This is a genomic window from Pseudomonas sp. IPO3747 (genome assembly GCF_013385245.1).
GTDB lineage: Bacteria > Pseudomonadota > Gammaproteobacteria > Pseudomonadales > Pseudomonadaceae > Aquipseudomonas > Aquipseudomonas edaphica.
Genome location: NZ_JACAQL010000001.1, coordinates 173,022 through 228,082, shown reverse-complemented (window position 1 = coordinate 228,082; position 55,061 = coordinate 173,022). Strand labels below are relative to the sequence as shown.

Annotated in this window: 60 protein-coding genes and 1 pseudogene (2 of these 61 cut by a window edge); 34 read left to right on the top strand and 27 right to left on the bottom strand. The window is 61.0% G+C overall.

Annotation, left to right across the window (positions count from 1 at the left end):
• The 4 genes from HX790_RS00890 to HX790_RS00875 all read right to left on the bottom strand — a co-directional run.
• Positions 1-26, bottom strand: the 5' portion of a protein-coding gene (locus tag HX790_RS00890; RefSeq protein ID WP_176991124.1) for a MarR family winged helix-turn-helix transcriptional regulator. It extends 460 nt beyond the left edge of the window; 26 of the gene's 486 nt are visible here — the first part of the coding sequence; it begins with the start codon at positions 24-26; its stop codon lies beyond the left edge, outside the window.
• A gap of 217 nt (positions 27-243) precedes the next feature.
• Entirely contained in the window at positions 244-1,209 is a 966-nt protein-coding gene (locus HX790_RS00885; RefSeq protein ID WP_176991123.1) for a tetratricopeptide repeat protein, read from the bottom strand.
• An 86-nt stretch (positions 1,210-1,295) separates the two neighbouring features.
• Complete coding sequence (locus tag HX790_RS00880) at positions 1,296-2,090, bottom strand: aminoglycoside phosphotransferase family protein (protein WP_176991122.1); 795 nt, start codon at positions 2,088-2,090, stop codon at positions 1,296-1,298.
• Positions 2,091-2,228: 138 nt separating this feature from the next.
• Positions 2,229-3,116, bottom strand: a complete 888-nt coding sequence (locus tag HX790_RS00875) for a LysR substrate-binding domain-containing protein (RefSeq protein ID WP_170038514.1) — start codon at positions 3,114-3,116, stop codon at positions 2,229-2,231.
• A gap of 109 nt (positions 3,117-3,225) precedes the next feature.
• On the opposite strand from HX790_RS00875, the gene HX790_RS00870 reads away from it, so the two are divergent.
• The 5 genes from HX790_RS00870 (at position 3,226) to HX790_RS00850 (ending at position 6,156) form a co-directional block, all read left to right on the top strand.
• Positions 3,226-3,561 carry a carboxymuconolactone decarboxylase family protein gene (locus tag HX790_RS00870; protein ID WP_176991121.1) on the top strand — a complete coding sequence of 112 codons (336 nt, stop codon included), beginning with the start codon at positions 3,226-3,228 and terminating at the stop codon, positions 3,559-3,561.
• A 6-nt stretch (positions 3,562-3,567) separates the two neighbouring features.
• Complete coding sequence (locus HX790_RS00865) at positions 3,568-3,942, top strand: tautomerase family protein (protein ID WP_176991120.1); 375 nt, start codon at positions 3,568-3,570, stop codon at positions 3,940-3,942.
• 314 nt (positions 3,943-4,256) lie between these two features.
• Positions 4,257-5,231 (top strand): hypothetical protein, encoded by a 975-nt coding sequence (locus HX790_RS00860; protein WP_176991119.1) that lies wholly within the window; start codon positions 4,257-4,259, stop codon positions 5,229-5,231.
• Positions 5,232-5,591: a hypothetical protein gene (locus HX790_RS00855; protein ID WP_017139666.1), complete on the top strand. Its 360-nt coding sequence runs from the start codon at positions 5,232-5,234 to the stop codon at positions 5,589-5,591.
• A gap of 82 nt (positions 5,592-5,673) precedes the next feature.
• A complete protein-coding gene (locus tag HX790_RS00850; RefSeq protein WP_176991118.1) occupies positions 5,674-6,156 on the top strand; it encodes a GNAT family N-acetyltransferase in 483 nt (160 codons plus the stop codon).
• On the opposite strand, the gene HX790_RS00845 is transcribed toward HX790_RS00850, so the two are convergent.
• Positions 6,153-7,334 (bottom strand): MFS transporter, encoded by a 1,182-nt coding sequence (locus HX790_RS00845; RefSeq protein WP_176991117.1) that lies wholly within the window; start codon positions 7,332-7,334, stop codon positions 6,153-6,155. The two genes, HX790_RS00850 and HX790_RS00845, sit on opposite strands and share 4 nt — an antisense overlap.
• 94 nt (positions 7,335-7,428) lie before the next feature.
• Between HX790_RS00845 and HX790_RS00840 the strand changes: the two genes are divergently transcribed.
• Entirely contained in the window at positions 7,429-8,322 is an 894-nt protein-coding gene (locus HX790_RS00840) for a LysR family transcriptional regulator (protein WP_017139663.1), read from the top strand.
• A 181-nt stretch (positions 8,323-8,503) separates the two neighbouring features.
• On the top strand, positions 8,504-10,036 hold the full coding sequence (locus HX790_RS00835; RefSeq protein ID WP_099548759.1) for a sensor domain-containing diguanylate cyclase: 1,533 nt from the start codon (positions 8,504-8,506) through the stop codon (positions 10,034-10,036).
• A 29-nt stretch (positions 10,037-10,065) separates the two neighbouring features.
• Here the strand turns inward: HX790_RS00835 and HX790_RS00830 are convergent, their stop codons facing one another.
• Positions 10,066-11,481: a cytosine permease gene (locus tag HX790_RS00830; RefSeq protein ID WP_017139661.1), complete on the bottom strand. Its 1,416-nt coding sequence runs from the start codon at positions 11,479-11,481 to the stop codon at positions 10,066-10,068.
• Positions 11,482-11,731: 250 nt separating this feature from the next.
• On the opposite strand from HX790_RS00830, the gene HX790_RS00825 reads away from it, so the two are divergent.
• The gene (locus HX790_RS00825) at positions 11,732-12,643 is read left to right on the top strand and encodes a LysR substrate-binding domain-containing protein (RefSeq protein ID WP_010171799.1); all 912 of its coding nucleotides are present in this window, start codon (positions 11,732-11,734) and stop codon (positions 12,641-12,643) included.
• Between the two features lie 790 nt (positions 12,644-13,433).
• Here the strand turns inward: HX790_RS00825 and argE are convergent.
• Genes argE through HX790_RS00805 form a run of 4 tightly spaced genes read right to left on the bottom strand, consistent with a single transcriptional unit; the run spans position 13,434 to position 17,029 of the window.
• On the bottom strand, positions 13,434-14,579 hold the full coding sequence (argE, locus tag HX790_RS00820; RefSeq protein ID WP_017134546.1) for an acetylornithine deacetylase: 1,146 nt from the start codon (positions 14,577-14,579) through the stop codon (positions 13,434-13,436).
• On the bottom strand, positions 14,576-15,253 hold the full coding sequence (locus HX790_RS00815) for a DUF1028 domain-containing protein (protein WP_138453506.1): 678 nt from the start codon (positions 15,251-15,253) through the stop codon (positions 14,576-14,578). The genes argE and HX790_RS00815 overlap by 4 nt, the downstream gene beginning before the upstream one ends.
• Before the next feature lie 10 nt (positions 15,254-15,263).
• Positions 15,264-15,674, bottom strand: a complete 411-nt coding sequence (locus HX790_RS00810) for a RidA family protein (protein WP_003207327.1) — start codon at positions 15,672-15,674, stop codon at positions 15,264-15,266.
• Positions 15,675-15,697: 23 nt separating this feature from the next.
• Positions 15,698-17,029, bottom strand: a complete 1,332-nt coding sequence (locus HX790_RS00805; protein ID WP_371318477.1) for a flavin-containing monooxygenase — start codon at positions 17,027-17,029, stop codon at positions 15,698-15,700.
• 153 nt (positions 17,030-17,182) lie between these two features.
• Here HX790_RS00805 and HX790_RS00800 point away from each other — a divergent pair, with 153 nt between their 5' ends.
• The 5 genes from HX790_RS00800 (at position 17,183) to HX790_RS00780 (ending at position 22,620) form a co-directional block, all read left to right on the top strand.
• Positions 17,183-18,022, top strand: coding sequence for a helix-turn-helix transcriptional regulator (locus tag HX790_RS00800; RefSeq protein ID WP_026013485.1), 840 nt, complete (start codon positions 17,183-17,185; stop codon positions 18,020-18,022).
• Positions 18,023-18,067: 45 nt separating this feature from the next.
• Positions 18,068-19,450, top strand: a complete 1,383-nt coding sequence (locus HX790_RS00795; protein ID WP_176991115.1) for an aspartate aminotransferase family protein — start codon at positions 18,068-18,070, stop codon at positions 19,448-19,450.
• A gap of 121 nt (positions 19,451-19,571) precedes the next feature.
• Complete coding sequence (locus tag HX790_RS00790; RefSeq protein ID WP_176991114.1) at positions 19,572-20,951, top strand: APC family permease; 1,380 nt, start codon at positions 19,572-19,574, stop codon at positions 20,949-20,951.
• A 39-nt stretch (positions 20,952-20,990) separates the two neighbouring features.
• The gene (locus tag HX790_RS00785) at positions 20,991-22,481 is read left to right on the top strand and encodes an aldehyde dehydrogenase (protein ID WP_176991113.1); all 1,491 of its coding nucleotides are present in this window, start codon (positions 20,991-20,993) and stop codon (positions 22,479-22,481) included.
• Positions 22,482-22,500: 19 nt separating this feature from the next.
• Positions 22,501-22,620: a GNAT family N-acetyltransferase gene (locus HX790_RS00780; protein ID WP_368665710.1), complete on the top strand. Its 120-nt coding sequence runs from the start codon at positions 22,501-22,503 to the stop codon at positions 22,618-22,620.
• On the opposite strand, the gene HX790_RS00775 is transcribed toward HX790_RS00780, so the two are convergent.
• The gene (locus tag HX790_RS00775) at positions 22,598-23,200 is read right to left on the bottom strand and encodes a response regulator transcription factor (RefSeq protein ID WP_176991112.1); all 603 of its coding nucleotides are present in this window, start codon (positions 23,198-23,200) and stop codon (positions 22,598-22,600) included. The two genes, HX790_RS00780 and HX790_RS00775, sit on opposite strands and share 23 nt — an antisense overlap.
• A 114-nt stretch (positions 23,201-23,314) precedes the next feature.
• Between HX790_RS00775 and HX790_RS00770 the strand changes: the two genes are divergently transcribed.
• Positions 23,315-24,928: a hybrid sensor histidine kinase/response regulator gene (locus tag HX790_RS00770; protein WP_176991111.1), complete on the top strand. Its 1,614-nt coding sequence runs from the start codon at positions 23,315-23,317 to the stop codon at positions 24,926-24,928.
• Here the strand turns inward: HX790_RS00770 and HX790_RS00765 are convergent.
• On the bottom strand, positions 24,918-25,253 hold the full coding sequence (locus tag HX790_RS00765) for a hypothetical protein (RefSeq protein ID WP_017134555.1): 336 nt from the start codon (positions 25,251-25,253) through the stop codon (positions 24,918-24,920). The two genes, HX790_RS00770 and HX790_RS00765, sit on opposite strands and share 11 nt — an antisense overlap.
• A gap of 176 nt (positions 25,254-25,429) precedes the next feature.
• On the opposite strand from HX790_RS00765, the gene HX790_RS00760 reads away from it, so the two are divergent.
• A complete protein-coding gene (locus tag HX790_RS00760; RefSeq protein ID WP_017134556.1) occupies positions 25,430-25,894 on the top strand; it encodes a GNAT family N-acetyltransferase in 465 nt (154 codons plus the stop codon).
• 396 nt (positions 25,895-26,290) lie between these two features.
• Here HX790_RS00760 and HX790_RS00755 read toward each other — a convergent pair whose 3' ends face one another.
• Positions 26,291-26,773, bottom strand: coding sequence for an HIT family protein (locus HX790_RS00755; RefSeq protein ID WP_169988734.1), 483 nt, complete (start codon positions 26,771-26,773; stop codon positions 26,291-26,293).
• Positions 26,774-26,913: 140 nt separating this feature from the next.
• Between HX790_RS00755 and HX790_RS00750 the strand changes: the two genes are divergently transcribed.
• On the top strand, positions 26,914-27,243 hold the full coding sequence (locus HX790_RS00750) for a DHCW motif cupin fold protein (RefSeq protein WP_138450243.1): 330 nt from the start codon (positions 26,914-26,916) through the stop codon (positions 27,241-27,243).
• Here HX790_RS00750 and HX790_RS00745 read toward each other — a convergent pair.
• On the bottom strand, positions 27,230-28,261 hold the full coding sequence (locus HX790_RS00745; protein WP_176991110.1) for an NADP-dependent oxidoreductase: 1,032 nt from the start codon (positions 28,259-28,261) through the stop codon (positions 27,230-27,232). The genes HX790_RS00750 and HX790_RS00745 overlap by 14 nt on opposite strands.
• Before the next feature lie 86 nt (positions 28,262-28,347).
• On the opposite strand from HX790_RS00745, the gene HX790_RS00740 reads away from it, so the two are divergent.
• Positions 28,348-29,283, top strand: a complete 936-nt coding sequence (locus tag HX790_RS00740) for a LysR family transcriptional regulator (RefSeq protein WP_099548708.1) — start codon at positions 28,348-28,350, stop codon at positions 29,281-29,283.
• On the opposite strand, the gene HX790_RS00735 is transcribed toward HX790_RS00740, so the two are convergent.
• From HX790_RS00735 to HX790_RS00720, 4 genes and pseudogenes are all read right to left on the bottom strand, one after another.
• Positions 29,237-30,151, bottom strand: a complete 915-nt coding sequence (locus HX790_RS00735; protein WP_176991109.1) for a LysR substrate-binding domain-containing protein — start codon at positions 30,149-30,151, stop codon at positions 29,237-29,239. The genes HX790_RS00740 and HX790_RS00735 overlap by 47 nt on opposite strands.
• Before the next feature lie 91 nt (positions 30,152-30,242).
• A pseudogene (locus HX790_RS00730) lies at positions 30,243-31,845 on the bottom strand (argininosuccinate lyase).
• A gap of 308 nt (positions 31,846-32,153) precedes the next feature.
• A complete protein-coding gene (locus HX790_RS00725) occupies positions 32,154-32,630 on the bottom strand; it encodes a copper chaperone PCu(A)C (RefSeq protein WP_017134495.1) in 477 nt (158 codons plus the stop codon).
• Positions 32,630-33,238: an SCO family protein gene (locus HX790_RS00720; protein WP_176991108.1), complete on the bottom strand. Its 609-nt coding sequence runs from the start codon at positions 33,236-33,238 to the stop codon at positions 32,630-32,632. The genes HX790_RS00725 and HX790_RS00720 overlap by 1 nt, the downstream gene beginning before the upstream one ends.
• 180 nt (positions 33,239-33,418) lie before the next feature.
• On the opposite strand from HX790_RS00720, the gene HX790_RS00715 reads away from it, so the two are divergent.
• The 3 genes from HX790_RS00715 (at position 33,419) to HX790_RS00705 (ending at position 35,113) form a co-directional block, all read left to right on the top strand.
• On the top strand, positions 33,419-33,802 hold the full coding sequence (locus tag HX790_RS00715; protein ID WP_017134493.1) for a DUF2946 domain-containing protein: 384 nt from the start codon (positions 33,419-33,421) through the stop codon (positions 33,800-33,802).
• A gap of 62 nt (positions 33,803-33,864) precedes the next feature.
• Positions 33,865-34,407: a putative natural product biosynthesis protein gene (locus HX790_RS00710; protein WP_176991107.1), complete on the top strand. Its 543-nt coding sequence runs from the start codon at positions 33,865-33,867 to the stop codon at positions 34,405-34,407.
• A gap of 133 nt (positions 34,408-34,540) precedes the next feature.
• Positions 34,541-35,113 carry a cytochrome b gene (locus tag HX790_RS00705; protein WP_017134491.1) on the top strand — a complete coding sequence of 191 codons (573 nt, stop codon included), beginning with the start codon at positions 34,541-34,543 and terminating at the stop codon, positions 35,111-35,113.
• Position 35,114: 1 nt separating this feature from the next.
• On the opposite strand, the gene HX790_RS00700 is transcribed toward HX790_RS00705, so the two are convergent.
• Positions 35,115-35,369: a hypothetical protein gene (locus HX790_RS00700; protein WP_176991106.1), complete on the bottom strand. Its 255-nt coding sequence runs from the start codon at positions 35,367-35,369 to the stop codon at positions 35,115-35,117.
• A 201-nt stretch (positions 35,370-35,570) separates the two neighbouring features.
• Between HX790_RS00700 and HX790_RS00695 the strand changes: the two genes are divergently transcribed.
• Positions 35,571-35,774: a hypothetical protein gene (locus tag HX790_RS00695; RefSeq protein ID WP_017134489.1), complete on the top strand. Its 204-nt coding sequence runs from the start codon at positions 35,571-35,573 to the stop codon at positions 35,772-35,774.
• 106 nt (positions 35,775-35,880) lie between these two features.
• On the opposite strand, the gene HX790_RS00690 is transcribed toward HX790_RS00695, so the two are convergent.
• Positions 35,881-36,441 (bottom strand): type 1 glutamine amidotransferase domain-containing protein, encoded by a 561-nt coding sequence (locus HX790_RS00690; RefSeq protein WP_138450255.1) that lies wholly within the window; start codon positions 36,439-36,441, stop codon positions 35,881-35,883.
• Positions 36,442-36,654: 213 nt separating this feature from the next.
• Between HX790_RS00690 and HX790_RS00685 the strand changes: the two genes are divergently transcribed.
• Complete coding sequence (locus tag HX790_RS00685) at positions 36,655-36,879, top strand: hypothetical protein (protein ID WP_017134487.1); 225 nt, start codon at positions 36,655-36,657, stop codon at positions 36,877-36,879.
• Positions 36,880-36,881: 2 nt separating this feature from the next.
• The gene (locus HX790_RS00680) at positions 36,882-37,313 is read left to right on the top strand and encodes a hypothetical protein (protein ID WP_017134486.1); all 432 of its coding nucleotides are present in this window, start codon (positions 36,882-36,884) and stop codon (positions 37,311-37,313) included.
• A gap of 224 nt (positions 37,314-37,537) precedes the next feature.
• On the opposite strand, the gene HX790_RS00675 is transcribed toward HX790_RS00680, so the two are convergent.
• Positions 37,538-38,323, bottom strand: a complete 786-nt coding sequence (locus HX790_RS00675; protein ID WP_017134485.1) for a DeoR/GlpR family DNA-binding transcription regulator — start codon at positions 38,321-38,323, stop codon at positions 37,538-37,540.
• A gap of 121 nt (positions 38,324-38,444) precedes the next feature.
• Between HX790_RS00675 and HX790_RS00670 the strand changes: the two genes are divergently transcribed.
• Positions 38,445-39,605 carry an alpha-hydroxy acid oxidase gene (locus tag HX790_RS00670; protein ID WP_169988744.1) on the top strand — a complete coding sequence of 387 codons (1,161 nt, stop codon included), beginning with the start codon at positions 38,445-38,447 and terminating at the stop codon, positions 39,603-39,605.
• 192 nt (positions 39,606-39,797) lie between these two features.
• Here HX790_RS00670 and HX790_RS00665 read toward each other — a convergent pair whose 3' ends face one another.
• The gene (locus tag HX790_RS00665) at positions 39,798-40,736 is read right to left on the bottom strand and encodes an alpha/beta hydrolase (protein ID WP_099548701.1); all 939 of its coding nucleotides are present in this window, start codon (positions 40,734-40,736) and stop codon (positions 39,798-39,800) included.
• 162 nt (positions 40,737-40,898) lie between these two features.
• Here HX790_RS00665 and HX790_RS00660 point away from each other — a divergent pair, with 162 nt between their 5' ends.
• Positions 40,899-41,768, top strand: coding sequence for an SDR family NAD(P)-dependent oxidoreductase (locus HX790_RS00660; RefSeq protein ID WP_099548700.1), 870 nt, complete (start codon positions 40,899-40,901; stop codon positions 41,766-41,768).
• Here HX790_RS00660 and HX790_RS00655 read toward each other — a convergent pair.
• The gene (locus tag HX790_RS00655; protein ID WP_176991105.1) at positions 41,747-42,886 is read right to left on the bottom strand and encodes a GGDEF domain-containing protein; all 1,140 of its coding nucleotides are present in this window, start codon (positions 42,884-42,886) and stop codon (positions 41,747-41,749) included. The genes HX790_RS00660 and HX790_RS00655 overlap by 22 nt on opposite strands.
• Positions 42,887-42,999: 113 nt before the next feature.
• Here HX790_RS00655 and HX790_RS00650 point away from each other — a divergent pair, with 113 nt between their 5' ends.
• Complete coding sequence (locus HX790_RS00650) at positions 43,000-43,587, top strand: NUDIX domain-containing protein (protein WP_026013479.1); 588 nt, start codon at positions 43,000-43,002, stop codon at positions 43,585-43,587.
• A gap of 145 nt (positions 43,588-43,732) precedes the next feature.
• On the opposite strand, the gene HX790_RS00645 is transcribed toward HX790_RS00650, so the two are convergent.
• The 3 genes from HX790_RS00645 to gspH all read right to left on the bottom strand — a co-directional run bounded on the left by HX790_RS00645 (position 43,733) and on the right by gspH (position 46,114).
• Entirely contained in the window at positions 43,733-44,857 is a 1,125-nt protein-coding gene (locus HX790_RS00645; RefSeq protein WP_017135449.1) for an IS481 family transposase, read from the bottom strand.
• A 196-nt stretch (positions 44,858-45,053) separates the two neighbouring features.
• A complete protein-coding gene (locus HX790_RS00640; RefSeq protein WP_176991104.1) occupies positions 45,054-45,665 on the bottom strand; it encodes a type II secretion system protein J in 612 nt (203 codons plus the stop codon).
• Positions 45,662-46,114 (bottom strand): type II secretion system minor pseudopilin GspH, encoded by a 453-nt coding sequence (gspH, locus tag HX790_RS00635; RefSeq protein WP_026013888.1) that lies wholly within the window; start codon positions 46,112-46,114, stop codon positions 45,662-45,664. Before gspH ends, HX790_RS00640 begins: the two co-directional genes overlap by 4 nt.
• A gap of 93 nt (positions 46,115-46,207) precedes the next feature.
• Here gspH and HX790_RS00630 point away from each other — a divergent pair, with 93 nt between their 5' ends.
• Positions 46,208-46,639 carry a type II secretion system protein N gene (locus HX790_RS00630; RefSeq protein WP_176991103.1) on the top strand — a complete coding sequence of 144 codons (432 nt, stop codon included), beginning with the start codon at positions 46,208-46,210 and terminating at the stop codon, positions 46,637-46,639.
• Here the strand turns inward: HX790_RS00630 and gspI are convergent.
• Entirely contained in the window at positions 46,626-46,991 is a 366-nt protein-coding gene (gspI, locus tag HX790_RS00625) for a type II secretion system minor pseudopilin GspI (protein ID WP_017139657.1), read from the bottom strand. The genes HX790_RS00630 and gspI overlap by 14 nt on opposite strands.
• Before the next feature lie 148 nt (positions 46,992-47,139).
• Here gspI and gspG point away from each other — a divergent pair, with 148 nt between their 5' ends.
• The 7 genes from gspG to gspF all read left to right on the top strand — a co-directional run.
• A complete protein-coding gene (gene gspG, locus HX790_RS00620; protein WP_017139656.1) occupies positions 47,140-47,589 on the top strand; it encodes a type II secretion system major pseudopilin GspG in 450 nt (149 codons plus the stop codon).
• 8 nt (positions 47,590-47,597) lie between these two features.
• Positions 47,598-48,503, top strand: a complete 906-nt coding sequence (gene gspK, locus HX790_RS00615; protein ID WP_158235129.1) for a type II secretion system minor pseudopilin GspK — start codon at positions 47,598-47,600, stop codon at positions 48,501-48,503.
• A complete protein-coding gene (gspL, locus tag HX790_RS00610; protein WP_099549246.1) occupies positions 48,500-49,585 on the top strand; it encodes a type II secretion system protein GspL in 1,086 nt (361 codons plus the stop codon). Before gspK ends, gspL begins: the two co-directional genes overlap by 4 nt.
• Positions 49,578-50,090, top strand: coding sequence for a type II secretion system protein GspM (gene gspM / locus HX790_RS00605; protein ID WP_099549247.1), 513 nt, complete (start codon positions 49,578-49,580; stop codon positions 50,088-50,090). Before gspL ends, gspM begins: the two co-directional genes overlap by 8 nt.
• On the top strand, positions 50,087-52,411 hold the full coding sequence (gene gspD / locus HX790_RS00600) for a type II secretion system secretin GspD (protein WP_176991102.1): 2,325 nt from the start codon (positions 50,087-50,089) through the stop codon (positions 52,409-52,411). Before gspM ends, gspD begins: the two co-directional genes overlap by 4 nt.
• Before the next feature lie 127 nt (positions 52,412-52,538).
• Entirely contained in the window at positions 52,539-53,957 is a 1,419-nt protein-coding gene (gspE, locus tag HX790_RS00595) for a type II secretion system ATPase GspE (protein ID WP_170039731.1), read from the top strand.
• Positions 53,957-55,061, top strand: the 5' portion of a protein-coding gene (gspF, locus tag HX790_RS00590) for a type II secretion system inner membrane protein GspF (RefSeq protein WP_017139650.1). 107 nt of this gene lie beyond the right edge of the window; the window shows 1,105 of its 1,212 coding nt (coding positions 1-1,105); it begins with the start codon at positions 53,957-53,959; its stop codon lies beyond the right edge, outside the window. The genes gspE and gspF overlap by 1 nt, the downstream gene beginning before the upstream one ends.

Sequence of the window (55,061 nt, the reverse complement as noted above, 5' to 3'; positions counted from 1 at the left end):
TTGGGAGATTCTGAAGGGGAGGACAATGGGCTTTCTCAGATGTGGTTGAGCAGACGAGCATACATGAGTTCAGAATGACCGCTTCTGATCAGGAGCTGTCCATCGTCAACGACTGCTTTTGGGCCGGTTTCAGCCAGTCACAATGGGCCGTAACCGACCGAGGCGTAAGCACCGATTGTTGGGGGCTGCCGACATTACCGAGTGAATTGACGTTGCCGAAGACCTCCCGCAGTCGCTCCTGCACTAGCCTTCCAGCGTTCGCAGTTTTTCCTCGAAGTAGCGAATTTGCGCAGCATCATCGGGGTCGACCTGCCTGAGTAGCTGAAGCGCTTTTGTATACGCATCGCGCGCCTTGGCGGTGTCGCCTTGAGCCTCATAAACTCTTGCAAGGTTGAAGTAGCGCAAAATCACCTTGGGGTGGTTCTCTCCGAACGTTGCGCGGTCACTGTTCAGGGCCTTAGTCAAAAAGGCTTCAGCTTTGTCGTACTGGCCCAGGCCGCGATAGGCGTCGCCGAGGTTGTTCCAGCGGATGGCGACCGTGGGATGGTTGGGGCCACGCAGGGCCATGTCGATATCCAGTGCTTGTTGAAAAAGCGGCAACGCGGCCTTGTGGTTGCCCTGGACGTTATAGGCGTTTCCCAGATTGTTCAGGGCGGTGGCTACCGAAGCGTCGTGTTCTCCCAGCCGCTTTCTTAACGCGATATTTTTGCGCAGGTTTTCGAAACCCTCTTCATACCTGCCCAGTTTGCTCTGCGCGGTACCGATGTTGTTGTAGCTGTCGGCAATCTGCAGGTCATCTGCGGCGAGTACCGCGAGGCGCATTTTCAAGGCTTTTTCATAGTAGCCAAGAGCAATTTCGAGATTGCGTTGTCGTTCGTGGAAATAGCCGAGGTTGTTCCAGTAGGTCGCCTGTTGCGCGATGGATGCCTGCCCGTTTTGTTTGGCCGCCTCTAGTGCCTGGGTGACCAGGTGGATCGCGGTGCGGTCATCGCCTAGCACGTAGACTGCCAGCGCCTTGATATTCAATACCTCGGAGTTGTCGGGGTCGGTTTCAAGCACGCGGTCCGCTTCCTCAATGGTCGCCTGGTATTGTTCCGCCTCGAAAAGGCTTACTACTTTGTCGCTCGCCACTACGGAGGCAGCTTCAGCACAAAACATGATGAAGAGCAGTGGTAACGGTAATAGAGCCTTGAGCCCACGAATGTGCATGGAAGTCCTTTTGTTTGAAACGCAGAACGGGCACAACCAACCCAACACTGACAAAAAATGATGCTGGCCTTGCCCGGCCGTAAAAGTCACAAGTCTAGGGCCAACGCTGCAAGCTTTGCCACGCCAATGGGGGTATCCAGCTCCATGTTGTCCTCGAGCATCCAGGCTGCTGACAATCCGGCCCAGGCAAGCACCCATTGCAATAACCGGTGTCGATCAATGTTGGAGGCTTGTGTCACGATACCGATCCGGCGCGCGAAACAACTTGGCGCCAAAGCGCTTTTGCTATCGGGATTGCAGAAAATATTCGCGTAATCGAAGCCGCGCTCACCGTAGAGTCCCTTAGGGTCGATAGCGAGCCACCCCTTAGCTCCGAAGTCCAACACATTGCCGTGGTGGATATCCCCATGCAATACCCTGATGTCACGCGGGGCATCCAGAAGTTCGCGAGCCGTTTTGGCGCATTGTTCAAAGACCCCTCGGTGCGTTGCCGCCGCGCTCCATAAGGCTTCGAACCGTAGCTCCAGTGGGACTAAAGCAGGAGCCGGTTTTGCAAGGGGTGTGTGAAGGCGGCCAGCCACAGCACAGAGTATGCGAGTAGCCTCGTCGTCCTCGCCGCAGTTCACCATTTGCGTAAGTGAGATCGGGCTGATCGCGCGCTCCATCAGTAAGGCCTCGCCATCATGTGCCAGCACGGGCGCCGCCCCTTCACCGTCCCACCAAGCCATGAGTAAATTGCCTGCTTGCTCCTCCGGCTCTTGCGAGATTTTGAGCATGGCTGGCATGCCATGGTGACGAACAGGTAGTAGGTTGCCATTCAGTGAGCCGAAAGCGTCACCGTCGATCGTCAACTCCCATCGTTTCAAGTATTGATCAAACATCAGCGCTTATTTCTCGCTCTTACTGGAACAATCATTATGAATGACGTGGGCATAAGGCTAAATGTCTGCTCTTGGCCGATTCTGCCCAATTACGCTCCCCATCCACATCACTCGAACTGAGCCCTTACGTACTTTCGATTATTGCGTCACCGTGAACCGAAACGCCTGTTCTTGCAGCCCCGCCTTGATCAAAGCAGCCAATTGCTGGGCCGCCGCAGTGGGCTCGCCGCCACCGCTGTGCAGTACATAACCAAGGCTTGGCACGACGGGTAAGCCAGAAACCACACTGAGATGGCTCGGCAGCCCAATGCGAGTACGCAGCGTCACGCCCAACCCGGCGGCGACGGCTGCCCAGATACCCGCCACGCTGGGGCTGGTGAGGGCGATGCGCCAGGGTATTTGCGCGGCGTCCAGCGCCTGGGTGGCGGCGCTGCGGAGTACGCAAGGCGCGTCGAACATTATCAAGGGCAGTGGTGAGTCGTCAGCGGCGGTCAGCAATGGCGTATCGCGCGGCCCGATCCAGTGCATCGGTGTTTCGCCCAGGCGCGTGGCATAGGGCGACATAGGCCCGGTGTCCCAGGTCAGGGCCAGGTCCAGGGCTGCACTTTCGATCAGCGTCAGCAGTTCGGCATTACGGGCGATCCTGACTTCGAGGCTCACCCTCGGGTAAGTCTGTACAAAGCGTCGCAGGATATCGCTCAGGAAATGTTCGCCAAAGTCCTCTTGAAGCCCCAGGCGCAGGGTTCCGGCGGTCTGGCTTTGATGCACGCTGTGGAAAATGCTGTCGTTCAACTCCAGTAACCGGCGGGCATGGCTGAGCAGTGATTCGCCTGTGGGGGTCAAGACCAGCCCGCGCCCGGACTTAGCCAGTACCGGCGTGCCTATCTGCTCCTCAAGTTTCTTTAACTGAGCACTCACGGCAGACGTCGACCGACCGAGACGATCCGCAGCTTTGGCAAAGCTGTTGAACTCCACACCCGTGACGAAGGTGCGCAATACATCAAGATCGAAGGTGGGGCGGCGCATTCAATAGTCCACTAATTCCGGATGGTAGGCGCTATTAAATCTGATATTCGGAAGGGTTGCGACTTGATAATTTCATCCTTCAGATCGGGACATCGGAGGGAAAAACATCATGAATACAGCTACGTCCACTGGGGGAGAACCCCAGGGCAACTATCCGCAGAAGTTTGCCGAGTTGACCGACAACGTATTGTTCGGCGACATATGGACGCCTACGCAACTCAAGCCCCGTGAACGCAGTTTGGTGACGGTGGCTGCGCTGGTGGCGATGTACCGTCTTGAGCAACTGCCGTTTCATTTGCAACGTGCGCTGGATAACGGCGTGTGTGCCGATGAATTGGCCGAAGTCATCACCCATCTGGCGTTTTATTCAGGTTGGCCGACGGCTGCTTCGGCGCTGAATGTGCTGAGCGAACTACAGGTTGGCCTTTCAGAACGCCAGGAGTAAGCGCTGATGCCATTTGCACGGATTTCACTGCACCGCGGTAAGTCAGCCGAGTATTTACAGGCGTTGTCTCAGGGGTTGCACGACGCCTTGGTCGAGAGCTTCGAAGTACCGAAGACAGATCGCTTCCAGGTCATCCACCAACATGAGGTCGGCGAGCTGATATTCGATCCCCACTATCTGGGTGGGCCGCGTAGCCATGACTTTGTGCTGATCGCGATTACTGCCGGGCGTGCTCGAAGTGTTACGACTAAACAGCATTTTTACCGTGATCTGGTCGAGAAATTGGGGCGGGCGACGGGGTTGAACGCGGAAGACGTGATGGTGGTGATCGCCACGACGGCCGGTGATGAGTGGTCGTTTGGGGGAGGGCGGGGCAACTAGGTTTTTTCATTAAAACCGGGATCATACCACAGTTAAATATGATCCCGTTTTTACGCTACAGCGTCGGTAACCGATCCAACACACAAGTACGTTCTATTTTCGGCTCATTGGCCGTGGGCACGCGCACGCCCGTATCGACATTGAATATGTCGATGTAACAACGGCTCAGCGAGCCCCGGAGCGTCCAGTGCGTAGGCATGTACTTAGAGTGAAGTGGTCCGTTTCTGAAACGTTAAAAACACCCCTATACACGTCTTACCTCCGCTGTGGCGCCTTCTTATAGTCGTGCGCCTCAGCCACTTGGAGGTGCACGCATGCAGGGACCCTACGCATTTATCAATGAACATCCCCAGCCTTATCCATTGCTTAAACTAAGCTTGGCGCTTGATCCGTATTCACACACCAAGTTCGACACCCTCAACCAGCACATCCGCAACACGGTAGTGTTGCCGGGGCAATTGGTGATCATCGGGGATAGCCGAACCGCCGCTTGCACCGCTGAAGAGGCACAGCTGATGCGATCGGCGCAAAATATAAAGCTCGCCCTGTTGGCGTACTCCGCAACTGACCAGTTCCTGATCAAAAACTATGATCAGGTGCAGGCTATCTTGAGCTATTCGTCCCTTGGCATCGGCAGTGCCAGCAGTGCATGGAGCAAGCATTTGGCGCAAGTCGAGAAGACCCTTGTCGAAATCGAGAGTTTGCATAAGCAGTACTTGAGCAAAGGCACCACTGGGGCAAGGGAGGAGTTTTTGGTTAAGCGAAGGGCGCTGTTTGCCAAGTTGGATAGCCAAATCTCGGGCATGGCGCGCTTTGGTACGGGGTTGAGAAACGAAGGTTCGATTAAAAAGATGTTGGGGATTTCCAGTAAAAGCTATTGGCACCATGGAGACATTCGTGGGTATGAGGAAAGGGTTAAACGTTTAGCCAAGGCCTCGCAAATATTGAAGAAGGGGACTTACATTGGCATAGCGCTGGATGTTGGGGCGACGGCGCTGGAGATAACGGAGGCGTGTTCCACAGGGCGTGAGCAAGAGTGTACGCAGGCAAAGTATGTTGAAGGGGGTAAATTGGTAGCCGGAGTTACGGGCGCAGCAGTTGGCGGGAGCATTGGGGCTGGTATTGGTATCAGCGCCTGTGTAGTTGTTTTTGGCATACCTACAGCGGGTGCTGGAGCCTTGGCATGTGCAATCGTAGGCGGTGCAGCAGGTGGGTTCGCTACAGGGGCGCTCGGAAGCGGACTGGCGGAAAGCGCAGGCAAGTTTATCTACAAGACCGTGAGTAATTAAATGGCTTGGCTATATCTGGGCACGTGCTCCCTCATCCTCATGGTACTCAGCATTCCGCTCACTTTTTACGTGATGTTCAAAAAACTCGATGCCGCAGAGCACTACGTGCAACACAGCGACTATGTACTCGGGTACAGGCATATTTTCCGTAATGCTCATTTTGAGGGGCGGCACGTGCGTGTAGTCGCCATGGCTATCATCATTCTTATCCCTAAAGTGTTTCAGTGGCGGCATTTGGTACAGGTTGGGGACGTTGAAAAAATCCCACGACGTCTCAAGTTCTGGATGGTCATGCCGCTACTCGTAGCGGTTGTATCCATCATAGGAATGGCTATCAGCTGGTTCTTCATAGAAAACTAACCGCCCCGCATCCCTGAACCTGGGCACCTAATGCCAGGCTCTCTATACTGGCCGTCCCAGGACGCTAGCTGGAGCGCAGACTATGCCCGTCACACCCAATCAAAACTCCCCAATCAGGTTGGTCCAGGCTCAAGAAAGTGATTTGGATGATCTGGTCGCCATTCGAATCGAGGCCATGCGTGAAAGCCTGGAGCGTGTTGGGCGATTTGATCCAGTGCGTGCGCGCGAGCGGTTTCTTGGTGGTTTTGAAGCTCGCAACACACGCTACATCGAGGCAACTGGCGAGAGGGTTGGTTTCGTAGTGGTCAAGCATCACCACAATGAGCTCTTGCTTGACCATTTGTATGTGCGCCCGGGCGCGCAGGGATCCGGCGTAGGGTCTGCGGTGCTTACTCAGATTTTCAAAGAGGCGGATGCGGCTGCGCTCCCCATTAAAGTGGGGGCTCTCAAAGACAGCGCGTCGAATCGCTTTTATATCCGCCATGGTTTCCAATTCATCGAAAGCAGTGAATTCGACAATTATTATGTTCGCCGGAGTGTTCCGGCGATTGGCCCAGCTGGCTAGCTGGACGCCTGATTGACGGCTAACACTCCTCTCGCCCTCGACCGCCAAGCAAACCCCACCACCATCAACAACCCCAACCCCGCCATCCCCGCGCCTGCCAGCGAAATCGCCGGATAGCCCCAGCCCGCATTAATCACCACACCGCCCAACGCCGCCCCAATCGCGTTGCCAAAATTAAACGCCCCGATATTCACCGCCGACGCCAGGTTAGGCGCGTCCTTGGCCGCCTCCATCACCCGCATCTGCAACGGCGGCACCAGGGCAAAACTCGCCACGCCCCATATCAAAATCGCCACAGCCGCGGGCAACGGCCAGCGCATCAGTACGGTGAACGCCAGCAACACCACAATCAGCACGCTCAGCGACACGATCAGGGTGCGATCTATCGAGCGATCCGCAGCCTTGCCGCCCCACAGGTTGCCGAGTGTCAGGCCCACACCGAACAGCACCAGCATGGCGGTGATGTAGGCGGTGGAGGCGTGGGTTTCGCTGCTGAGGATGGGCGCGATGTAGGTGAAGACGGTGAACATGGCGCCCGAGCCGATGACGGTGAGGGCCAGTGCGCCCAGCACCGGGCCACGGCCCAATACGCGGATTTCGGCCATCACGCTGACGTGTGGCGGCGCCTTGAGGTTGGGCAGGGCGAACCACAGCGCGGCCATGGCGACAACGCCGAGGCCGGTAATGCCCCAGAACGCGGTGCGCCAGCCGAACAGTTCACCGAACCAGGCGGCCAGCGGCACGCCGCCGATGGTCGCGAGGGTGAGGCCCATAAACATGGCGGCCACCGCGCCGGCGCGTTTCTCCGGGGCGACCACGCTGGCGGCGACCACGGAGCCCACGCCAAAGAACGCGCCGTGGTTCAGGGAGGTCACGACTCTGGCGATCATCAGGCTGTAATAGTCGGTGGCCAGGGCGGACATCAGGTTGCCCAGGGTGAAAATCGCCATCAGCCCGATCAGCAGGTAGCGCCGGGGGATCTTGCCGGTCGTCAGGGTCATCAGTGGCGCGCCGAGCAGCACGCCCATGGCGTATGCACTGACCAACAGGCCGGCGGCGGGAATCGAGACGCCGAGGTCGGCGGCGATGCCCGGCAACATGCCCATGGGGGCGAACTCGGTGACGCCGATGCCAAAGGCACCCATGGCGAGTGTAACGAGGGGTGGATTGATACGCATGGAAGGCTCCTTATCTATGCCGCCAATGCTACGATCCAGCGTTTGAAGGCGGTAGATGGCGTTTTTGCCAATCACCTTTGCGTAAGGGGCACAAATGGACTTCAACGGCAGGTCAGGTGAGATGTTGGTATTCGCCAGCGTGGCGCAGGAGGGCAGCCTGTCGGCGGCGGCGCGTGCGTTGGGGCTTACGCCGTCGGCAGTCAGCCGGATTATCGCGCGTGCCGAACAACGCCTTGGCACTCGGCTGCTGTTGCGCACCACCCGCGCGATCACCTTTACCGCCGAGGGCGAGGCGTTCCTGCGCGGTGCGCGGCGTATCCTGGCCGACATGGACGAGGTGGAAGAGGCCATCGCCGACCAGGGCGTGCCCAGGGGCCGGTTGCGGGTCAGCGCCGCCCTGGGCCATGGGCGCATGACGATCGTGCCCTTGGTGGCCGCCTTCAGTGCGCGCTACCCGAACATCGTGGTCGACCTGACCCTGGGCGACGAGGTGGTCGACATTCTTGGCGGCCAGGCCGATGTGGCGATACGCTTTGGCCATTTGCCCGACAGCCCGCTGACCGCGCGCAGGCTCGGCGAAACCGGCCAGGTGGTGGTGGCCTCGCCCGAGTACCTGCAGCGCCACGGCACCCCGCAGCAACCCGAAGACCTGCTGCGGCACAATTGCCTGCGCTTCAACTTCCGGCGTGCCGAACCCAACTGGCCGTTTATGCGCGACGGCCAAGCGTATTCCTTGAAGGTGAGCGGCAACATCGAATGCAGCAGTGGTGAGGCGCTGGCACAGCTTGCGCGTGTGGGCGCCGGTATTGCGCGTATCGGTGAGTTCACCGTCAGCGAAGACCTGCGGCGCGGCGAGTTGATACCGCTGCTGCAAGCCTGGAACCCCGGCGACGTTGAGCCGATTCACGCGGTGTTCGTCGGCGGCGCGGCGATGCCGGCGCGAGTGCGCTTGTTTGTGGACTTTTTGCTCGAGCATCATCAGCTGTAAGCGCCGGCTTGCGGGCACCGTGAGGCGCGGCAATATGAACCATTCTCGTCCACATAATCTGTTGCTGCGAAGGCTTGTAACTGCTTGTATCCTTGCCCGCGAATAAGGGCGAATGGCTGCCGCCGGTGCCCAGGTCCACTGTCCGCTGTTACGGAAAACCGTAGGTTCCAAAGGTAGCAATGTGAAGCGTGATACCCACCTGGTTGTGCTTTTGCTGGCCGTTATCGGTTGCTCCCTGGGGTCATTGACGGTCTGGAAGGTGTTTGCCTCTCGAGATCGCGCCCTGCAGGAGGTGGACGTCCATGGCCTGAACCTTACCCAGGCGCTGTCGACTTATTCCGAAGGCATCGTGCGCCAAAGTGCGCTGCTGTTGCTCGGGCTGGTCGAGCGTCTGGAAACCGAAGGCAGCGGCCCGGTGCAGATTCAGCGGCTAAGTACATTGATCAACCGCCAGCAGCCGCTGATGCCACAGCTCAGTGGTGTCACGATCTACGATAAACAGGGGCACTGGTTGATGTCCTCCAACCGGCCGATTCCTGCGGGCGCCAACAGCACAGACCGTGCCTATTTCATTCATCACCGTGACGATCCTTCCCACGAGATCTTTATCGGCCCGCCGATTATCAGCCGGTCGAATCAGGAATGGGTGATGACCATCAGCCGGCGTTTCAATGATTCGCAGGGTGATTTTGCCGGTGTTGTGGCGGTGACCTTAGGCATCGAAAATTTCCTGCGCTTGTTTGGCAAGATCGATGTCGGGCAGGACGGCGCGATTGGCTTGTCCCATACAGACGGTACGTTGCTGGCTCGCTATCCGTTTCGCGAGCAGGACATGGGGCGCAACTTTTCCAAGTCGCCCATCTATGTGAAGTACCTGGTTGATCAGTCAGTCGGCACCGCCTCATTTACCTCCAGCCTGGACGGCGTGGAGAGGCTCTACGCCTTTCGCCAGAGCGACCGGCTGCCGCTGATCACCACGGTGGCAATCGGCAAGCACGAAGCCCTCGCCGCGTGGCGCACCGAGGCGCTCTTGTCGGCGGTGGTAGTGGCGGGGCTGCTGGGGCTTACCGGTCTTATCGGCTGGTTTTTGATCCTGGATATCCGTCGGCGCACCGAGGCTGAAGATCAGTTGCGTGAAACTCAGCGGCAGTTGCTCACCTCCAACGGGCAGCTTGAGTTGCTGGCGATGAAGGATGCGCTGACGGGTTTGGCAAACCGGCGCTGCTTTGATGAGAGCCTCGCCAGGGAGGCGCTGCGCGCCAAGCGTGAGGGCACGACGCTGGCATTGCTGATGATCGATATCGACTATTTCAAGCGCTTTAACGACGCTTACGGGCATGTGGCAGGGGACGCATGCCTGCAGACGGTGGGCAGAATCTTCGAGGCGTGCGTAAGGCGGCCGTTAGACCTGGTGGCGCGGTATGGCGGCGAGGAGATGGGCATCATCATGCCGGACACCGACGCTGACGGCGCCGCCGTGGTGGCCCAGCTTATTCTCGACCTGTTGAAGCAAGAGAACATCGTGCACAGCACCAGCCCGTTCGGGCGGCTGACGGCAAGCATCGGCATTGCGACGGCCACCGGGGTTCAGTTGGAGGACTTGCAAGGGTTGGTGGAGGTGGCGGATCAGGCGTTGTACAGCGCCAAGGCGGCGGGTCGTAACCAGTGTGTGACGGGGGCTGGTGACTGGGGTTCACCATTGAACCCCAGTTGAACGGGGCCAGCCCGCTTCAGTCGGTTTGCTTAAACCCCGCTCACCAATTTCCCGCCGTCCATCCGGCGCTTATAAGCACTGTCTCGACTGGCCAACCAGAAGTACAGCGGTGACGTCACCACCAGGCCCACCACCCAGGACAAATCCGCGCCATTGATGTGCTCGGAAATCGGCCCTACATACAGCGGCGTGTTCATAAACGGAATCTGCACTGCAATCCCGATCGCATAGGCCAGCAGCGCCTGTGGGTTGTACTTGCCATAAATCCCGCCATCCACGCGAAAGATCGAGGCAATGTCGTATTTGCCTTTGTGAATCGCGTAGAAGTCGATCAGGTTGATCGCCGTCCACGGCACCAGCACCACCAGCAGCACCAGCACCATGTCGACGAAGTGGCCGATGAAGTCTTTGGAGGCGAACACGGCAGCAATGGCGCACGCGGCCAGCACCAGGGTGGAGATCACTGCGCGGCTTTTGGCGGTGGGGATCCAGCGGTAGGCGAAGGTCTGGATCAGGGTAATGATCGACAACACCGCACCATACAAATTGAGGGCATTGTGGCTGATCACGCTGAGCAAGAACAGCACCAGCATCAACGGGCCGATGGCGCCGGTGGCGAGTTTTACTGCGTCCATGGTGTCCATGCCCACCGGGGTGGCAAGCACGGCGACAGCGCCGAAGATAAAGGCCAGGCTGGAGCCGAGGGCGGAGCCCAGGTAGGTGGTCCAGAAGGTCGATGCCACCGGTACGTCGGCCGGCAGGTAGCGCGAGTAGTCGGACACGTAGGGCGCAAAAGCAATCTGCCACAACGCCGCCAGGGATACGGTGGCCAGCCAGCCGGAGATGTTGAAGCTGCCACGGGTCAGGAAGTCGGTGGTCTGCACATGGGTGAAGATGTAGCCAAAACCCAGCACGATGCCGGCGCCGAGCACCCAGGTGCCGATGCGGTTGAGCACGTGGATAAAGCGGTAACCGATGATGCCGATGATGCCGGAACCAATGGCGCCGATCACGATGCCGACGGGCACGGGCACGCTGTCGACCACGCCGTGCAGGGATTTACCGGCCAGCACGATGTTGGAGGCGAAAAAGCCGATGTACATGACGCCGGCGATCACCACCACCAGCAGGGCACCCAAGGAGCCGAACTGCGCGCGGCTCTGGATCATTTGCGGGATGCCCATTTGCGGGCCTTGGGCCGAGTGCAGCGCCATCAGCACGCCGCCGACCAGGTGGCCAACCAGGATGGCGACGATGCCCCACACCAGGTTCAAGTGGAACAATTGCACGCCCAGCGCGCCGGTCACGATCGGCAACGGCGCGATGTTGCCGCCGAACCACAGGGTGAACAGGTCTCTTACCTTTCCATGGCGGTCTTCGGGGGGCACGTATCCGATCGTGTGTTTTTCGATAAGCGGGGCGGAGGATGTTGCAGTGGTGACCATGACGAACTCCAAGGCAAGGTGAGTACGTTGACGTACTTCGCTGTGCGCAGCGTGGGCGGCGCTTTGTTGTTGGAGTGATCATCTGCAATGGGCGCAGGGAGGTAAATTAGTAAGTTTGTTGCTATAGACCTTAAAAAATATAGCTCACCGGAATTTTTGCTCCGGTATGTTGCATGGTCTTGAATCAGTGTGAAAAAGCCGATTTTTACGCACTTGTTTGGGGCGAAGTCCCACGTTTCTGGAGGTCCCGATGGCTGCCTATAACCTGCGCCAGCTCAGATATTTTGTCACCACGGCCGAGTGCGGCAGCGTTGCCGAGGCATCGCGCAAGCTGTATATCGCCCAGCCCTCGGTGTCGACCGCGATCAAGCAGCTGGAGGACAGCTTTGGTGTGCAGCTGTTTATCCGTCATCACGCCCAGGGCGTTTCACTCACCCCCAGCGGCGCGCGCTTTTATCGCAAGGCGCTGGAGTTGCTACGGGTAGCCCATGAGTTCGAGCAAAACGCCCTGGCCGACAATGATGTGGTGGCGGGGCAGATCGATATCGGCTGCTTTGAGACGGTGGCACCGTTGTATTTGCCGCGCTTGATCGCGGGGTTCAAGGCGCTGTGGCCTGGGGTGGAAATCCGCATTCGCGACGGCGAGCAGCAAGAGCTGGTGCAGGCGCTGACTGCCGGCAGTATCGATGTGGCGATGCTGTTTGAGCACGACCTGGGCGGCACCATCGAAACCACGCCATTGATGCCGCCGCAGCAGCCCTATGCGTTGTTGCCGGCCGATCACCGCTTTGCGCAGCAGGCCAAGGTGTCGCTGGCGGACCTGGTGCTGGAACCGATGATTTTGCTCGATGTGCTGCCGAGCCGGACCTACTTCGTGAGCATCTTTGAAGAGCGCGGGTTAACGCCGAATATCGTGTTCAGTTCGCCGTCCATCGAGATGGTGCGCGGCATGGTAGGGCGCGGGTTTGGCTTTTCGATTCTGGTGACCAAGCCGTTTACCGAGTACACCTATGACGGGCAGAAGGTGGTGTGTGTGCCGTTGGCGGAAACGGTCACCGGTTCAGGATTATCCGCCGTCTGGTTGCGACGGGCACCGTTGACCAAACCGGTGCAGCTGTTTGTGGATTACTGCCGCGAAGAACTCGCAAGACTCCTTGGCTGAATACCTTCTGATAAACACTGAAAATCACCTGTGGGAGCTGGCTTGCCTGCGATAGCGGTGGGCCAGCCGCAAATGTGCCACCTGATACACCGCCATCGCGGGCAAGCCCGGCTCCCACAGGTTGTGCGGTGCCTGGACTGGAACACGGGGCAAAAAATGTGGGAGCTGGCTTGCCTGCGATAACGGTGGGCCAGCTGAGAATGGGCCACCTGATACACCGCCATCGCGGGCAAGCCCGGCTCCCACAGGTTGTGCGGTGCCTGGACTGGAACACAGGGCAAAAAATGTGGGAGCTGGCTTGCCTGCGATAGCGGTGGGCCAGCTGCAAATGTGCCACCTGATACACCGCCATCGCGGGCAAGCCTGGCTCCCACAGGTTGTGCGGTGCCTGGACTGGAACACAGGGCAAAAAATGTGGGAGCTGGCTTGCCTGCGATAGCGGTGGGCCAGCTGAGAATGGGCCACCTGATACACCGCCATCGCGGGCAAGCCCGGCTCCCACAGGTTGTGCGGTGCCTGGACTGGAACACAGGGCAAAAAATGTGGGAGCTGGCTTGCCTGCGATAGCGGTGGGCCAGCTGCAAATGTGCCACCTGATACACCGCCATCGCGGGCAAGCCTGGCTCCCACAGGTTGTGCGGTGCCTGGACTGGAACACAGGGCAAAAAATGTGGGAGCTGGCTTGCCTGCGATAGCGGTGGGCCAGCTGCAAATGTGCCATCTGATACACCGCCATCGCGGGCAAGCCCGGCTCCCACAGTTGAACTGTGGTGTTTGGTAGGGAGGTGGCTTAGGCGCGGATTGAGTCGAGCATGCGCGCCAGCATGGCATCACACCCAGCCAACTGTTCGAGGCTCACAAACTCATCCGGCTTATGCCCCTGGTCCATGCTCCCCGGCCCGCACACCACCGTGGGAATGCCCACGGCATCAAACAACCCACCTTCGGTGCCAAACGCCACGGTGCCGAAGTCCCGCGAGCCACTGAACGCTGCGATCAACTCCGCTGCCTGGCTGCGCTCGTCGGTGACTAATCCCGGATATGCCGAGAGCTCAGTAAACCGAATCGCGCTCTGTTTACTCACGGCCTGCATACGCGGCAACACCTGCTGCATGGCATAGGCTTGCAGCTCCTCAGCCACTTCACCCGGGTCCATCGACGGCAATGCGCGCACTTCAAAATCAAAGCGGCAGTCGGCAGGCACGATATTCAAGGCCTTGCCGCCCGTAATCACGCCGGTCTGCACCGTGCTGAACGGCGGGTCAAACCGCGGGTCCTGTTGCTCGCGCAGCCGCAGGCCAATGCGCCCCAGTTCGCCAATCAACTCGGCGGCATGCTCAATCGCATTCACCCCATACGGCGCATACGCCGAATGGCACGCCTCGCCATGCACATCACAACGCATCGCCAGTTTGCCCTTGTGGCCGAGCACCGGTTTCAGTTCGGTCGGCTCACCGATAATGCACAGCATCGGTTTGACGGGCCGTTGCTCCAGCACTGCGAGCAACGAGCGCACGCCCAGGCAGCCGACTTCTTCGTCGTAAGACAGGGCGATATGCACCGGGATACGCAAGTTGGCTTTCACCAACGCTGGCACCAACGCCAGCACACAGGCGATATAACCCTTCATATCCGCCGTGCCGCGGCCAAACAGCTTGCCGTCGCGCTCGGTCAGCGCAAACGGCGGCACAGTCCACGGTTGGCCGTCCACCGGCACCACGTCGGTGTGCCCCGACAGCACAATGCCCGGCAAATGCGCCGGGCCGATACTGGCGAACAGGTTGGCCTTGCTGCGTTCCTTGTTGTAGACCAGTTCGCTGGCCACGCCGTAACCCGTCAGGTAATCGCGCACAAATTCGATCAGCAACAGGTTGGACTCGCGGCTGGTGGTATCAAAGCCCACCAGCGTCTGCAGCAGTTCGCGGCTGCGGCTCATCGCTCGTCTCCGGCCACGCCGTAGCCCGGCGAGCGGTCGGGGGCGAGGGCGCGGTCGATGTAGTCCTGCACTTGCGGGCGGTAGGCATCCCAGAGCTTTTGCAGTTCGGCGATGGGCTGTTCATCGGCCCAGTCCACGCGCAGGTTGATGATCGGCCAGGTCAGTTCGCCCACCACCACCAGCGCGGCGGAATGCACCGGCCCGGCTTCGCCACCGGCGTTGATGGCGGCGTGCATCGCCGCCAGCAGTCGATCGGCGAGCTGGCCTTCGCCGTGTTCGAAGGCATGCACCATCGCTTCGATTACTGCGCGGTCGGCGAGCATATTGCCCGCCGCCACACACTGTTCGCCCGACACGGCATTGTGGGTGCCGAGGGTTTCGCTGCCACTGAAATGCACACTGCGGCCCAGGTGATCAATCGCCGTCAGTTGTCGGTATTGGCTGTAGCCGTTGCTCGTCAGGGCTTTGTCGACGGCGGCCGCAGGATCGAGGCCTTGTTCCAGCAGGTCGAGCACGTCCGGGCCGAGGGCCGGTAACGTGATGTTCTGGGTCGACACTGCGCCCACGCCGGGCCGCAGCCATGGGCAGCGGGCGCCCACGGCGATGCTCGAGGAGCTGATGGCGATGCCCAGTTGGCCGGTGTCCGCGCAACGGGCGACGATTGAAAAGGTCATGGGCAGCTCCTTATTCGGGGATCACGGCGATCACGTCAATTTCCATCAGCCACTGTGGCTGGCCCAGGGCCGACACCACCAGCCCGGTGGAGATCGGGAACACGCCCTTGAGCCACTTGCCGACTTCCTGGTACACCGGCTCACGGTAGCGCGGGTCGATCAGGTAGGTGGTGGTCTTGACGATATGGCTCAGGTCGGAGCCGGCCTCTTCGAGCAGTTGCTTGACGTTTTTCATCGCTTGCTCGGCCTGGGCGCGCGGGTCGCCAAGGCCAATCAGGTTGCCATCAAAATCGGTGCCGACCTGGCCGCGCACATACACGGTGTTGCCGGCACGCACGGCCTGGCACAGGTCGTTGTCGAGGCTCTGGTTAGGGTAGGTTTCCTTGGTGTTGAACATGCGGATGCGAGTGTGAGTAGGCATCAAAAAAACTCCGAAAAAAGTGATCAGGCAAGGACCGGCGACGGGTGAGCAACCGGTGCGGCTTCGCGGTATTCAAGGTATTGGCGCTGGATGGCGATGTGGTCGGCCACGTATTTGGCGTCATGCCACACGCCCCAGATAAACGACGAACCCCGGCGCGACTGCCACGGCAAACCCAGGAAGTAGATGCCCGACTCGCTGGCCACACCGCGCTGGTGCTGCGGCTTGCCGGCGGCGTCAAACGCGTCGACTTTCAGCCAGCTGTAATCCACGGCAAACCCAGTGGCCCAGATGATCGAGGTGATACCGGCCTTGGCCAGGTCCAGTTCCAGGATCGGGTTTTTGATGCACTCGGCATCCGGGAATACGCGGCGCGCTTGGGGCTCCACGGGCAGGTCGAGGCCGTTGCGCTCGATGTAGGCGTCCGCCGCATCCAGCAAAGCCAGGTAGTTCTCGTCGCCACGGGCCAGGTTTTCAACCAGGTTGGCTTGGAAGCGCGCGACGTTGCCGTCGAAGGCTTGGGTGAGGCCGACCAGGGTCATGCCTTGCTGGGCAAGCTCACGAAAATCGATGGTCTTGCCGCCGTGGGCGCCGCTTACGGCAATGGTCACGTGCTCGCGACCGGGTTTCATCGCGGCCTGGTCCCACTCACCCAACACGCCCAGCCACCAGCAGAAGTCGCGGTTGCGATAGGCGCGTGGCGGGCGGTCGTGGGCACCGACCGACAGGTACACCTGGCGCCCGGAACGCTGCAGCTCATCGGCAATTTGCACGCCGGATGAACCGGCGCCCACCACCAGCACGGCGCCGGCGGGCAGTTGTGCGGGGTTGCGGTAGTCGGCGGAGTGGATCTGGTGCAGCGCGCTGTCTTCAGGCGCGATGGCCGGGATCACCGGCTTCTGGAACGGCCCCGTGGCGGCGACTACACGGTTGGCTTCGATCACGCCTTCGCTGGTGTGCACGGTAAAGCCTGGGCGGCCCACGTTACGCACCACAGAGGTCACGTCCACGCCGGTGCGGATCGGTGCATTGAACTTGCGGGCATAGGCTTCGAAGTAATCGGCCACGCGCTCTTTTGGCGCAAAACCATCGGCGGCAACGTCATCAAATTCCAGGCCGGGGAAGCGGTCATGCCAGGCCGGGCCGTTGGCGACCAGCGAATCCCAGCGCCCGGTGCGCCAGCGCTCGGCGATACGGCTGCGCTCCAGCACCAGGTGCGGCACGCCTTGCTTGCTCAGGTGCTCGCTCATGGCCACACCGGCCTGGCCGGCTCCCACTACCAATGTGTCTGTTTTTGTTATGGCTTGAGTCATGTGTCTGTCCTTGCGTAATGCAGTTGGATTCAGCTTGGGCATGGCTTCAAGGCTAGGGGGAGGGCGTTTTTTAATAAAATATTATTAAGCTTTGGAGTGAGCATAAATATCGGATGCAAGCTCACCCTATCGGGTGATTTCGAGGACTGAGCGGGTGTGTGACCATCCTTGCAGTTCTTTGAGCGAGGCTTCGACGTGGAAAACGACCGGCTTTCTTCTGCGCAATGGTTCGAACAGATGGCCCTGGTGACCGATAACATCGGGCAATCGGGGTTCGCTGCCGCCTTGTTCGATGCGCTCGGGTGTGTGCAGCCGATACAGGCCACGACGCTGTATTTTTACCCGCGTGGCGGCATGCCCAGTGCACTGTTCGAGCTGGATGGGCCGTGGTTGCCGCAAGGCAATGTGCGCCAGTACCTGTCGGGCTTTTACTTGCTCGACCCGTTTTACGACGCCTGTGTGGAAGGCGTCAGTTCAGGCTGCTATGCCTTGGCCGACGTTGCGCCTGACCACTTCGAATTGAGCGAATACTTCCAGTCGTTCTACCGCCACTCTCAGCTCGAAGACGAGCTCAATTACATCCTGCAGTCGAGCAAAGGCTCCAGCCTGGCGGTGTCCCTGGCGTTTACGCAAAAGCTCGACGCCGCCACCATCGCGCAATTCAAGCGCATAACCCCTTGGGTACTGGCCGTGCTGGGCAAACATTTTGTCGGCCTGGATGCCCACGGCGCACGCTTCGAAAACCTGCTGGAGCAACGTATTCACGCGGCATTGAACAACTTCGGCTCGTCGATCCTGACCGAGCGTGAATGCCGCATTGCCCAACTCATTTTGCGTGGGCACTCCACCCGCTCGCTGGCCGAGCGCCTTGAGGTGGCGGAAGACACCATCAAGTCCCATCGCAAACACATCTACACCAAGCTCGATATCGGCGCGCAGTCGGAACTGTTTGCCTTGTTTATCGACTCGCTCGCCGAAGCCCAGGGCGTGCTGAGCAAAGACCCGCTTGAAAGTTACATGAGCAAGCACCGCTGAGTGGCTTGCCAGCCCTTGCGTCACGACCAATAAGAGAGAGAAACCATGAACCTACCCGCCCAAATCAACCGTCGCACCGAGGATTACCAGCAGTCTGATGCGGCCCACCATATCCATGGGTTTGTCGACCAGAAGGCGCTGAACGCCGAAGGCCCGCGTGTGATGGTGCGCGGCGAGGGCTTGTACCTGTGGGACAGCGAAGGCAAGCGTTACCTGGACGGCATGTCCGGCCTGTGGTGTACCCAGCTCGGTTATGGCCGTCGGGATCTGACCGCCGCCGCCGCCGCGCAGATGGACCAGCTGGCGTACTACAACATGTTCTTTCACACCACCCACCCGGCGGTGATCGAGCTGTCGGAGCTGCTCTTCAGCCTGTTGCCGGGGCACTACAGCCATGTGATCTACACCAACTCCGGCTCCGAGGCCAATGAGGTGTTGATCCGTACCGTGCGCCGTTACTGGCAAGTGGTAGGCCAGCCGCAGAAGAAAATCATGATCGGCCGCTGGAACGGCTATCACGGGTCAACGCTTGCGGCCTCTGCGTTGGGCGGCATGAAGTTCATGCACGACATGGGCGGCATGATTCCCGACGTCGCGCACATCGACGAGCCGTATTGGTTTGCCCATGGCGGCGAGCTGACACCGGCCGAATTTGGTCGTCGTTGCGCGCTGCAATTGGAAGAAAAGATTCTGGAATTGGGCGCCGAAAATGTCGCCGGTTTTATCGCCGAGCCGTTCCAGGGTGCGGGCGGCATGATCTTCCCACCAGAAAGCTACTGGCCTGAAATCCAGCGCATTTGCCGCCAATACGATGTGCTGCTGTGCGCCGATGAGGTGATTGGTGGCTTTGGCCGTACCGGTGAATGGTTCGCCCATCAGCACTTCGGCTTCGAGCCCGACACCTTGTCGATCGCCAAGGGCCTGACCTCGGGCTACCTGCCGATGGGCGGCCTGGTGCTGAGCAAACGCATCGCCGAGGGGCTGGTGGAGCAGGGCGGTGTGTTCGCCCACGGGCTGACCTATTCCGGCCACCCGGTGGCGGCGGCGGTGGCGCTGGCCAACCTCAAGGCGCTGCGCGATGAAGGCATCGTGCGTCAGGTGAAAGACGACACCGGGCCGTACTTGCAGCAACTGCTGCACGACGTGTTCGGCAACCACCCAATGATCGGTGAGATCCAGGGCACAGGCCTGCTCGGGGCGTTGCAGTTCGTCGAAGACAAGGCCACGCGCAAACGCTTTGCCAACGAAAACGACCTGGCCTGGCAGTGCCGCACCTTTGGCTTTGAAGAGGGCGTGATCATCCGCTCGACCCTGGGCCGCATGATCATGGCGCCGGCCCTGGTGGCCACGCGCGCAGAGCTGGATGAGCTGGTCGACAAGACCCGCATTGCGGTAGACCGCACCGCACGGATCGCGGGAAAACTCTGAAGTGACCTGCCCGCCACCCTCAGGCGCGGGGTGGCGGGCAATCTCCATCAGACACGGCTTGAACGGCAGCGAGGTTATCGACTGCCGCGATGGCCCGCATCCCTCTTTCCAGGAGTCACCCATGAATACAATAACAAGCGTGGCCGAAACTCCCTCCCATCACACCTCAACCAAAGCCGCTTCAACGCGGCGTTTTCGCCAGCCGCTGGGGCTGGTCGGGCTGGTGCTGTTCGGCCTGGCCTACATGGTGCCGCTGGCGGTCTTTACCACCTACGGGCTGGTCACGCAGATGACCAAGGGGCACTTGCCGACCGCCTATATGCTGACTCTGGCGGCCATGCTACTGACCGCCTACAGCTATGGTCGCATGGTCCAGGCGCATCCGTTTTCCGGCTCGGTCTATTCCTATACACGCAAGGCGTTTGGTGCGTATTTCGGTTTTATCGCCGGCTGGACCTTGCTGCTCGACTACATCTTTTTGCCGCTGCTCAGTTATTTGTTGATCGGCATCTACATGTCCGAGTACTTCCCGGCGGTGCCGACATTTGTGTGGGTGCTCGGCTCGATTGCGCTGGTAACCACGCTGAACCTGGTCGGTATCGAGTCCATCACGCGGGTCAACTGGATCCTGATCGTGGCCCAGTTGGTGTTCATCGTGGTGTTCGTGGCGCTGTCGGTGCACAACCTCAGCGGTCAGCCGGCGCCCGTTTCGCTGCTGGCGCCATTCCATCATGAAGGCTTCAGCGCCCCCTTGATCATGGCCGGTGCCGCGGTGCTGTGTTTGTCGTTCCTGGGCTTCGATGCGGTGTCGACCATGGCCGAGGAAACCCCCAACCCGCGCCGCACCATCCCGTTGGCGATCATGGTGGTGTCGCTATTTGGCGGCTTGCTGTTTTTGCTGGTGTCGTATTTCGCGCAAATGGTCTTCCCGGAATGGAACACCTTCGCCGACCCGGATTCGGCCTCGGTGGATGTGATGCGCCGGGTCGGTGGCGAGGTGCTGGTGACGGCGTTCACCGCCACTTATGTGGCCGGCTGTTTCGCCTCGGCGATGGTCTCCCAGGCCAGTGTGTCGCGGGTGTTGTTTGCCATGGGCCGCGACGGCGCGCTGCCCCGCGTGCTCGGCAAGCTGGTGACGAAAAAGCGCGTGCCGGCTACGGCGATTGTGCTGGTCAGCCTGTTCTCGCTGATTGCGCTGTTTATCACCCTGGACACGGTGGCCAACATGATCAGCTTCGGCGCGCTGTTCGCCTTCTCGGCGGTGAACCTGGCGGTGATCAAGCATTACGTGGTCGACCAGCAATTACGCGGCACCCGTAACTACCTGCTGTACGCCGCGCTGCCGGCGCTGGGGTTCCTCAGCACGGTCTGGCTGTGGACCAGCCTGTCGAGCTTGTCCTTCACCATCGGCCTGTGCTGGATGGGGGTTGGCCTTATTTGTTTGCTGGGGATCACGCGCGGCTTGCGCGTGAAGATGCCTGAACTGCAGATCGCGGAATAAAACCTTCGCCTGTCCATCGACCTTCATTGGGAGTACACCGTGTTCGACCTTCATTACTGGCAACAACGCGTTGCCCGCCAGACCTTTATCGACACCGCCTTGATCGGTGGTCGACCCGTGAGCGCAGCCAGCGGGGCGACTTTTGATGCAATCAACCCCGCCACCCACCAGCTGCTGGCGCGTGTGGCCGCCTGTGGTGACGCAGAAGTAGACCTGGCCGTGCGCAGCGCCCGCCAGGCTTTCGAAAGCGGCCCTTGGCGGCGTATGCCGCCGGTTGAGCGCAAGAAAATCCTGATCAGGCTCTCCGAGTTGCTGATGACCCATCGCGAAGAACTGGCCCTCCTGGATTCGCTGAACATGGGCAAGCCGGTGATGGACGCCTACAACATTGATGTGCCCGGCGCCGCGAATGTATTTGCCTGGTACGGCGAGGCGCTGGACAAGCTCTACGATCAAGTCGCGCCCACCGCGCACAACGCACTGGCGACCATCACCCGTGAAGCATTGGGCGTCGTTGCGGCGGTGGTGCCGTGGAATTTCCCACTCGACATGGCGGCCTGGAAGCTCGCACCGGCGTTGGCAGCCGGTAACAGCGTGGTGCTCAAACCCGCCGAGCAGTCACCCTTTTCGGCCCTGCGCCTGGCCCAACTGGCCCTGGAAGCGGGTATCCCGGAAGGGGTTTTGAATGTGGTGCCGGGCCTCGGCGAAAGTGCCGGCAAGGCGCTGGGGCTGCACCCTGACGTGGATTGCCTGGTGTTCACCGGCTCTACTCAGGTCGGCAAGTATTTTATGCAGTACTCGGCGCAGTCCAACTTGAAGCAGGTGTGGCTGGAGTGTGGCGGCAAGAGCGCGAACCTGGTGTTTGACGACTGCCAGGACCTGGACCTGGCGGCCGAGAAAGCGGCCTTCGGGATTTTTTTCAACCAGGGCGAAGTGTGCTCGGCCAACTCGCGGCTGTATGTGCAACGCTCCATCCATGATGAATTTGTCGAGCGTGTGATTGCCAAGGCGCGTGCGTGGATGCCGGGTGATCCGCTGGACCCTGGCAGCGCTGCCGGTGCCATTGTCGACAGTGAGCAAACCGCCCGCATCATGAGGGCGATCAATCAGGCCCAGGGCGAGGGCGCCAAGCTGCTGGCGGGTGGCGAGCAAGTGAGCATTAATGGCTCCTCCAACTTCATCCAGCCGACGATTTTTGCTGAGGTGACCGGCGACATGCAGCTCGCGCGCGATGAAGTGTTTGGCCCGGTGTTGGCGATCAGCGCCTTTGACACTGAGGAGCAAGCGATACAGCAAGCCAATGACAGCCTCTACGGGCTGGCGGCCTCGGTCTGGAGTGATGGCCTCAATCGCGCGCATCGGGTGGCGCGAGCGTTGAATGTCGGCACGGTGTCGGTCAACACCGTCGACGCCCTGGATGTCGCGGTGCCGTTCGGCGGTGGCAAGCAGTCCGGGTTCGGGCGTGACCTGTCGCTGCACTCATTCGACAAGTACACGCAGCTGAAAACCACCTGGTTTGCGCTGCGATAGCCGAAGCGGTCAGCCGGTCGTGTATTCATGGGTGCATGGCCGGCACGGTTACCTGCACCATCTGCTGGTAATGCCGGACTACCGCCGCCAGGGCATCGCCCAGGCCATGAAAACGCCTAGAACTCCCCGGAATACTTGACCGCCGCCGCGGCGCGCGAGGGCACTTTCAAACTGCGCAGCAGCGACGACACATGGATGCGCACGGTGAACGGCGAGATCGCCAGGGCCTTGGCGATTTCCTTGTTGGTCTTGCCTTGGGCGATCAGGCGCAGCACTTCCTGCTGGCGCGCGGTGAGGGTGTGGGTGCCCAGCGGCAGCAGGCCGGAGGGAGAAAACTTGACCAGCACTTCGCCTTCGCGGATCGCCAACAGGGCCTGGCCGATTTCATCGGGGCTGATGTTCTTGCCGATAAAGCCATCGGCGCCCAGGGCCATGACCTGATCGATCAGCGCCGGGTCATCGACCATCGACACCACGATCAAGGTGGTGCTCCGCAGTTGCTGGCGCAGGTCGGCCAGTTGGCTCATGCAGGTAAGGCCCGGGAAGCGCAGGTCGAGGATCAGCATGTCGATGTCGCCACACGCGTGGATCAGCGCCTGCACCGCATCGAGGTCGCCGGCCTCTTGCACCACGGCCTCGGGCAACAGGCGCTGCACGGTGCGCAGCATGCCTTCGCGAAACATCGGGTGGTCGTCGGCTATGATGATTCGGCCGGTCATGGCGTGCTCCTTCCTGGGGCATGGGTGTGCATTGGCATGCTACTTTAGCACCGCGCCACAGGGACGCCTCTGGCGCGCAAAGGATAGACCGAATGCCGCACAAGGACGTCCCCCATGAGTCATGAGACCAATTCCGAACTCGACCAGGCCAACCTGCGCATCGTGGTGGCCGCCATCGCCATTGTCTACATCGGCGCGCTGGGCTTTTTGCCGGGCCAGTCGGTCGACACCTACTTGCCGGTGATCCTGTATATCGTCGCGTTCCTGCTGGTCTCCATCGCGTTGCGCCAGGTGATTGCGCGCTGGCCAGGGCATTACCCGGCGCGGCGGATATTCGGCATGATCCATGACTACACCGGCACCTCGTTCGGGCTGGTGGTGGGCGGCGAACCGGCACTGCCACTGTATGCGGTGATGGTGTGGGTCAACCTGGGCAACGGCATGCGCTACGGCTCGCGCTACCTGGCGATTGCCACCGGCCTGGCCTTGCTCGCGCTGCTGATCGTGTATCGGCTGACGCCACTGTGGCAGGCGCAGCCGTTCATGGTGCTGATGCTGATGATCACCAGCACGGTGATCCCGGTGTACGCGCATATCTTGCTTGAGCGCACGCGCAAGGCTTCCGAAGAAGCCATCGCCGCCAACCTGGAAAAATCGCGCTTCCTGGCTCAGGCCAGCCACGATCTGCGCCAGCCTATTCACTCCATCGGCCTGTTCACCGCCTGTTTGCGTGAAGCGCAGTTGGGCGAGGCTGAGCAGCGCTTGGTGGACAATATCGACCGCTCGTTGCTCAACGTGTCGCAGCTGTTCCGTTCGATTCTCGACCTTTACACCCTCGACAACGGCAGGCTGTTGCCCAAGTACCAGGTGATTCACTTGGGCGAATTCCTCGCCGACCTGGTGCGCCAACACGCCGAAGCGGCGCATTGGGCCGGGGTGCAACTGCGCCTGCGACCGTGTGCGCATTGGGTGCAGGTCGACCCCGCGATGCTGGCGACGATGGTGCAAAACCTGCTCTCCAATTGCTTTAAATACGGCGCACAACGGCCCGTGCTGATCGGCGTGCGCGTGCGCGACGGCGGCTTGTCGGTGGAGGTGCATGACCAGGGGCGCGGTATTGCCGAGGAGCATCAGGTGAAGGTCTTCGAAGAGTTTTATCGGGTCCGCCAACTGCGCGACAAGGACGTCGAAGGCGTGGGCCTGGGGCTGTCCATCGTCAAGCGCCTGGGGCAATTGATGGGGGTGCAAGTGAGCCTGCGATCACGGGTGGGCCATGGCACCTCTGTGAGCCTGCATGGCCTGGCATTGGCGACGGCGTCACGCCAACCGGCTGCGCGCGACGACGCGCGCCAGGCCGGCCTGCTGACGGGTTTGAAAGTCTGCCTGGTGGAAGATGACCACAACGTGCTGCTGGCCACCCAGGCCTTGCTGGAGCGCTGGGGCTGCCAGGTGCAGGCCGAATCCAGCGGGCAAGGCCTGGCCAGCGACTGCGACATCATCGTCGCCGACTACGACCTGGGCAACCACGCCACCGGCATCGAATGCATCGACGCCCTGCGCGAGCAACGCGGCTGGGCGGTGCCGGCGCTGATCCTCACCGGCCACGACGTGGAGAAAATCCAGGCGGCCTTGCATGACCGCCAGATCGCGATTCTGTCCAAACCGGTGCGGCCTGCAGAACTGCGCGGCACGCTGCGTGACCTCAGCCAATCGGGCGTTACTGGTTAAACGGCGTCAGGCCATTGCCCCGAGCGCCCTTGGGCTGGCAGTAGGCGGCAGGCTTCATCAGGCCAAAGCTGGCCACGGCAAACATGCCACCGCTGGCACCGCTGGGTACTGAGCAGTTGTAATCGCCGGAGGCGGCGCTGGCGATGTAGTAGGTGGTCATGGAGTCGCTGCGTACATTGGAGATACGCTTGACCGGTTCACCGAGGTTGGTTTCCGACAGTGTCTTGAGATGGTCTTCGCTGGGCTTGACGTTGCTGCAACCGGCGACACCGATGATCAGGGCGCCGAGCAGGGTGAGACGGGTAACGGGAGCGTGCAGGTTCATGATGCTTCTTCCTTGGGATTATTATGGTTTCTCCAACGCGCAATGCACCCTCGCGCAACAGGTGTGCGGTGCCGGGGGGAGCGTTGGAAGTGCCGAGGAATATAGCGCCGCCGGGTAAAGGGGTCGATTAGCACAAGTGTGCTAATGGCACGGTGAGGTCATGGATGGAGAGAGCAATGCTAGCGATCAAACGCGCCACCCAAGCGGACGCCCAGGCGGCGTTCGACATTCGTCTGTTGGCCATCCGCAGCCAATGCATCGGCGCCTACACCGCTGAGCAAATGGCGCTGTGGACACGCGGCAGCGCCGAAGACGGTTACGACACACTGATGGACAAGCCGTTTTACCTGGGCTGGGTCAATGACGTACCGGTCGCCACCGGCATGCTCGATCTGGACAACAACGAAGTGGGCGCCCTGTTTGTGCTGCCGGCGTTTACTGGCCGAGGTTACGGCAAGACCATGCTGGATCACCTGGAAAAGCTCGCGCGGGAACTGGCGATTGAAGAGGTCGTGCTGGACGCGACGTTGAATGCGGCGAGTTTCTACCGGGCCTGCGGGTATGTGGGTGAGGAGCAGGCGGTGTATCACTCGCCTTCGGGGTTGGCGTTGGCGTGTATCCCAATGGTAAAACGGCTTTGACTCTTGCCACAGTTGAGCTTGTCGCTGGGGGATTTGTGTATGTCGCGATGGCCCTGCGAACTGAGATCTAACCAACACAGCTGATCCCCTGTGGGAGCTGTCGAGCTTTAGCGAGGCTGCGAAAGCGGTGGGTCAGGCTACTTATGTATCGCCATTGCCGCCGCCTTCGCAGCCTCGCCGGGGCTCGACAGCTCCCACATTGGATCTTTGTTGCTGGGGGGATTTGTGTATGGCGCGATGGTCCTGCGAACTGAAATCTAACCAACACAGCCGATCCCCTGTGGGAGCTGTCAAGCTTTAGCGAGGCTGCGAAAGCGGTGGGTCAGGCAGTTAATATTTCGCCAGTGCCGCCGCCTTCGCAGCCTCGCCGGGGCTCGACAGCTCCCATCGTTGATTTCATTCGGCGCCGAAGGCTGTGCACAGTGTTTGAATAACCTGTTCCACGGTGGGACCTTGGACGGGTGGCGGTGTAAGGCTCTCGCCAAATTCGCGCCATACGAACAGCGTCAGCTCAGCCCCATCGGTCAGCCCTTGTTCCTTTGAGCCAAAACCTTGCAGCACCCGATAGCGCTCATCCCGCCAAAACGCCTGCTCCACCCAGTCATACACCGGGATGAAGTGAAAGTGCAGCGGCAAGCCCGGCATGTGTCCGTAGCGGCTGATATACAGCCATTTCGGTTGCAGCTGTGCCTCCATCACCCGTTGGGTTTTAGCGAGCAGGCCACCCAGTTCAGCCAACGCGGCCTCGGGTATAGCAGCCAGGGAGTCGATCGGCGCTTTGGCGCCCAGCATCAGGTAGCCCGGCAGCTTTGACGCCAGATGATGGTTGAGCCGCCAGTGCTCGGTTTCATGAAGGATGAAAGCGGGGTCGATCTGCATAAGCACGCGTCCATGAGGGCAGGATGGGCAGGATAACAAGCGTGGGCGCCTGTATCTCACAAAAGCTGGCGATCTGTGTCTGTCGCTGCGGGTGTCAGGCGGATAGTGTCGTGCCACGTTAACTGACGACCGAGCCCACCATGGAACTGACCGCTGTCCCGTTTGGCACCACCGACTGGTCCACCGTCGAGCCGGAACTTCACCCGGGCGTTACCGGCAATGCCCTGTGGCGTACCTGCCACTTCGGCACCACCCGCGTGCGCATGGTCGAGTACACCCCTGGCTATCTGGCCGATCACTGGTGCTGGCGCGGGCATGTATTGCTGTGTCTTGAAGGGGAATTGCACACGGAATTGGAAGACGGCCGCCAGTTCACGCTGACGGCCGGGATGAGTTACCAGGTGGGCAATGACATGGAAGGCCATCGCTCATCCACCCACAGTGGTGCGAAGCTGTTTATTGTGGATTGAGGCGCACGATCAACTTGCCGAAATTACGCCCCTCCAGCAGCCCGATAAACGCTTCAGGTGCCTGGGCCAGACCGTCGATGATGTCTTCGCGAAATTTCAGTTTGCCCTCGGCGATCCACTGCGCAGCTTCCTGCAAGAACCTGTCTTGTTGTTGGTCGACAAATTCGGTCTGGATAAACCCGCGCACCGTCAGGCTCTTGGCGAGGATGTCATGCATCGTCGCCGGCAGCCGGTCGGCCTGTGCGTGCTGGATAGCGCCGTCGTTGTAGTGGGCGATCAGCCCGCACACCGGAATCCGCGCGAAGTTATTGAGCAGTGGGCGTACCGCGTCCCACACCGGCCCGGCGACGTTTTCGAAGTACACATCAATGCCGTCCGGGCAGACCTTGGCCAGTTGCTCGGCAAAGTCCGGGGCGCGGTGGTCGATGACTGCGTCAAAGCCCAGTTCATCCTTCACGAAAGCACACTTGTCGGCGCCGCCGGCGATCCCCACGGCGCGGGCACCCTGCAACCGAGCGATCTGGCCGACCACCGAGCCGACTGCGCCACTGGCCGCTGCCACCACGACGGTATCGCCCGGTTTTGGCTTACCGATATTCAGCAGCCCGGCGTAGGCGGTAAACCCCGGCATGCCGAGTACACCGAGCGCAGTGGTGGGATGGGCGATGCTGGGGTCGAGGCGGCGCAAATCCTGGCCGTTGGATAAGGCAAAACGCTGCCAACCGGCGTAGGCCAGCACTGTATCGCCTTCGTGCCAATCGCTGTGACGCGACTGTTTGATGCGCGCGACGGTGCCACCCACCATCACTTCGCCAATGCCCACCGGCTCGGCATAGGATTTGGCCGCGCTCATGCGCCAGCGCATATAGGGGTCGAGGGACAGGTAGAGGTTTTCCAGCAACACTTCGCCGTCGGCGGGTTCGGGGACCGGTGAGTGTTCCAGGCGGAAGTCGCTGGTTGTCGGGCGCCCGTCGGGGCGTGCGGCCAAAACGATGCGTGTGTTTTCGGTGTGGTTCATGGCGTATTACTCACTGATTGAACAGGCTGAGCAGCGTAGCCATGGGCAAGCTATCAAGGTAGGCTCATAACAGTTGATTCAGAGTTATGCCAAACATGATATCCGATGCCTTCGAACCGTATTTGCTGCGCACTTTCGTTGCGGTGTGCCACCACGGCAGCCTCAGTGGCGCCGCCCAGCAGGCGGGCAGGGCGCAATCGGCCCTGAGTGCGCAGATTCGCCGTCTGGAGGAGCTGCTTGGGCAACGCCTGCTGCGCCGAACTGGGCGTGGCGTGGTGCCCACCACCGAGGGTGAGTTGTTGCTCAGCTACGCCACACGCATCCTGGCCCTGGGTGAAACGGTCGCCACACGCCTGAAGGAGCGTACGGTGATGGGCACTGTGCGCGTGGGCTTGTCCGAAGACGTGGCGGTCACTACCTTGCCGGCGGCGCTGGGCCGTTTGCGCCGCACCTGCCCGCATATGCACATGGAAATCACCGTGGACCACGGCGATGCGTTAGCGCAGCGCTGGCACGACGGCCTGTTGGATGTGGCCATCGGCGTCAGCTCGGTATTCGCCGCCGACCCGGTGCGCACCTGGAATGTGCCGCTTTATTGGGTGTGCGCGATTGACGATGAAGTCGATCCGGCGCTGCCTCTGGACGTGATCGTGTACGCCGAGCCTTGCGCGTGGCGACGCTTGATGTTCGACGCATTACTGGCGGCCGGTCGCGACTTTCGCGTGACCGTCACCAGCCCGAACGTCGGTGTGATCAGCGCGGCTGTCGAAAACGGTTTGGGCGTTGCCCTGTTGCCTGCCGACAATATCAACCCGCACACCATGCGCGTGATTGCGCTGGCGCCCGCTGGCAATGCCGCATTGAGCGTCAACTATGGGTTGTTCGCGGTGCCGCGCCAGACCGAAAGCATCCGTGCCACGGTCGAATTGCTCAGCGAGGGGTTTCATTTGATGACGCAACCGAGGGTGAAGGGTCTCAGCCTTTGCGATACACCTCCCCCAACTCCCGCGCCAGCCCAATAAAATTCTGCAACGGCGCCGACGGATTAAACGTGCGCCGCACCAAAGTAATCGGCGCCAGCAGCTTGGGCCTGGCGTCTTTTATTCGGCAATACACCACGCTGTCACGGTGCACATCGCGCATCGACGCCGGCACCACGGAGATGCCTTCACCGGCCGCCACCAGGCTGACGTTGGTCAGCATGCGTTCCACTTCAAAGGCAATCCTGGGTTCGAAACCGGCGTTCTGGCAGGCGGTGATCAAGTTGGCGTACATGCCCGGCGCGCCAGGGCGGCGTACCAGAATAAAGCGTTCGTCCTTGAGTGCGCCAATGGGGATGGCGCTGCCGGCGGCGTCCAGCAACGGGTGGCCGGTGGGCAGGACCAGCAGCATTTCTTCGTTGAGCAGGCGGTGGAAGCTCAGGCTTTGATGGGTACTGACCGGGGCGCGCAGGATGCCGACGTCGATGCGTTTTTCGATGGCGTCTTCGGTCAATTCCCGGGCGCTGCCTTCATTGATCGAAAGCTCTACCGCCGGGTAGCGCTCGCGGTAGGCGCGGATGATGCGCGGGATCAGCGCGTGGGCGGCGGCCGAACTGGTGAAGCCGATGGCCAGGGTGCCCTCGATGCCCTGGGCCACGCGGGAGGCCTTGAGTGCGCCATGCTCAACACGCGCCAAAATGGCTTGGGCTTCTTCAAGAAACACCAGGCCACCGGCCGTCAGGTCCACGCCCTTGGGGTGGCGCTTGAACAGATCGAACCCCAGCTCCTGCTCCAGGGCACGAATCTGCTGGCTCAGGGGCGGTTGTTGCATGTTCAGGCGTGCGGCGGCACGGGTGAAATGTCGTTCTTCGGCCACCATGATGAAATAGCGTAAATGGCGAAGTTCCATGGTGGCCTATCCCGTGACAAGAGGCAGTGGTGGGCGGCCGCAAGCGGCCCGGCCGTCAATATGCCCAAAGCCTGTGACCACCACAATCCGTTCAGCGTTTGCTGTCGGCCAGCTTGTCGAAGGCCTGGTCGAGATGGGTTTCGGCGCCTTTGAGCTTTTCATGCCGCTCCTTGAGCCACTGCTGATCAGCCTGCAGCGTCTTGCGCGCCTCCACCAGCATGCGCTTGACCTCCTGTGGCTGCGGGCCGCCGGTGCCTTTGCGGGTCTGGACCATGTTGGTGGGCGACAGCGCCGCTCTAAAACCTGCTTCATCGAGCGGCAGGGTATTGGGCGTCCATTTGTACTTGTCCGCCGCCTGGCTATACAGCTTCTGCGCGTCGGCATAGGCGAAGGTCTTCGGCGTGGTGCCGTTGCTGCGCGCTTCGGTGACGATCAGCGAGGCAAAGCTGTGGCCGATGCGAAACGGCACTTTGTACTGGCGCTCCAGCGTGTCGGCCAGTTCCATCGAGGTGGTCCATTCCGACTCCAGTTCTTCGAGCGCGCGCTGCGGGTTGATCTGCAGCGCGTCGAGCACCGCGTCGAGGCTGTGGAACATCTCCTGGGTCGAGCGGAACACGCCCAGCGAGTCGAAGGCGAACTTGTAGTCGGTCATGCCGGTGTTGACGTTATGCGCGCGCAAGGTGACGGCCTGGGCCAGACCCACCACGTCAGAGGCACTCTCACGCGCGCGCATCAGCAAGCCCGGGTTGCGTTTTTGCGGCATGGCGCTGCTGGTGTAGGTGGCTTCCTCATCGAGCAACAGCCAGGGGCGAATCTGATGATACTGGGTGTGGATATCGCCAATCATCGCGCCCACACGGATGGCGGACGATGACGCCATATTGGCCGCTTCGATGGGAATGTCATAGGTCGAGACCTGGCTTGAATCCAGCGAGTTCTCGCGCACGCCATCAAAGCCCAGCAGCTCGGCCAGGCGCTCACGGTTCAGCGGATACGCCGAGTTCGCCAGCACGGCGGTGCCCATCGGGCTCTGGTTGAGGCGTGTGTACAGCTCGCGGATACGCTGGCCATCGCGGTCGAACGCGGCTTCAAAGGCCAGCAGGTAATGCGCATAGCTGATGGGCATGGCCTGCACGCCGTTGGTGTAGGCGGGCACCAGGGTGTCGACGTTTTTGTCGGCGATGTTCAGCAGGCGTTGGCGTGTGGCGTTGAGCGCTTCGCTGTAGGCCAGCACCTGGCTGCGCAGGGCGGCCAGGCGGTAGGTGGCAAGCATGTCCTGGCGGCTGCGGCCGGAGTGGATCAAGGAGGCTTCGGGACCGATCTTGTCGGTCATGATTTTTTCCAGTTGCAGCACATCACTGGGGCGCGTGCCGCCGGGCTGCTCGGCCTGGGCGATGGCGTAGCGCACACCGCCGGCGATCTTCTGGCCCATCTCGGGCTTGACGATGCCTTCTTCGGTGAGCATCACGATCGAGGCTTTGTTGATGCGGTTGAGCCAGGCGAATTGGGTTTGGGTGGGGTCGCCCTTGGCCTTGTGTTCCGGTTTGGGAACTGTCGGGCGTGGCGCCGACCTTGGCCGCCTGGGCCGCGCATTGTTCGGTGGTGGTGCAGGGCAGCTCGCCAGTGTTGGCGGCATAGGCGCTGAGGCTGTTGAACAGGGCAAAGGCCACGGCAAGGGAAAGCAGGCTTTTCACAGCACGTTGGGGGGATGTGTTGTTCACGGGGACACCTGATTTATTGTTGGAATTATGGGCCGTCGTTGCGGCGCAATCAGGCTAGCGGGTGTGCGGGTAGATTGAAAATATATAGAAAGTGTTGATGGCAGAGGTTTTGGATATGGCTGATAGCGCTTGCCAGATTAAGATCAAAAGCACATTTGTGTGCGCCGCGAACTGCTTTTCTGTGGGAGCTGGCTTGCCTGCGATGGCATCAACGCGGTCTACCTCACACACCGAGGTGTTTGCATCGCAGGCAAGCCAGCTCCCACATTCATCAGCGGTTCTCAGTGCATCTTGCTGTGGTCCATGTCACCCATATCGGTCAGCGCGCGGGCAGGGGCTGTTACTTCAACGGTCTGCTTCTCACCCTTGGCGTTTTCCACGGTCAAGGTCAACGGCACCTGGTCGCCTTGCTTGATCTGGCCGGTGAGGCCCATGAGCATCACGTGGTAGCCCTCCGGGTCGAGCTTGACCGCTTTGCCGGCAGGCAGGGCCACCGAATCCACCGGGCCCATGCGCATCACGTCGTCCTTCATGCTCATCTCATGAATCTGCACGTCCTTGGCCACAGGCGACTTCACGCTGAGCAATTTGCTGTCGCTGTCGGCGGTGACGGTCATGAACGCGCCGCTGGAGGTCTGGCCCGCCACGGTCGCGCGTACCCATGCATCGCTGACCTGAACCTGGGCGCTGGCGTGCGCCGCGAGGCCCAGCAAGGTGAGGCCGAATGTCAGGCGCTTGAGGGTTTGAACGGCAGTCATTAGCAGACCTCCATGACGGTGAGCAGGTCTTCTGCGCACTCTTTAGCGGTAAGGGATGCCGACAGGCCCAGGCGCAGATTGCTGCGGGTGTCGAACACGAAACTGGTGGAGGTGTGGGACAGGGTGTAGGTGTCTCCGGCCGGGATCTTTTCATAAAAGATTCCGAACTCCTTGGCGGCCACGGCGATTTCTTCCGGGGTGCCATACAGCGCTTCGAAGCTGGGGTCGAAGGCCTTGACGTAGCGGTCGAGCAATTCGGGTGTGTCACGCTCGGGGTCGAGGGTGATAAACACCACCTGCATGATTTTGCCATCGCGGCCCATCAGCTTCTTGGCCTGGGCGGCACGGGCCAGGGTGGTGGGGCACACGGCCGGGCATTGGGTGAAGCCGAAGAACACCACCGGCATCAGGCCACGGTACGAACTCAGGGTGACGGTTTCGCCGTCGGTGTTCTTGAGCTTGAAGGTGCGGCCCATGATCTTGTCACTGAGGTCCTTGCCGTACTTGAAGTTCAGCTTGGGGCTGTAGTCACAGCCGCCCAGCAGGCTGCCCAGGCCCAGCAGGCCCATACCGGTCAGCACTTTGCGGCGGGTGAATAACGTACTCATCAACTGTGCATCCTGTGAAACGCCTGCATTGCTCTGGATCTACAGTTCAGGCTTTGAAAAGGAGTAATGATGCGGGCGCACAGTCTACCAACCCCGGCCAGCCCACGTAATCTGCGACGTTCTGCCACAGGGGCGCGTGGCGCTTCATCCTTTTGCGGCTTCGGTGGTAGAGTCGCCGCCATGAAATTGAGCCACCCCGACCGTTCACTGATCGCCTGGGCCCTGTACTTCTGCGTGCTGATGAACCTGTTCGTCTGCGGTTTGGGGCATGGGCAGATGATGGGCCTGCAGCTCAATGGTATCGGCGGGGCGTTCTGTTCGGTGGACGGCAGCCAGGCGCCGCTTTCCGACAAAGGGTCAGGAAACACGGCCTCCAGCAACATCTCGAACTACTTTGCCTGCCCGGTGTGCGCGGCCGTGACCGTGGCCATCGTGTTCATGATCGGCCTGGCCTGGCTGCTCGGCCTTGGGCAAACCCCGCGCCCGGCCCATGAACGGCGCAACAAGGCACCGCCACGCTATTGCTGGCCGTCGGCCAACCCTCGCGCTTCCCCCACTTTCTGACGTGTGCCTTGGGCTTCCTGTGATCAGGAGGCGTTCTATCGTCACGACTGTGAGTGCGTTTCATGAACCCACCTTTGCCAGCAGGCGCCAGCCGCCTGGTCAGCAGGGCATCCCGGCGTTTGCGCGCCGAACCCTTGCGCCCCGAATACCCAAGCAATTCGCGCTGCTTCGTGCACCTGGATGCACGCCTGTTGCCGTATTGGCACACCTTGTTCGATATCTGCCCGGCGCTGCTCAAGCTCGACCCGCCGGAGGGCTTGAACTTGTTCCGCAGCTTTATGACCTGGGCCTATCGCAACCAGGTCGCCCAGGATTGGACCTATCACCTGAATGTGTGCCGCTGGCTGTTGGCGTCCTCGTATCGGACGCGCATCGATGAGGAGCCGATCGAAGCCTTTATGGCGGCCGCGGCAGCACGCTGGATCAATGCCGATGAAAGCCAGGCCCAGGGCGTGGTCCTGGCCTGGCGAGACGCAAGGGTGTTCGACTGGAAGGGCAGCGCCTTGGCGGGCGTTGAGCATCAGATACTGCCGGACCCGGCAGGCGACTTTGCCTGGTGCCCGCTGGCTAAAAACGGTTTCAGCGGCTGGTTGCCGGTGCCGTAAGACCCTAAGAGCGTCCCAAAATCTCGTAGGAAACGGCCTGATGTTTCGTGCGGGCATCCTCAACAATTCTATTTTTTTGCCGGGAATGCCATCTTCACGGTCTTTGTAATGCACAGACTATTAAGAGGCTGAGATGACGAAAACTTCTGATGAGATGCCCCATTCCTTCTGCGCGAGCGACCGCTACGACCCGGTCAGTCGGGCCTTGCATTGGTTGATGGCAATTGTGTTTGCCTGGAGTTATTGCTCGGCGGTTGTCCACTTCCTGTCCTCCGATTCTGCGCTGGACAAGTGGCTATGGCCGTATCACAAGTCGGCGGGCCTGCTTTTGCTGGTGCTGCTGATACTGCGAGCCGGCTGGAACCTGCTGAACCGGCACAACCGCCCGCCGAGTTTCAACCGTGCGGCTGCTGTCGGGCATGCTGTGCTGTATGCGCTGATGTTCCTTATCCCTGTTATCGGGCTGGTACGCCAGTACGGCTCCGGTCGTGAGTTTTCGGCGTTTGGCCTGCCGATAATGGCGGGTTTCGAGGGCGATAAAATCCAGTGGATGATTGACCTGGGGCGCAATTTTCATAGCTTGCTGGGCTGGACAATGCTGGTGTTGATCGTCGGTCATATCGGCATGGTGATCGTGCATTCTCTGCGCGGCAATCCGCAGGTGTTGCGACGCATGACGGGAGGCGCCCGCCGGTTATGGCGCTAGGTCAACGGCCTTTTTTGGGGGCTTTTTTCTGGGTTTTCTTCCCGCCTTGCTGCTGAGTTGACGTGCCGCTGGAGGAGGTCTTTTCCTTCTGCGGCGTTTCAGCTTTTTTGTTGCTGTCCGACGGGCTGCTGGGGTATGTGCCCGGAGGCAGGGCCGAACCGGGTACGGCATCACCGAAGGCTGCGTAGGCGGGGGTTGCCAAGCACCCGGTCAGGCAAATCACTAACACGATCTTGCAGGAAATACCGGTCTTCATGACGAGAATCCTTTTCCATGCTTCACCTGTCAAAAGCTGCCCTTGCTCTGAATCCGAAGGGAGGCATTAATTGGGAGTGCAGGGGATCCGGCAAAGTTTTGATTTTTTTCGCCGCCACGACGAAAGGCCATGAACCGACATTTTTAATGAACCCTCACGCCGATCCCTTGACCTAATGCATACGACCTCAGGAGGTGATGCATGCAAATAGACTATATCTGGATCGTGCTGGCGGTGATTTTGCTGGCGTTGGAATTGTGGGCGATCAACATCGTGTTGCGCAGCACCGGCGGCTGGGAGACCAAGGGGTTGTGGTTGATCATTCTGATTTTTGTGCCGTTGTTCGGGCTGATTGCCTGGGCCATGTTCGGGCCAAAACGTGAGATGGCCCAGCACCGTAAATAAATAGCACCGTAAATAACCAGCACCATAAATAGCACCGTAAACACTGAACACAAGCCACACAGCAAACAGGCGCCCCCGGGCGCCTGTTTGCGTTCAAGCCTGCCCGTTATCCCGCGACCGCCTTGGCAATCGCTTCGTTGAATGCCGGCAGGTCATCCGGTGTGCGCGAGGTGATCAAGGTCCAGCCATTGGCCTTGCACTCCTTGACCTGGGCATCTACCACGCCTGCAGCGCCGGCGTTTTCAAGGTCGATGCGCACGCTCTTGTATGCGGTGAGCGTCTTGCCTTCGATCACGCCGGCATCGATCAGCGCCCATGGCCCGTGGCAGATGGCGGCGACGGTTTTGCCGGCTTTGACGAAGTCGTTGATCAGCTTCAATGCGGCCGCGTCCTGACGCAGGGTGTCGGCATTCACGGTGCCACCGGGAATCACCAGCGCGTCGAAGTCACTGCTCAGCACCTGCGACAGCTTGACCTCGGATTCCACGGTCTGGTCCTTCTCGGTGTCGCCGACGAACGTCTGCACGGTGCCGCCTTTGCTGGAGCCATGCGTCACCGTCGCACCATAGCCACGCAATGTTTGCAGAGGCTTGAGCAGCTCGTCGCGCTCGATGCCGGTGTTGGAGGTGATGATGAGGATGTTCTTGCCGTTGAGTTGTGAGCTCATGGTCGAGTCTCTCCTGCTGGATGGATTAATCATGCGGTGTGGGAGAGTGGATCGAGCGTGGGCGGCAAAGGTTTAAATTAATTTGGACTTTTTTCTTGGGTGGTTTTCGAGGAGGGCCGACCTGCAAAAATCCTGAACTATCGAAAATCGCTGGCCTCTGCTGCATAGACGCCTGCTGCTTTTTGCGGGCCTTCTATTGCCTGGAGACTCACCATGACCGATCCCAAGACTGTCGACAAAACCCCGGAACCCATCAGCTCTGAAGATGCCCAGAAAGGCCGTCAACAACCTGCCAAGGGGCAGACGCTGGAACAGCCCAACCCGAAGACCAAAGCCGTGGACAAAGTGTTGACGCCCACGTCGATCAAGGACACTGAACGCCAGACTGACGCCATCAACGAGCAGGCCGCCAAGGCCGAGCGCAAGCTGGGCCACTGAGCATGGCCCGTTCGATCACGGCGTCTGAACTGGGCATTGAGCTTGCGCCCGACGATGACGCCAGCCTGTTCAAGTGGTTTATCGCCAGCTTCCTGATGGGCAAGCGTATTCAGGCGCCCATCGCGGCGCAGGCTTACAAGGTGATCGTGGAGCAAGAGGGCCGCGACACTGCACGCAAGTTGCAACATTGCACGTCGCGTGAGCTGGTTTCGATGCTCGGGCGTGCCCATTACGTGCGTTACGACGAAAGCACAGCGCAGCGTCTGCTGGACCTCAGCGCCAAGTTGAATGCCGAGTACGCGGGCAAGATCAGCCACATGCGCAGCGCCAGCGAAAACCGTGAGGCCTTCGAAAAACGCCTGGCCGAATTCGACGGCGTGGGGCCAAAAACCATCGAGATTTTCATGCGTGACGCGGCCAAGGTTCTGTTTTGATGGCACCGCTATTCGTGCGCTGTGCCGGCTGGAGTCTGCCGCGCGCACACTGGCCGGACTTTGCGGGCGTTCGGTTTTCGGTCAAGGCGCCCAGGGCATCACCCATGAACTGCGCTTGCAGCACTGCGAGACGGTACTGGATGAGTTCCTTGAACAGTGCTTGAACTTGGGGGAGCAACTGGGCTGCCTGCTGATTCAATCACGCCGTGACCGATGGCTTGTTGCTACTCGACCTCTACCCGCAGCACTTCCAAGCCTAGTTGCTCATACGCCTCGACACTCGGCACATGCCACTCGGTGATCAGCGTATGAATACGGTTGCACGGCGCCACTACAAAGGGTTCTACCGCGCCGAGCTTGTCGGCCATGGTCACGGCCACCACGTGGGAGGCGCTGTCGAGCAGGGCTTGTTTGACCGTTACTTCATCGAAGTGCAGCGAAGTGATGCCCACTTGCGGGTGCAATGCACAGACACCGGTAAACAACAGGTCTGCCTGGATGCTCTGAATCAGGCGTACAGCTTCGTGGCCGCTGGTGGAGAGGGTCGCCGGGTTGATCTGGCCACCGGCCAAAATCACTTTGACATTTGGGTGGTCCGCCAAGGCGATGGCAATCATCGGTGACGGCGTGACCACCGTCAGGCGAATGGCGTGCGGCAATGACTGGGCAATACGCAGCGTGGTTGAGCCCGAATCGAACAGCACAATCTGGCCGTCTTCTACGCGGTCCGCCGCGAGTTGCGCGAGGTGGCGCTTGGCTTCGTTGGTCTCGCCGACGCGGGTGAAAAAATCCTTGCCGGTGTCTTTGGGTCGGGGCAGGGCGCCGCCGTGTACGCGTTGCAGCAGCCCGGCGGCGGCGAGTTCGCCGAGGTCGCGGCGGATGGTGTCCTGGGACACGGCGAAGTGCTCGACCAATTCTGACGCAGTGACTTTGCCGTCGCGCTCCAGCAGCAGCAAAATCTTCTGTTTGCGCAACGAAGGCAGGTCGATAGCTTGATGTGTGTTATGCATGTTTGTGCGTCTTTTTGCGTGTTTGTGCAAGATTAATCACCCGTCCACGCAAACGCAATGGCTGGTTACCAAGCCGATGGGCGGTTACTCTCCAGGCTCAGTTCAGGGAGAGGTGACCTAGATGCCGTTGATCACAACCATCGAAGATTTACGCAGGCTCGCGCAAAAACGTGTCCCACGGATGTTCTACGATTACGCCGACTCCGGCTCCTGGACTGAAAGCACTTACCGGGCAAATGAAAGCGATTTTGCCCGCATCCAATTTCGTCAGCGGGTGGCGCGCAATATCGATGAGCGTTCAATCCGCGCCAGCATGATCGGCCAGGACATGGCCATGCCCGTGGCTTTGGCGCCCACTGGGCTGGCGGGCATGCAGCATGCCGATGGCGAGATCCTCACCGCCCGCGCGGCTGCCGCTTTTGGCGTGCGTTATACCTTGTCGACCATGAGCATTTGTTCGCTGGAAGACATCGCCGCCCACGTTGGCCAACCGTTCTGGTTCCAGTTGTATGTGATGCGTGATCGCGCGTTTATGCAGCAGTTGATCGAGCGCGCCAAGGCTGCCGGTGTGGACGCGTTGGTGCTGACTCTGGATTTGCAGATCCTCGGCCAACGCCACAAAGACTTGATCAACGGCTTGTCGGCGCCGCCCAAGCTGACTGTGCCGAATATCCTCAATATGCTGACCAAGCCGCGTTGGGTGGCGGGCATGCTCGGCACCAAGCGCCATGGCTTCGGCAATATTGTCGGGCATGTCAAAGGCGTGGCCGATATCACTTCGCTGTCATCCTGGATCGGCCAGCAATTCGACCCGCGCCTGAGCTGGGACGATGTGGAATGGATCAAGCAATGCTGGGGCGGCAAGCTGATTATCAAGGGCATCCTGGATGTGGAAGACGCGCGGCTGGCCGCCAATTGCGGTGCGGATGCGCTGGTGGTGAGCAACCACGGTGGGCGCCAGCTCGATGGCGCACCGTCGAGCATCAGCCAATTGGCGGCGATTGCAGAGGCTGTGGGCGAGCAGATTGAAGTGTGGCTCGATGGCGGCATTCGCTCCGGCCAGGACGTGCTCAAGGCCATGGCATTGGGGGCCAAAGGCACCATGATCGGCCGGGCGCATTTGTATGGTTTGGGCGCGTTGGGTGAAGTCGGTGTGACCAAGGCGCTTGACATCATCGCCCGCGAGCTGGATGTGTCGATGGCACTGTGTGGCTATAACGATATACGCGATGTGAATCGCGAGATTTTGCTGCCGGGTAGCTTTCCCACAGGGGTTTGCTGAGCAAAAAAATCGTAAAAAAGTAAAAAGAGTTGTCCACGAAAACCGTGGGTATCTCTGTGGATAACTTTGCGAAGGCCCGGCAGGGTTGGCGATTTAACCTTCGGTTAATATTTGATCAGATTCTGTTTTGGGCCAGTATGGGCAGGGTTGGCGCTTGACAGCCAAGCGCGAACCCAGTGCCGAAAACTGCTATTACGACTCGCCGTCGCGACCTGTGGAGTGCGTGGCGATGGTTGCTGGCGTCGTTGCTGGCATCTTCGCCTGCATGAGTTTTTCCAATGCCTGGCCATAACTGCGACCCGCCAGGCTCATGCTGTTGTTGTGGGTGGCGCCGGGTACGAGCAGCAACCGCTTGGGCTCCTGGGCGGCTTCAAACAACTGCTGGCTGAAACGCGGTGGCACGTACTGGTCGGCCAGGCCGTGCACCACCAGCAACGGCATGTGCACGTCGGCAATCTTGTCGATGGAATCGAATTTCTGCGACAGCAGCCAACGCACCGGCAATGAGGTATTGGCCACGGCGGTGGCCGCATCCCCCAGGGAAGTAAAGGTGGACTCGATCACCAGCCCGCGCACCGGCACAGGCGCTTGTTTGCTCAGCTCAGCGGCGAGATCGATAGCCACGGCGCCGCCCAGCGAATGCCCGTAGATCAGGCGTTTTCCGGGGTCGGGCTGCAATATCTGGAAACGTTCCCAGGCAATGCGCGCGTCCTCATACACACTGGTTTCCGACGGCAAATCACCGTGGCTCTGGCCAAACCCGCGATAGTCGATGGCCAGCACCGAGAAGCCCAGCGCGTGCAGCTGTTCAATGCGAAACAACTGCCCGGTAAGGTTCCAGCGCACGCCGTGCAGGTAGAGGATCGCCGGCGCATCCTTGTGGCCGGCCGGGTACCACCAGCCGTGCAGATTCTGCCCCGATTTGAAACTGGCCGGCTTGATATCGAATTCCTGCACCGCCTTGGGCAGGCCGGTGTACCAGCCGGCGGTGCCCGGCTCGATGCGAAACACCAGCTCACGCTCCTTGTGTTGCAGCACGGCGCAGCCCACCGGCAGGCCGACAATCAGGATGGCCATGCACAGCAGGGGAACCCAGCGCAGGCCCAGGCGGGACAGAAAACGAGAGGACATGAAGGTTCCAGGACAAAGGCGAAGCAGGCGTTTTACCAGATGGCGTGGGCCGGCAGGCATTAATTCGACGGCCGTAGAGGGGGATTGCTTGCAAAGTGTTGCTGCCTTGAACAACCTCTGCTCGGGTTGTTAGGGTGGGCGGCCGAACAGGAGAGCACAGACATGGATTTCACCGGCAAAACGGCAATCATCACCGGCGGCGCGCGCGGGCTGGGCCTCAGTTATGCACGGGCGCTGGCCCAAGGTGGCGCACGGGTGGTGATCAGCGATATCGGCGCCGACAAGGTAGGCGTCGGCACTGATGCATCGGTGGTGCACGCGGCGGCCGCAGCCTTGCAGGCCGAAGGGCTGGCGGTGCTCGGGCATGGCGGCGACCTGTCTACGGACGAGGGTTGTCGACAACTGATCAGCTTCACCATCGAGGCTTACGGCCAGCTCGATATCCTGATCCATAACGCCGGTTGGGTCGGTTACCAGAACATCGCCGACCTCGACGCCGCGTTCCTCCAGCGCACCATGGACATCAACCTTTACGCGCCGCTCTGGCTGTGCAAGCACGCCTGGCCGCACCTGCTGCGCTCAGCGGCGCCGCGCATTATCCTGACCACCTCCGACCGCGCCATGTACGTGGAGTACGAGCAAGCCGGGCTGGTGGCTTACAGCGCCGGCAAGATGGCGCAATTGGGCATCATGAATGCACTGAGCCATGAAGGCGCCGAGGCCGGCATCAACGTCAACGCGATCTCGCCGGTGGCCAAGACGCGCATGTGGGGCGTGACTGACGAACCGGATGAACTCAAGCCAGAGTGGGTGACGCCGGGCGTAGTGTTCCTGGCCTCTGGGCAGTGTCAGGACACGGGCTACATCCTGCGCGCCAGCAATGGTCAATTCACCGCCACGCGCTTCACCGAAAACCCAGGCGTGGAGTACCCGCGCAATCTCGCACGCATCAAGGCGGCCAATGCGCAAGAAGTCGCCGCCGCGTGGTCGCGCATCAAGCAGCCGCTGGCTCAGGCCGGCGTGACCAGTTGAACCCGATTACGCCCCTGCGCCTTGGCCAGGTACAGCGCCTGGTCGGCCTGGGACAATAAATGCGATAAGTCACTGCCCGCTGCCTGGGTGGTGACGATGCCGATACTCACGCTCAGAAAGCCCGGCGCCAGCAACTCCAACCGCGCAAACGCCAGGCGGATTCGCTCGGCCACTGCCAACGCATCGGTTTCATCGCTGCCTGCCAACAGGCAGGCGAACTCTTCGCCGCCAATGCGTGCGAACACATCCTCGTTGCGTAACGCGTCCTGCAGCACCTGGCTGAAGGCAATCAACGCCTGGTCGCCCATGGGATGGCCGAAGCTGTCGTTCAGGCGTTTGAAGTGGTCCAGGTCGCAAAGCAACAGGGCCGCGCATTGATGGCGGTGCAGCAGGTGTTCACCCTTGAGCATAAAGGCGCGGCGGTTGCCGATGCCGGTCAGCGCGTCACTGAAGGCGGCGGCCTTGAAGCGCAACTCGGCGCGCTCCTTGACCATCGCCAAGGTGACGTAGGCGATACCGATGGCGTACAGCATCGACTCAAACAGCATGAATGCAAAAAACGGCGTGCTTTCACTCTCCGAGGCCCGTTCGCTGTTGATCGGCAGGCCAGGGTCGGTAAAGGCGCGCACGCCATAAAAACCGGTGTGCCACAACGTCAGCACCAGGGCCGGCACGTAGGCCACTTCCAGGCTTTTGCGCTTGCGCCACAGCTCCAGCGCCGACAGCACTCCGTAGCCGGCAGCCAATAGTGAATACAGGGTGACGCGTGCCGACAGCGAGCCATAGAACGGCGGCACCAAACACATCAGCAACCACAGGACGGCGCCGGCGAGGATGCCCGGTACATTGGGTTTTTGTTGCACGAAGGTGCGCATGGCGGTCCAGTTCATGGCGGCGCTGAGCAGCAGCACCACGTTGCCGATGACCAGCGCGACAAAGTCCATGCCCACGCCGCGCACCACAATCAGCCCGGTGCCCAGGGCGGCGAGCAGCAGCATGCTGCCCAGATAGCCCAGGGTCGGTTCGCGGCCACGACTCCAGGCATGTACCGTGAGCAGGCCCATGAGGCCGAACACGAACATGGCTACCATCAATAGCGTCGGGATGTGCAGCATCATTGGCGTGAACCTGGCGATCCTTCTTGGGTGGCGATTGTATCCGTAAGCAGGCCGCTTGACGCTGGTATTGCTGGCGCGACATGCTCCCGGCTTCTATGAGCAAAGGCCCGACCATGGACAACAGCCCTATTCGCATCACCGCTGAAGAAACCCTTTCAGACAGCTGGTACAACTTGAAAAAGTACAGCTTCGACCTGCGTCGCCAGGATGGCAGCTGGCAGGCCCAGACTCGTGAGGTGTATGACCGGGGCAATGGCGCGACCATCCTGTTGTACAACCGTGGTCAGCGCACGGTGCTGTTGATCCGGCAGTTTCGCATGCCTACGTTTGTCAACGATTACCCCGGCTACTTGATCGAAACGGCTGCCGGGTTGCTGGACAATGCCAGTCCTGAAGAACGTATTCGCCTGGAGGCTGAGGAAGAGACCGGGTATCGCGTCGGTCATGTGGAAAAAATCTATGCGGCGTTTATGAGTCCAGGTTCGGTGACTGAGCGGATTCACTTTTTTATCGGTGAGTATACGCAGGCGGATCAGATTGGTACGGGGGGCGGGCTGGAGGAGGAGGGCGAGGATATTGAAGTGCTGGAGTTGGGGTTTGAGCAGGCGCTGGCGATGGTGCAGAGTGGGGAGATTGTCGATGGCAAGACCATTATGCTGTTGCAGCATCTGGAATTGCGGATGCTTAAAGATGGCTGGTGAGTGAGTGAGTGGGTTGATTGAGTACATATCCGTTGCTGCGGTCACGGCGGCCTATGGTTCCGCTCTTACAGCGGGTCACTTTTGGCAAACGCCCTGTACGGACCGGACACATGGTTGACACATGTGCGGGGACATGGTGGACACATTATTGACCATAATCAGGCTTACTAATGTCGATTGTTCGCAAAAAGTGATGGCAGAAATAGACGTCGAACAGACCATCGCTTTCTGCGTTCGGGCGGATTGCTATGTGCTGTCCTACCAAGCCTTTTGCGATGCTGAAGTAGCGTTTTTGGAAGCGAAAACGGCTGTGATAAACCTTGGCTAACACGTCGTCTGGTCCGTATTCAAACTCAGGTAGCTTTTGCGGATAAGCCCAAGGACTGCTGCGATAGCGGTCCATGGGCACCTTGTATTCCAGCGCCTGATGAGGACGTTGCAGGTTGTATATTTCACGCCATTGATCGAATGCTGATTGAGCATCCGCTAGCGTAGAAAAGTGACGCCCGTTAAGGACTTCTGCCTTGAGTGATCGATGAAAACGCTCGATTTTCCCATTTGTTTGCGGATGGTAGGGACGACTGAAACTTATCCGAATTCCCAAACGCACCAGCCAAATACTCAACTCTGTGATCTCGCCAGGATTACGCGGTGAGCCCCATGGCGCGCCATTGTCGACGTTGATACGTGCCGGTAAACCGTAAGTTTCAAATACCTCGCTCATCTTCTGTTTTACGGTGGTGCCTCGCTCGTTATCACACGCTTGGATGGCCAGGTTGAACCGCGAATGATCGTCCAGGATGGTCAGGGGGTGGCATCGGCCTTGCTGCATTGCAAAGTGGCCTTTGAAATCCATCTGCCAAAGATCGTTGGGCTCAGGATGTTCAAATCTCAGCCGGGCCTCTGGTTCTTTCTCTGAAGGCTTAATCAAGCTGTGCCGGTGCAGGACATTAGTGACAGTACTGGGAGCAATTCGCTTGTCCAGCATGCTGCTAATTGTGCGTCCGCCCCATGCCGGATGATCTTGGCGAAGTGCAACGACCTCAGCCTCCAGCTCGGCCCGGGTCAGTTTGGGGCTGCTGGCGGGCCTGCGTGACTTCTCTTGCAAACCCGCAGAGCCGCCGGCCTCGTAACGCTTTAGCCACTTGTAGGCGGTTTGCGGACTTATACCAAATCGTCGACACAGCTCTCGCTTATTACTGCCGGGTTTCTTTGCTAAGGAAACAAACTCTTGTTTTAGGCTCATGGCGTCTCTCGTGTTCCAGGGCATGATGGCCTCCCGGCGAAGCTGGCTTCGCCGAGAAGTGTCCACCATGTCCCCGCACACCCGTCAACCATGTGTCCGGTCCGTACATGTCTTTACAAAAGTGACCCGCTGTAAGAGGGGAACCATAGGCCGCCGTTACCGCAGCAACGGATATGTACACCGCCCACCGCCCACCGCCCACCGCGCCAAGGCAGTAAAGCTAACGCAACGGCCCCAACACCTGCCGATACCGCTCCACCCCCTGGGGCGTCTGCCTGACCAGGCTGATCTCCATGCCCAACGGATCCTCCCGCCGATTGCCACTCAACTGCCGCCAACCCTTGTCCGCCTCCCACACCCGCACCTGCACATCACTGACCCCGCTCAACACCACAACCCCGACTTTGGCCGCCGGCAACGGAAAGCGCTCCCGCGCAGGCGCCGCCGCACGGTACAGGCTGTCGCCCTTGAGCCACCAGCGCACGCGTTGCAATCCATCTCCGGCCACCGGTGCACTGCGAATCACCTCCAGCGTAAAACCCTTGCTGTCGGAGCTGCGCACCGTCACGGCGGCCAACCCGGCAGGTTTGGCGGTGTCGTCTTCGGTTGGGCCAGGCGCGCTCAGTTCCACGCTGGCGCGCAGGCTGACATCGCGTTGCAGCTGGTTCAACGCCCGCAACAGCGCTTCAGTCTGTTCCGTGCTGGCCTGCAGGTGCTGGTCGGCGCGGGTCACGCTGTCGAGCCCACGCCAGGCGATCAGGCTGACCACCGCCATCAGCATGATCGCCACCATTACTTCGATCAGGGTGAAGCCTTGCTGGGATGGGTTCATGGTTGAGTCACCACACGCATCAGCCCGGCCGCATCGCGCTGCAGGCTGAGGCTGTATTGGCCATCGGACAGCACCACGCGCACCGGCGGGCTGATCCATTCGGCGTCGAGTACGAGCACCCGCCCGGGTTCGATTGAGACCTGCATCGGCGTGTGTTCCCACGGGCGCGGGCGCAGTTGGCTGTCGCCCTTGAAGGTCTCGATACCTGAACCGTCATCACTGCGGCGGTTGAAGCCAAAGCCCTTGGCGTCGGCGCGCCAGGTGATGGGGCGCCCGTCCGCACGGGCTTCAGCCTGGGCCACTTGCAGCAGTTGGCTCAGGCGTTCGGCATCCTTGCGCAGCAGGTGCAGCGGGTCGGGCTTGATGGTCAGGCTGATGGCGGCACTGGCAATGCCGATGATCACCAGCACCACCATTAACTCGATCAGAGTAAAGCCTTGCTGTTTCATCGCCCGACTCCTGAACAACTGGTGAGCTTGTGAAATAAAAACGTGCGAATTGGCCTGTAGGCTGAAAGCACGCACAGACAGGAGGTCCCGCTCATGGCATTTGCTCTTCGATTTTCGCCCGCCCACGTTGTGCAGGCGCTGGCCTTGTTGGCGGCCCTGGCCGGGGTGGCGGTGTGGACGCCGTTGCTGCTGACATCCGCCGAGTCCCACACGCCCCAGGTCGCGCCCCAGACGCTGGCGGCGCGCAGTGACAACCCGGCGTTGCAGTGGTTTGCCAGCGCGCCCTCGGCGTTGCAGGTCAAAGTCTCGGGCGTGCTCGCCGGCGCGCGTGGCGCGGTGGCGATCCTCAGCCTTAACGATGGGCCGCCGCGCAGCTTCCTGCTCGGCGAGCGTTTGGGCCCCGGTGTGCGGCTGACGGCCATTGAAGGTGATGGCGTGGAGATCGAGCGCGGCGGCGAGAAGCTGCGCGTCAACCTCGACAAGTTGCCGGACGCGCCCGCATTACCGTCACTCACTCGGCCATGACCTGGGTCGCCAGACGCGCCAGCGGCGGCGCTTCGCGGCTGGCATCGAGCACCAGCAGGCTGACCTGAAACAGGCGACCCTCGGCGTTGATGGTCTGCTCACAGCGCAGCTTCAGTCGGCCCTGGTCACAGTCGAAGGTCTTTTTGCCGCTGCGTAGCTGTCCGCCCAACCGCAGCTCCGCCAACCGACTTTGTCCGGCCAGCAACGCGATGGATTTGTCGCGCAGCAGGCCGTTGCTCTGGGTCATCAACCCGGCCACGCGCACGGCCGCCGCCATGGCCACAGCAATGATCGCCAGCGCCACCAGCACTTCAATCAGGGTAAAGCCTTGCTCCTTGCGGCGGCTGTACATGGCGCTCTCAAAGCCGGGAAACAGGCCCGCAGACTAGCGCCGGCAGTTGACCGATTAGCGACCAAACCTCCCGAGGATTTTCAATACGACTGACATGTGTTCTTGCAACACTGCGCCACGAAATGCACCCAAGCCAAGGAATGTCGAGATGGAAATCGCGCCCCTAACGTCCCCATTGCCAGGCCCGCGCGGCCAACGTGGCTTCACCTTGATCGAGATCATGGTGGTGGTGGTCATCCTCGGGATTCTGGCGGCGATGGTGGTGCCCAAAGTGCTCGATCGGCCCGACCAGGCACGGGCCACGGCGGCCAAGCAGGATATCGGCGGGTTGATGCAGGCGCTGAAACTCTATCGGCTCGACCACGGCAGCTACCCAAGCATGAACCAGGGCTTGAAAGTGTTGGTAGAACGCCCGGCCGACGCCAAGAACAGTAACTGGCGCGCCTACCTGGAGCGCCTGCCCAACGACCCGTGGGGCAACCCTTATCACTACCTCAACCCCGGCGCCAATGGTGAGGTCGATGTGTTCTCCCTGGGTGCCGACGGCAAACCGGATGGCGACGGCGTGAATGCCGATATCGGCTCCTGGCAGTTGTAAGGCCCGCCATGAACAGGCATTCGCCCGCAGCGGCGAAGCAGCGCGGCATGGCGATTATCAGCGCGCTGCTGATCGCGGCGGTGGTGGCGGTGATCGCCGGCGCCATGCTCACACGCCAGACCGTCTTCACCCGTAGCCTTGAGGCCGAGCAGCAGCGCGTGCAGGGCCAGTGGCTGTTGCTGGGCGCGCTGGAACAGAGCCGCCTGTTACTGTGGGACGCGCGTAAAAAGGATGTGTTGACCCGCCTCGACCAGCCGTGGGCACGCGCCCAGGGCGGTGTGTTTGAAGGGCGGCTGGAGGATGAACAGGGCAAGTTCAACCTGCGCAACCTAGTCAATCGCCAGCAACAAGATGACGAGCAATTGCAGCACTTCGAGCGCTTGTGTCGGCTGATCGGCGTCGACCCGGCCGTGAGCCGTCGCATCAGCCAGCGGGTGATCGGCTCCTATGACCAGCGCGTTGTACACAAAGGCGCGTCGGATGAGCGGCTGCCGGCCAAATACCCGATGCTGCGCAGCCTCGATGACCTCAGTGGTATTGAAGGCATCGACCCACAGGTGCTGCGGCGCCTGCACGCTTTTGTCAGCGTGCTGCCCGGCAACACCTGGGTCAACGGCAATACCGCCAGCGCCGAAGTGCTCAGCGCGGTGGTGCCGCTGCTCAGCCTGGCCCAGGCCCAGGCGCTGGTGGCCGAGCGCGACAGCGGGCGCTGGTTTATCAACCGTGGCGACTTTGTTAACCGTCTGCGCATGCCCCAAGTGGCGATGGATTCGGTGCAGGTGGGTATTACCAGCGAGTGGTTCCGTTTGCAGGGCCAGGCCCGTCGCGAGCAACGCCGAGTGACGATCGAGGCGTTGTTGCACCGGCCCGAAGACCGCCAGCCGCAGGTGATCTGGTCGCGGGTGGGTGTATGAAGCGTTTGCGCATTGGCTTGCCGCCACTTGATCAACTGACGGTCGACAGCCCGGTGAACTTTGCCTGGCTGGACGCTGGCAGGGTGATCGCCGAGGGCCGCGAAAGCCTGAAGCAATTGGGCAAGCCCCGCCAGCCAGTGGACTGCTTCCTGCACCCGCGTGACAGCCTGTTGACCAGCCTGGAGTTGCCGCCATTACCCGCCGCCAAAACCGCTGCCGCCGTGGCCTGCGCCGCGCAGGCATTGATTCTTGGGCCAATCGATCAGATGCAGGTGGCTCACGGCCCGCGTGGCAGCGACGGTCTTGTGCAGGTGGCCTGGGTGCCCAAGGCCGGGCTGGCGCAACTGAGCCAGGTACTGGCGCAGGTGCCGCTCAAGCTACGCGGCCTGTACCCGGCGCCGTATGCCTTGCCGGTGGCCACGGCGGCGCTGGACGATGGGCATTTGCTCACGCGACATAGCCTGCAACAAGCCACCGTGCATCCACTGGGGCAACACGCCCTGGATCAAACCCTTGATGTGCAGTTGGTCGAGGCCGCGCAGCGCTGGAGCGGCGCAGTGCCCGCCTGGGGTTTGCAGGGGCAGTTCAATCAACGTGCTACCGGCGGCTGGGGCAGGGCGCTGGCCTGTGCGGCGCTGGCCGTCGTTATCTGGACCGTTGGCCTGAACCTGTACGCCGCCCGCCAGGCCGAAGAAGGCCAGCGGCTGAAGGCGCTGATGAGCCAACAGGTGCGCCAGGCCTTTCCCGAGCTGCCGGTGATCCTCAACCCTCTGCAGCAGGTGCGCCAACAGTTGGCGGCGCGGCAAAGCGGGGCGGCGGCTGATCCCGGCCAACGCTTTACCAGCCTGCTGCAACTGGCGGGCAGCCACTTGCCGTTTATGGTCGGCAGTGTCGACAGCCTGAGCTTTGAGCAGGGCCGTTTGCACCTGGGCCTGTTGGCCGACAGCCATAGCCCGGCGGCGCAAGGCGACTGGCAGGCGGCGTTGGCGGAAGCCGGTTTTGCCGCGACCCGTGATGAGCAAGGTTGGACCCTGGGGCCGGCAGACAACACCGTCACCCCGGAGGAGGACGACGATGAATAAGTGGCAGCAGGTGCGCAGTCAGTCCCATGTGTTCTGGACTGGCCTGGCCGTGCGTGAAAGACGCATGTTGGCCGGTGCCGGGCTGATCCTGGCGAGCCTGCTGACCTGGCTGGTGCTGGTTCAGCCGGCGCTAAAAAAAATCGACTATTGGCAGGTCGAAACCCCGAAGCTGCGTTCCCAGGCCGAAGCCTTGCAGGTGCTGTTGCAGGGCGTCGCGGCGCCGCGTCAGGCGGATGAAACCGCGCTGCGCCAAGCCCTCGACGGCGCCGGCCTGCAAGGTCATTACCAACTGCAGGCGCTGGCTCCTGGTGGCTGGCGGCTGATCTTCGAGAAGGCCCCGGCCGACCTTGTGGTGGACTGGCTGCTGGGTAACCCCCGTTCGTTTTCTTTGGAAGTGTCCGAGGCACGCTTGCAACGCGCCCCGGATACCGTCGACAACTCGGCCGGCACTGTGTCCGGGACCGTTCGCATGGATCAGGCGCTTGGCGCTAAGGAAGCTTCATGAAGTGGTCAGTCCCCAACTCCGCGCCTTTTCGCAAAGTCGCGCCGCTGCTATTGCTGGCCCTGAGCGCGTGCAGTAACCCGCAGTCACCCAAGCCTTTGCTGGTGGACAGCGAGCTGGGCCAGCCATTGGCCGACACGCGGCGCGGCGGCGAAACCGTGCTGGACCGCCAGCGCGAACCCGCGCCGGCCCCCCGCGTGCAGCACCCGGTGACCAACAGCGCCCGTGGCCATGCCCCGGCGGTGCTCAAGGCGCGCAACCCGCTGGGTGACCAGCCGGTACAGCTGAATTTTGTGGACGCCGATATCCAGGCGGTGGTGCGTGCCTTGTCCCGCGCCACCGGCCAGCAATTTCTGGTGGACCCGCGTGTAAAGGGCAACCTCACGTTGGTCAGCGAAGGCCAGGTGCCGGCGCATCAGGCCTACGAGATGTTGCTGGCGGCGCTGCGCATGCAGGGCTTCAGCGTGGTGGATGTGGGCGGCGTCGCCCAGGTGGTGCCCGAGGCCGATGCCAAGTTGCTCGGCGGGCCGATCTACAGCGCCGGCAGCAGCGGCATGCAGACGCGTACCTTTCGGCTGCAATATGAAAATGCGGTCAACCTGATTCCGGTGCTGCGTCCCATTGTGTCGCCGAATAACCCGATCAACGCCTACCCCGGCAACAACAGCATCGTCATCACTGACTATGCTGAAAACCTGGCGCGGGTGGCGCAGATTATCGACGGCATCGACACACCCAGCGCCATCGACACCGATGTGGTGAAGATCCAGAACGGCATCGCCGTCGATATCGCGGCCATGGTCGCTGAATTGCTGGAAACCCAGGGTGCCGACCAGACGCAAAAGATCAACGTGGTGGGCGACCCGCGTTCCAACTCGATCATCATTCGTTCCGGCAGCCCCGAGCGCACAGAGCTGGCGCGTAACCTGATCTACAAACTCGACAATGCCCAGAGCAACCCGAGCAATATGCACGTGGTGTACCTGCGCAACGCCCAGGCGGGCAAGCTGGCGCAGTCGTTGCGCGGGCTGTTGACCGGTGAGAGCGAGTCCGGGGTCAGCGATGAGGCCCGTGGCAAACTCAGCTCGATGGGCGGCGGCTCCCAGAACAACCAGGGCAGTAATACTCAGAACAGCAGCGACACGCCCACCGGCAGTGGTGTGCAGTCGTCGGGCTACGGCCAGTCGAGCAGTTCGGGCAGCAGCGCCAACAGCAGCACCCCCAGCGATCAGAACACTGCGTTCAGCGCCGGTGGTGTGACGATCCAGGCGGACGCTACCACCAACACCTTGCTGATCTCCGCGCCCGACCCGCTGTACCGCAACCTGCGCGAAGTGATCGACATGCTCGACCAGCGCCGCGCCCAGGTGGTTATCGAAAGCCTGATCGTTGAAGTCAGCGAAGACGACGCCAGTGAGTTCGGCGTGCAATGGCAGGCTGGCAACCTGGGCGGCAAGGGCGGTTTTGGCGGCGTTAACCTGGGCGGCAGTGGGCTGGTCACCACCGGCAAGACCAGCATTGATGTGTTGCCCAAAGGGCTGAATATCGGCTTGGTCAACGGCAGCGTGGATATTCCGGGGATCGGCAAGGTGCTCGACCTCAAGGTGCTGGCCCGCGCCCTCAAGAGCAAAGGCGGCACCAACGTGCTGTCCACGCCGAACCTGCTGACCCTGGACAACGAAGCAGCGAGCATTTTTGTCGGCCAGACCATTCCGTTTGTCACCGGCAGTTATGTCACCGGTGGCGGCGGCACCAGCAACAACCCGTTCCAGACCGTACAGCGCGAAGAGGTGGGGCTGAAGCTGAACGTGCGGCCGCAGATTTCCGAAGGCGGCACGGTGAAGCTGGATATTTACCAGGAGGTCAGCAGCGTCGACACGCGCGCCTCGGTGGAGGCGGGCACGGTGACCCAAAAACGCGCGATCGACACCAGTATTTTGCTGGATGACGGGCAAATCATGGTGCTCGGCGGGTTGCTGCAGGACGGCTATAGCCAGAGCAATGACGCGGTACCGTGGCTGGCGGATATCCCTGGGTTGGGGGCGCTGTTTCGCAATGAAAAGCGCAGCGTCACCAAGACCAATCTGATGGTGTTTTTACGCCCCTACATTATTCGCGACAGTGGTGCTGGGCGCAGTATCACCTTGAACCGCTATGAATTCATGCGCCGCGCCCAGGGCGGGTTGCAGCCGGAGCACAGTTGGGCGCTGCCGGATGTGCAGGCGCCGCAGTTGCCTTCGGTGGAGAAGGCGATTCCCGGGGCGCAGCAGCAGGGGCCAAGGGCGGTGATTCGGGCAGTGCCGGTTTCGCAGGTGCGGCCGTGATCTACCTGAAGTATGAAGATCAAACTGTGGGAGCTGGCTTGCCTGCGATGGCGGTGGGTCAGTTGAACATTTTTCAGCTGAAAGTCCGCTATCGCAGGCAAGCCAGCTCCCACATGTACGGTGGTGTATGAGTTTGCTCCCCTACGTCTGGGCCAAATCCCAGCGCATCCTCCTGCGCCCCGGCGATGAAGGCAGGGTGCTGACGGTTTGCCCCTCAACCCCCGGCTGGTCGATCAGCGAGGTCCAGCGCCAATTCGGCCAATCACGCCTGGAGCATGTGCGCGACGACGAACTCGACGGCCTGCTCACCAGCGCCTATGCCGACACCGGCAGTGCGGCGGCGGTGGTTGGCGCGGCTGAGAACGAAGTCGACCTCGACCGCCTGATGCAGGACATGCCCGAAATCACCGACCTGCTCGATACCCAGGACGGCGCGCCGGTGATCCGCATGATCAACGCCTTGCTCACCCAGGCTGCGCGCGATGAAGCCAGCGATATTCACATCGAACCCTACGAAACCCATTCCGTGGTGCGCTATCGCGTCGATGGCACCCTGCGTGACGTGGTGTCGCCGCGCAAGGCGCTGCATGGCGCGCTGGTGTCGCGGATCAAGATCATGGCCCAGCTCGACATCGCCGAAAAACGCTTGCCCCAGGACGGTCGTATTGCCCTGCGGGTGGCGGGGCGGCCGATTGATATTCGCGTGTCCACCGTGCCGACGGGGCATGGCGAAAGGGTCGTGATGCGCCTGCTGGACAAACAGGCCGGGCGCTTGCAGCTGGAAACCCTGGGCATGCAGCCGCAACTGCTGGCGCGCCTGGATACCTTGATCCGCCAGCCCCACGGCATCGTGCTGGTCACCGGGCCGACCGGCAGCGGCAAGACCACCAGCCTGTACGCTGCCCTGGCGCGGCTGGATGCGAGCACCAGCAATATTCTCACCGTCGAAGACCCGGTGGAATACGACTTACCCGGTATCAGCCAGATTCAGGTCAACGCCAAGATCGACATGACCTTCGGCCTGGCACTGCGGGCGATTCTACGCCAGGACCCGGACATCATCATGATTGGTGAGATCCGCGACCTGGAGACCGCGCAAATCGCCGTGCAGGCTTCGTTGACCGGGCATTTGGTGCTCGCCACCTTGCACACCAATGACGCGGTGTCGGCGGTCAACCGCTTGATCGATATGGGCGTCGAGCCGTTCCTGTTGGCCTCGTCATTGTTGGGCGTATTGGCCCAGCGCCTGGTGCGGCGCCTGTGCCCGCATTGCAAGCAGGAAGACCCGGCGGCGCCTGGCACCTGGCGGCCGGTGGGGTGTGCGCAGTGCAACCAGATCGGTTACAGCGGGCGTACCGGCATCCATGAATTGTTCTGCGTTGATGACGATGTGCGCAGCCTGATCCACCAAGGCGCCGGCGAGCAGGATTTGCGCCTGGCTGCACGTCGCGCCGGCATGTTCAGCATGCGCGAGGATGGCGAGCGCTGGGTACGCAGCGGCGCCACCGCAGTCGAAGAAATCCTGCGCGTGACACGGGACGCCTGATGAATCGCTATCGTTACGAAGCCGCCGATGCCAGCGGCAAAATCGAAGCCGGGCACGTGGAAGCCGACAGCCAGAGCGCGGCGTTTGCCCAGTTGCGCAGCCGTGGCTTGACCGCGTTGCAGGTACAGATTGAGGGTAATCAAGCGGCGGCCGGCGGCGGCAGCCTGTTCACGCCCAAACTGTCAGACAACGATCTGGCCTGGGCCACGCGGCAACTCGCGAGTTTGCTGGGCGCCAGCCTGCCGTTGGAGGCGGCGCTGAGTGCCACGGTGGAGCAGGCCGAGAAAAAACACATCGCCCAGACCCTGGCCGCCGTGCGCGGCGATGTACGCGGCGGCATGCGTTTGGCCGACGCCTTGGCGGCGCGGCCACGGGACTTTCCATCGATTTACCGTGCCTTGATTGCGGCGGGGGAGGAATCCGGTGACCTGGCCCAGGTGATGGAGCGCCTGGCCGATTACATTGAGGAGCGTAACAACCTGCGCGGCAAGATCATGACGGCGTTCATCTACCCCGGCGTGGTCGGGTTGGTGTCCATTGGCATTGTGATTTTCCTGTTGAGCTATGTGGTGCCGCAGGTGGTCAGCGCGTTTTCCCAGGCGCGCCAGGACCTGCCGGGGCTGACCCTGGCGATGCTCAATGCCAGCGACTTTATCCGCGCCTGGGGCTGGTTGTGTTTTGCCTTGATTGTCGGTGGGTTTTGGGGCTGGCGCCTGTACCTGCGCAACCCGCTGGCGCGGCTCAATTGGCATAGCCGGGTGCTGCGCTTGCCGCTGATCGGGCGGTTTGTGTTGGGGCTCAATACTGCGCGGTTTGCGTCGACCCTGGCGATTCTCGGCGGCGCCGGCGTGCCGTTGCTGCGGGCATTGGAGGCGGCGCGCCAGACCTTGTCCAATGACCGCCTCAGCCAGTGCGTCAACGATGCCACCGCCAAGGTTCGCGAAGGCGTTAACCTGGCGCCTGCATTGGCAGTGGAAAAGGTCTTCCCGCCGGTGTTGATTCACCTGATTGCCAGCGGCGAAAAAACCGGTTCACTGCCGCCGATGCTTGAACGTGCGGCGCAGACCTTGTCCCGCGATATCGAACGCCGGGCGATGGGCATGA

Coding starts and splice junctions, on each gene's coding strand:
- HX790_RS00885 (WP_176991123.1), bottom strand. CDS start 1,209: ATGCACATTCGTGGGCTCAAGGCTCTATTACCGTTACCACTGCTCTTC.
- HX790_RS00880 (WP_176991122.1), bottom strand. CDS start 2,090: ATGTTTGATCAATACTTGAAACGATGGGAGTTGACGATCGACGGTGAC.
- HX790_RS00875 (WP_170038514.1), bottom strand. CDS start 3,116: ATGCGCCGCCCCACCTTCGATCTTGATGTATTGCGCACCTTCGTCACG.
- HX790_RS00870 (WP_176991121.1), top strand. CDS start 3,226: ATGAATACAGCTACGTCCACTGGGGGAGAACCCCAGGGCAACTATCCG.
- HX790_RS00865 (WP_176991120.1), top strand. CDS start 3,568: ATGCCATTTGCACGGATTTCACTGCACCGCGGTAAGTCAGCCGAGTAT.
- HX790_RS00860 (WP_176991119.1), top strand. CDS start 4,257: ATGCAGGGACCCTACGCATTTATCAATGAACATCCCCAGCCTTATCCA.
- HX790_RS00855 (WP_017139666.1), top strand. CDS start 5,232: ATGGCTTGGCTATATCTGGGCACGTGCTCCCTCATCCTCATGGTACTC.
- HX790_RS00850 (WP_176991118.1), top strand. CDS start 5,674: ATGCCCGTCACACCCAATCAAAACTCCCCAATCAGGTTGGTCCAGGCT.
- HX790_RS00845 (WP_176991117.1), bottom strand. CDS start 7,334: ATGCGTATCAATCCACCCCTCGTTACACTCGCCATGGGTGCCTTTGGC.
- HX790_RS00840 (WP_017139663.1), top strand. CDS start 7,429: ATGGACTTCAACGGCAGGTCAGGTGAGATGTTGGTATTCGCCAGCGTG.
- HX790_RS00830 (WP_017139661.1), bottom strand. CDS start 11,481: ATGGTCACCACTGCAACATCCTCCGCCCCGCTTATCGAAAAACACACG.
- HX790_RS00825 (WP_010171799.1), top strand. CDS start 11,732: ATGGCTGCCTATAACCTGCGCCAGCTCAGATATTTTGTCACCACGGCC.
- argE (WP_017134546.1), bottom strand. CDS start 14,579: ATGAGCCGCAGCCGCGAACTGCTGCAGACGCTGGTGGGCTTTGATACC.
- HX790_RS00815 (WP_138453506.1), bottom strand. CDS start 15,253: ATGACCTTTTCAATCGTCGCCCGTTGCGCGGACACCGGCCAACTGGGC.
- HX790_RS00810 (WP_003207327.1), bottom strand. CDS start 15,674: ATGCCTACTCACACTCGCATCCGCATGTTCAACACCAAGGAAACCTAC.
- HX790_RS00805 (WP_371318477.1), bottom strand. CDS start 17,029: ATGCCCAAGCTGAATCCAACTGCATTACGCAAGGACAGACACATGACT.
- HX790_RS00795 (WP_176991115.1), top strand. CDS start 18,068: ATGAACCTACCCGCCCAAATCAACCGTCGCACCGAGGATTACCAGCAG.
- HX790_RS00790 (WP_176991114.1), top strand. CDS start 19,572: ATGAATACAATAACAAGCGTGGCCGAAACTCCCTCCCATCACACCTCA.
- HX790_RS00775 (WP_176991112.1), bottom strand. CDS start 23,200: ATGACCGGCCGAATCATCATAGCCGACGACCACCCGATGTTTCGCGAA.
- HX790_RS00770 (WP_176991111.1), top strand. CDS start 23,315: ATGAGTCATGAGACCAATTCCGAACTCGACCAGGCCAACCTGCGCATC.
- HX790_RS00765 (WP_017134555.1), bottom strand. CDS start 25,253: ATGAACCTGCACGCTCCCGTTACCCGTCTCACCCTGCTCGGCGCCCTG.
- HX790_RS00760 (WP_017134556.1), top strand. CDS start 25,430: ATGCTAGCGATCAAACGCGCCACCCAAGCGGACGCCCAGGCGGCGTTC.
- HX790_RS00755 (WP_169988734.1), bottom strand. CDS start 26,773: ATGCAGATCGACCCCGCTTTCATCCTTCATGAAACCGAGCACTGGCGG.
- HX790_RS00750 (WP_138450243.1), top strand. CDS start 26,914: ATGGAACTGACCGCTGTCCCGTTTGGCACCACCGACTGGTCCACCGTC.
- HX790_RS00745 (WP_176991110.1), bottom strand. CDS start 28,261: ATGAACCACACCGAAAACACACGCATCGTTTTGGCCGCACGCCCCGAC.
- HX790_RS00740 (WP_099548708.1), top strand. CDS start 28,348: ATGCCAAACATGATATCCGATGCCTTCGAACCGTATTTGCTGCGCACT.
- HX790_RS00735 (WP_176991109.1), bottom strand. CDS start 30,151: ATGGAACTTCGCCATTTACGCTATTTCATCATGGTGGCCGAAGAACGA.
- HX790_RS00725 (WP_017134495.1), bottom strand. CDS start 32,630: ATGACTGCCGTTCAAACCCTCAAGCGCCTGACATTCGGCCTCACCTTG.
- HX790_RS00720 (WP_176991108.1), bottom strand. CDS start 33,238: ATGAGTACGTTATTCACCCGCCGCAAAGTGCTGACCGGTATGGGCCTG.
- HX790_RS00715 (WP_017134493.1), top strand. CDS start 33,419: ATGAAATTGAGCCACCCCGACCGTTCACTGATCGCCTGGGCCCTGTAC.
- HX790_RS00710 (WP_176991107.1), top strand. CDS start 33,865: ATGAACCCACCTTTGCCAGCAGGCGCCAGCCGCCTGGTCAGCAGGGCA.
- HX790_RS00705 (WP_017134491.1), top strand. CDS start 34,541: ATGACGAAAACTTCTGATGAGATGCCCCATTCCTTCTGCGCGAGCGAC.
- HX790_RS00700 (WP_176991106.1), bottom strand. CDS start 35,369: ATGAAGACCGGTATTTCCTGCAAGATCGTGTTAGTGATTTGCCTGACC.
- HX790_RS00695 (WP_017134489.1), top strand. CDS start 35,571: ATGCAAATAGACTATATCTGGATCGTGCTGGCGGTGATTTTGCTGGCG.
- HX790_RS00690 (WP_138450255.1), bottom strand. CDS start 36,441: ATGAGCTCACAACTCAACGGCAAGAACATCCTCATCATCACCTCCAAC.
- HX790_RS00685 (WP_017134487.1), top strand. CDS start 36,655: ATGACCGATCCCAAGACTGTCGACAAAACCCCGGAACCCATCAGCTCT.
- HX790_RS00680 (WP_017134486.1), top strand. CDS start 36,882: ATGGCCCGTTCGATCACGGCGTCTGAACTGGGCATTGAGCTTGCGCCC.
- HX790_RS00675 (WP_017134485.1), bottom strand. CDS start 38,323: ATGCATAACACACATCAAGCTATCGACCTGCCTTCGTTGCGCAAACAG.
- HX790_RS00670 (WP_169988744.1), top strand. CDS start 38,445: ATGCCGTTGATCACAACCATCGAAGATTTACGCAGGCTCGCGCAAAAA.
- HX790_RS00665 (WP_099548701.1), bottom strand. CDS start 40,736: ATGTCCTCTCGTTTTCTGTCCCGCCTGGGCCTGCGCTGGGTTCCCCTG.
- HX790_RS00660 (WP_099548700.1), top strand. CDS start 40,899: ATGGATTTCACCGGCAAAACGGCAATCATCACCGGCGGCGCGCGCGGG.
- HX790_RS00655 (WP_176991105.1), bottom strand. CDS start 42,886: ATGATGCTGCACATCCCGACGCTATTGATGGTAGCCATGTTCGTGTTC.
- HX790_RS00650 (WP_026013479.1), top strand. CDS start 43,000: ATGGACAACAGCCCTATTCGCATCACCGCTGAAGAAACCCTTTCAGAC.
- HX790_RS00645 (WP_017135449.1), bottom strand. CDS start 44,857: ATGCCCTGGAACACGAGAGACGCCATGAGCCTAAAACAAGAGTTTGTT.
- HX790_RS00640 (WP_176991104.1), bottom strand. CDS start 45,665: ATGAACCCATCCCAGCAAGGCTTCACCCTGATCGAAGTAATGGTGGCG.
- gspH (WP_026013888.1), bottom strand. CDS start 46,114: ATGAAACAGCAAGGCTTTACTCTGATCGAGTTAATGGTGGTGCTGGTG.
- HX790_RS00630 (WP_176991103.1), top strand. CDS start 46,208: ATGGCATTTGCTCTTCGATTTTCGCCCGCCCACGTTGTGCAGGCGCTG.
- gspI (WP_017139657.1), bottom strand. CDS start 46,991: ATGTACAGCCGCCGCAAGGAGCAAGGCTTTACCCTGATTGAAGTGCTG.
- gspG (WP_017139656.1), top strand. CDS start 47,140: ATGGAAATCGCGCCCCTAACGTCCCCATTGCCAGGCCCGCGCGGCCAA.
- gspK (WP_158235129.1), top strand. CDS start 47,598: ATGAACAGGCATTCGCCCGCAGCGGCGAAGCAGCGCGGCATGGCGATT.
- gspL (WP_099549246.1), top strand. CDS start 48,500: ATGAAGCGTTTGCGCATTGGCTTGCCGCCACTTGATCAACTGACGGTC.
- gspM (WP_099549247.1), top strand. CDS start 49,578: ATGAATAAGTGGCAGCAGGTGCGCAGTCAGTCCCATGTGTTCTGGACT.
- gspD (WP_176991102.1), top strand. CDS start 50,087: ATGAAGTGGTCAGTCCCCAACTCCGCGCCTTTTCGCAAAGTCGCGCCG.
- gspE (WP_170039731.1), top strand. CDS start 52,539: ATGAGTTTGCTCCCCTACGTCTGGGCCAAATCCCAGCGCATCCTCCTG.